The organism is Serratia sp. FDAARGOS_506 (genome assembly GCF_003812745.1).
Lineage (GTDB): Bacteria > Pseudomonadota > Gammaproteobacteria > Enterobacterales > Enterobacteriaceae > Serratia.
Genome location: NZ_CP033831.1, coordinates 2,059,925 through 2,115,924, shown reverse-complemented (window position 1 = coordinate 2,115,924; position 56,000 = coordinate 2,059,925). Strand labels below are relative to the sequence as shown.

Annotated in this window: 56 protein-coding genes and 3 tRNA genes (2 of these 59 running past the window's edge); 16 read left to right on the top strand and 43 right to left on the bottom strand. The window is 61.7% G+C overall.

The annotated features are described in order from the left end of the window. Positions 1–829, bottom strand: the start of a protein-coding gene (gene sltY / locus EGY12_RS10230) for a murein transglycosylase (RefSeq protein WP_371415425.1). 1,100 nt of this gene lie to the left of the window's left edge; only the first 829 of its 1,929 coding nucleotides appear in the window; its start codon is at positions 827–829; its stop codon lies beyond the left edge, outside the window. 632 nt (positions 830–1,461) lie between these two features. Here sltY and EGY12_RS10225 point away from each other — a divergent pair. From EGY12_RS10225 to ettA, 4 genes are all read left to right on the top strand, one after another. Continuing rightward, positions 1,462–2,073, top strand: coding sequence for a YfiR family protein (locus EGY12_RS10225; RefSeq protein ID WP_123893411.1), 612 nt, complete (start codon positions 1,462–1,464; stop codon positions 2,071–2,073). After that, on the top strand, positions 2,070–3,317 hold the full coding sequence (locus tag EGY12_RS10220; protein ID WP_123893409.1) for a diguanylate cyclase domain-containing protein: 1,248 nt from the start codon (positions 2,070–2,072) through the stop codon (positions 3,315–3,317). Before EGY12_RS10225 ends, EGY12_RS10220 begins: the two co-directional genes overlap by 4 nt. 38 nt (positions 3,318–3,355) lie before the next feature. Then, positions 3,356–3,853 (top strand): OmpA family protein, encoded by a 498-nt coding sequence (locus tag EGY12_RS10215; protein WP_123893407.1) that lies wholly within the window; start codon positions 3,356–3,358, stop codon positions 3,851–3,853. A gap of 142 nt (positions 3,854–3,995) precedes the next feature. Beyond that, entirely contained in the window at positions 3,996–5,663 is a 1,668-nt protein-coding gene (ettA, locus tag EGY12_RS10210) for an energy-dependent translational throttle protein EttA (protein WP_123893405.1), read from the top strand. Positions 5,664–5,693: 30 nt separating this feature from the next. On the opposite strand, the gene EGY12_RS10205 is transcribed toward ettA, so the two are convergent. After that, positions 5,694–6,605 carry a LysR family transcriptional regulator gene (locus EGY12_RS10205; RefSeq protein WP_123893403.1) on the bottom strand — a complete coding sequence of 304 codons (912 nt, stop codon included), beginning with the start codon at positions 6,603–6,605 and terminating at the stop codon, positions 5,694–5,696. A gap of 97 nt (positions 6,606–6,702) precedes the next feature. Between EGY12_RS10205 and EGY12_RS10200 the strand changes: the two genes are divergently transcribed. Next, positions 6,703–7,704: a zinc-binding alcohol dehydrogenase family protein gene (locus tag EGY12_RS10200; RefSeq protein ID WP_123893401.1), complete on the top strand. Its 1,002-nt coding sequence runs from the start codon at positions 6,703–6,705 to the stop codon at positions 7,702–7,704. Positions 7,705–7,735: 31 nt separating this feature from the next. Here EGY12_RS10200 and EGY12_RS10195 read toward each other — a convergent pair whose 3' ends face one another. The 4 genes from EGY12_RS10195 to serB form a co-directional block, all read right to left on the bottom strand. Then, on the bottom strand, positions 7,736–9,169 hold the full coding sequence (locus EGY12_RS10195; RefSeq protein ID WP_123893399.1) for a glycosyltransferase family 39 protein: 1,434 nt from the start codon (positions 9,167–9,169) through the stop codon (positions 7,736–7,738). A gap of 134 nt (positions 9,170–9,303) precedes the next feature. Then, positions 9,304–10,575: a multifunctional transcriptional regulator/nicotinamide-nucleotide adenylyltransferase/ribosylnicotinamide kinase NadR gene (nadR, locus tag EGY12_RS10190; RefSeq protein WP_049198077.1), complete on the bottom strand. Its 1,272-nt coding sequence runs from the start codon at positions 10,573–10,575 to the stop codon at positions 9,304–9,306. 58 nt (positions 10,576–10,633) lie between these two features. Then, entirely contained in the window at positions 10,634–12,019 is a 1,386-nt protein-coding gene (gene radA / locus EGY12_RS10185; protein WP_025159617.1) for a DNA repair protein RadA, read from the bottom strand. 19 nt (positions 12,020–12,038) lie between these two features. After that, the gene (serB, locus tag EGY12_RS10180; RefSeq protein ID WP_004933052.1) at positions 12,039–13,016 is read right to left on the bottom strand and encodes a phosphoserine phosphatase; all 978 of its coding nucleotides are present in this window, start codon (positions 13,014–13,016) and stop codon (positions 12,039–12,041) included. A gap of 110 nt (positions 13,017–13,126) precedes the next feature. Between serB and EGY12_RS10175 the strand changes: the two genes are divergently transcribed. Next, the gene (locus EGY12_RS10175) at positions 13,127–13,810 is read left to right on the top strand and encodes a YtjB family periplasmic protein (RefSeq protein ID WP_123893397.1); all 684 of its coding nucleotides are present in this window, start codon (positions 13,127–13,129) and stop codon (positions 13,808–13,810) included. Positions 13,811–13,979: 169 nt separating this feature from the next. Here the strand turns inward: EGY12_RS10175 and deoD are convergent, their stop codons facing one another. The 13 genes from deoD to EGY12_RS10110 all read right to left on the bottom strand — a co-directional run bounded on the left by deoD (position 13,980) and on the right by EGY12_RS10110 (position 26,483). After that, complete coding sequence (gene deoD / locus EGY12_RS10170; protein ID WP_004933059.1) at positions 13,980–14,711, bottom strand: purine-nucleoside phosphorylase; 732 nt, start codon at positions 14,709–14,711, stop codon at positions 13,980–13,982. Between the two features lie 166 nt (positions 14,712–14,877). Further along, complete coding sequence (deoB, locus tag EGY12_RS10165; protein ID WP_123893395.1) at positions 14,878–16,101, bottom strand: phosphopentomutase; 1,224 nt, start codon at positions 16,099–16,101, stop codon at positions 14,878–14,880. A gap of 193 nt (positions 16,102–16,294) precedes the next feature. After that, complete coding sequence (gene deoA / locus EGY12_RS10160) at positions 16,295–17,620, bottom strand: thymidine phosphorylase (protein WP_038878498.1); 1,326 nt, start codon at positions 17,618–17,620, stop codon at positions 16,295–16,297. A gap of 66 nt (positions 17,621–17,686) precedes the next feature. Next, a complete protein-coding gene (gene deoC / locus EGY12_RS10155; RefSeq protein WP_123893393.1) occupies positions 17,687–18,466 on the bottom strand; it encodes a deoxyribose-phosphate aldolase in 780 nt (259 codons plus the stop codon). A 371-nt stretch (positions 18,467–18,837) separates the two neighbouring features. Then, positions 18,838–20,115 carry a NupC/NupG family nucleoside CNT transporter gene (locus EGY12_RS10150; protein WP_019454990.1) on the bottom strand — a complete coding sequence of 426 codons (1,278 nt, stop codon included), beginning with the start codon at positions 20,113–20,115 and terminating at the stop codon, positions 18,838–18,840. Positions 20,116–20,298: 183 nt separating this feature from the next. Then, complete coding sequence (locus EGY12_RS10145; protein ID WP_123893392.1) at positions 20,299–21,081, bottom strand: TatD family hydrolase; 783 nt, start codon at positions 21,079–21,081, stop codon at positions 20,299–20,301. Continuing rightward, entirely contained in the window at positions 21,078–22,196 is a 1,119-nt protein-coding gene (locus EGY12_RS10140; RefSeq protein ID WP_123893390.1) for a patatin family protein, read from the bottom strand. Before EGY12_RS10140 ends, EGY12_RS10145 begins: the two co-directional genes overlap by 4 nt. 10 nt (positions 22,197–22,206) lie before the next feature. Beyond that, entirely contained in the window at positions 22,207–22,392 is a 186-nt protein-coding gene (locus EGY12_RS10135; protein WP_033637017.1) for a stress response protein, read from the bottom strand. Between the two features lie 68 nt (positions 22,393–22,460). Next, positions 22,461–22,622, bottom strand: a complete 162-nt coding sequence (locus tag EGY12_RS10130; protein ID WP_004933089.1) for a DUF1328 domain-containing protein — start codon at positions 22,620–22,622, stop codon at positions 22,461–22,463. 162 nt (positions 22,623–22,784) lie between these two features. Continuing rightward, the gene (osmY, locus tag EGY12_RS10125; RefSeq protein ID WP_063918121.1) at positions 22,785–23,399 is read right to left on the bottom strand and encodes a molecular chaperone OsmY; all 615 of its coding nucleotides are present in this window, start codon (positions 23,397–23,399) and stop codon (positions 22,785–22,787) included. A gap of 517 nt (positions 23,400–23,916) precedes the next feature. Continuing rightward, complete coding sequence (gene prfC, locus EGY12_RS10120) at positions 23,917–25,506, bottom strand: peptide chain release factor 3 (RefSeq protein ID WP_004933094.1); 1,590 nt, start codon at positions 25,504–25,506, stop codon at positions 23,917–23,919. A gap of 151 nt (positions 25,507–25,657) precedes the next feature. Continuing rightward, a complete protein-coding gene (gene rimI / locus EGY12_RS10115) occupies positions 25,658–26,101 on the bottom strand; it encodes a ribosomal protein S18-alanine N-acetyltransferase (protein ID WP_123893387.1) in 444 nt (147 codons plus the stop codon). After that, positions 26,046–26,483, bottom strand: a complete 438-nt coding sequence (locus tag EGY12_RS10110; protein WP_123893385.1) for a DNA polymerase III subunit psi — start codon at positions 26,481–26,483, stop codon at positions 26,046–26,048. Before EGY12_RS10110 ends, rimI begins: the two co-directional genes overlap by 56 nt. A gap of 146 nt (positions 26,484–26,629) precedes the next feature. On the opposite strand from EGY12_RS10110, the gene rsmC reads away from it, so the two are divergent. Further along, positions 26,630–27,670, top strand: a complete 1,041-nt coding sequence (rsmC, locus tag EGY12_RS10105; RefSeq protein WP_123893383.1) for a 16S rRNA (guanine(1207)-N(2))-methyltransferase RsmC — start codon at positions 26,630–26,632, stop codon at positions 27,668–27,670. Positions 27,671–27,720: 50 nt separating this feature from the next. On the opposite strand, the gene EGY12_RS10100 is transcribed toward rsmC, so the two are convergent. Then, on the bottom strand, positions 27,721–28,713 hold the full coding sequence (locus EGY12_RS10100; RefSeq protein ID WP_123893381.1) for an aldo/keto reductase: 993 nt from the start codon (positions 28,711–28,713) through the stop codon (positions 27,721–27,723). 118 nt (positions 28,714–28,831) lie between these two features. Between EGY12_RS10100 and EGY12_RS10095 the strand changes: the two genes are divergently transcribed. The 4 genes from EGY12_RS10095 (at position 28,832) to EGY12_RS10080 (ending at position 30,187) form a co-directional block, all read left to right on the top strand. Continuing rightward, complete coding sequence (locus EGY12_RS10095) at positions 28,832–29,776, top strand: LysR family transcriptional regulator (RefSeq protein WP_123893379.1); 945 nt, start codon at positions 28,832–28,834, stop codon at positions 29,774–29,776. 72 nt (positions 29,777–29,848) lie between these two features. After that, a tRNA-Leu gene (locus EGY12_RS10090) sits at positions 29,849–29,935 on the top strand. A 36-nt stretch (positions 29,936–29,971) separates the two neighbouring features. After that, positions 29,972–30,058 (top strand) — tRNA-Leu (locus EGY12_RS10085). 42 nt (positions 30,059–30,100) lie between these two features. After that, positions 30,101–30,187 (top strand) — tRNA-Leu (locus EGY12_RS10080). An 88-nt stretch (positions 30,188–30,275) separates the two neighbouring features. On the opposite strand, the gene EGY12_RS10075 is transcribed toward EGY12_RS10080, so the two are convergent. Beyond that, positions 30,276–30,560: a DUF1435 domain-containing protein gene (locus EGY12_RS10075; protein ID WP_123893376.1), complete on the bottom strand. Its 285-nt coding sequence runs from the start codon at positions 30,558–30,560 to the stop codon at positions 30,276–30,278. A gap of 259 nt (positions 30,561–30,819) precedes the next feature. Between EGY12_RS10075 and EGY12_RS10070 the strand changes: the two genes are divergently transcribed. Beyond that, complete coding sequence (locus EGY12_RS10070; RefSeq protein ID WP_123895580.1) at positions 30,820–31,905, top strand: GGDEF domain-containing protein; 1,086 nt, start codon at positions 30,820–30,822, stop codon at positions 31,903–31,905. Positions 31,906–31,913: 8 nt separating this feature from the next. Here the strand turns inward: EGY12_RS10070 and EGY12_RS10065 are convergent, their stop codons facing one another. Next, positions 31,914–32,825: a LysR family transcriptional regulator gene (locus tag EGY12_RS10065; RefSeq protein WP_123895579.1), complete on the bottom strand. Its 912-nt coding sequence runs from the start codon at positions 32,823–32,825 to the stop codon at positions 31,914–31,916. 108 nt (positions 32,826–32,933) lie between these two features. Between EGY12_RS10065 and EGY12_RS10060 the strand changes: the two genes are divergently transcribed. After that, positions 32,934–34,136, top strand: a complete 1,203-nt coding sequence (locus EGY12_RS10060) for an MFS transporter (protein ID WP_123893374.1) — start codon at positions 32,934–32,936, stop codon at positions 34,134–34,136. 1 nt (position 34,137) lies between these two features. Here EGY12_RS10060 and fucP read toward each other — a convergent pair whose 3' ends face one another. The 7 genes from fucP to EGY12_RS10025 all read right to left on the bottom strand — a co-directional run bounded on the left by fucP (position 34,138) and on the right by EGY12_RS10025 (position 40,445). Further along, a complete protein-coding gene (fucP, locus tag EGY12_RS10055; RefSeq protein WP_123893371.1) occupies positions 34,138–35,367 on the bottom strand; it encodes an L-fucose:H+ symporter permease in 1,230 nt (409 codons plus the stop codon). Positions 35,368–35,407: 40 nt separating this feature from the next. After that, a complete protein-coding gene (locus EGY12_RS10050) occupies positions 35,408–35,767 on the bottom strand; it encodes an L-rhamnose mutarotase (RefSeq protein ID WP_123893369.1) in 360 nt (119 codons plus the stop codon). Beyond that, the gene (locus tag EGY12_RS10045; RefSeq protein WP_033652859.1) at positions 35,764–36,540 is read right to left on the bottom strand and encodes an SDR family oxidoreductase; all 777 of its coding nucleotides are present in this window, start codon (positions 36,538–36,540) and stop codon (positions 35,764–35,766) included. The genes EGY12_RS10050 and EGY12_RS10045 overlap by 4 nt, the downstream gene beginning before the upstream one ends. Continuing rightward, positions 36,518–37,381 (bottom strand): amidohydrolase, encoded by an 864-nt coding sequence (locus tag EGY12_RS10040; protein WP_123893367.1) that lies wholly within the window; start codon positions 37,379–37,381, stop codon positions 36,518–36,520. The genes EGY12_RS10045 and EGY12_RS10040 overlap by 23 nt, the downstream gene beginning before the upstream one ends. A 14-nt stretch (positions 37,382–37,395) precedes the next feature. Beyond that, entirely contained in the window at positions 37,396–38,673 is a 1,278-nt protein-coding gene (locus tag EGY12_RS10035; protein WP_123893365.1) for an L-fuconate dehydratase, read from the bottom strand. A 14-nt stretch (positions 38,674–38,687) separates the two neighbouring features. Then, positions 38,688–39,533 (bottom strand): fumarylacetoacetate hydrolase family protein, encoded by an 846-nt coding sequence (locus tag EGY12_RS10030; RefSeq protein WP_123893363.1) that lies wholly within the window; start codon positions 39,531–39,533, stop codon positions 38,688–38,690. 171 nt (positions 39,534–39,704) lie between these two features. After that, positions 39,705–40,445 carry an SDR family oxidoreductase gene (locus EGY12_RS10025; RefSeq protein ID WP_123893362.1) on the bottom strand — a complete coding sequence of 247 codons (741 nt, stop codon included), beginning with the start codon at positions 40,443–40,445 and terminating at the stop codon, positions 39,705–39,707. Between the two features lie 235 nt (positions 40,446–40,680). Between EGY12_RS10025 and EGY12_RS10020 the strand changes: the two genes are divergently transcribed. Further along, on the top strand, positions 40,681–41,439 hold the full coding sequence (locus tag EGY12_RS10020; RefSeq protein ID WP_033636991.1) for a FadR/GntR family transcriptional regulator: 759 nt from the start codon (positions 40,681–40,683) through the stop codon (positions 41,437–41,439). Between the two features lie 126 nt (positions 41,440–41,565). Beyond that, positions 41,566–42,708 carry a D-alanyl-D-alanine-carboxypeptidase/endopeptidase AmpH gene (gene ampH / locus EGY12_RS10015; protein ID WP_123893361.1) on the top strand — a complete coding sequence of 381 codons (1,143 nt, stop codon included), beginning with the start codon at positions 41,566–41,568 and terminating at the stop codon, positions 42,706–42,708. Between the two features lie 33 nt (positions 42,709–42,741). Here the strand turns inward: ampH and hpaC are convergent, their stop codons facing one another. From hpaC to EGY12_RS09960, 11 genes are all read right to left on the bottom strand, one after another. Then, complete coding sequence (hpaC, locus tag EGY12_RS10010) at positions 42,742–43,257, bottom strand: 4-hydroxyphenylacetate 3-monooxygenase, reductase component (RefSeq protein WP_123893359.1); 516 nt, start codon at positions 43,255–43,257, stop codon at positions 42,742–42,744. Between the two features lie 16 nt (positions 43,258–43,273). Next, complete coding sequence (gene hpaB / locus EGY12_RS10005; protein WP_019454961.1) at positions 43,274–44,836, bottom strand: 4-hydroxyphenylacetate 3-monooxygenase, oxygenase component; 1,563 nt, start codon at positions 44,834–44,836, stop codon at positions 43,274–43,276. 178 nt (positions 44,837–45,014) lie between these two features. Continuing rightward, on the bottom strand, positions 45,015–45,911 hold the full coding sequence (hpaA, locus tag EGY12_RS10000) for a 4-hydroxyphenylacetate catabolism regulatory protein HpaA (protein WP_123893356.1): 897 nt from the start codon (positions 45,909–45,911) through the stop codon (positions 45,015–45,017). A 34-nt stretch (positions 45,912–45,945) separates the two neighbouring features. Next, positions 45,946–47,316 (bottom strand): 4-hydroxyphenylacetate permease, encoded by a 1,371-nt coding sequence (hpaX, locus tag EGY12_RS09995; protein WP_123893354.1) that lies wholly within the window; start codon positions 47,314–47,316, stop codon positions 45,946–45,948. Positions 47,317–47,319: 3 nt separating this feature from the next. After that, the gene (hpaI, locus tag EGY12_RS09990; protein WP_123893352.1) at positions 47,320–48,114 is read right to left on the bottom strand and encodes a 4-hydroxy-2-oxoheptanedioate aldolase; all 795 of its coding nucleotides are present in this window, start codon (positions 48,112–48,114) and stop codon (positions 47,320–47,322) included. A 76-nt stretch (positions 48,115–48,190) separates the two neighbouring features. After that, a complete protein-coding gene (gene hpaH, locus EGY12_RS09985) occupies positions 48,191–48,994 on the bottom strand; it encodes a 2-oxo-hept-4-ene-1,7-dioate hydratase (protein ID WP_123893350.1) in 804 nt (267 codons plus the stop codon). A gap of 14 nt (positions 48,995–49,008) precedes the next feature. Then, a complete protein-coding gene (locus EGY12_RS09980) occupies positions 49,009–49,395 on the bottom strand; it encodes a 5-carboxymethyl-2-hydroxymuconate Delta-isomerase (RefSeq protein WP_004933172.1) in 387 nt (128 codons plus the stop codon). Between the two features lie 9 nt (positions 49,396–49,404). Next, a complete protein-coding gene (hpaD, locus tag EGY12_RS09975; protein ID WP_049202357.1) occupies positions 49,405–50,262 on the bottom strand; it encodes a 3,4-dihydroxyphenylacetate 2,3-dioxygenase in 858 nt (285 codons plus the stop codon). Between the two features lie 50 nt (positions 50,263–50,312). Next, positions 50,313–51,767 carry a 5-carboxymethyl-2-hydroxymuconate semialdehyde dehydrogenase gene (gene hpaE, locus EGY12_RS09970; RefSeq protein ID WP_123893348.1) on the bottom strand — a complete coding sequence of 485 codons (1,455 nt, stop codon included), beginning with the start codon at positions 51,765–51,767 and terminating at the stop codon, positions 50,313–50,315. Next, positions 51,764–52,528 carry a fumarylacetoacetate hydrolase family protein gene (locus EGY12_RS09965; protein ID WP_123893346.1) on the bottom strand — a complete coding sequence of 255 codons (765 nt, stop codon included), beginning with the start codon at positions 52,526–52,528 and terminating at the stop codon, positions 51,764–51,766. Before EGY12_RS09965 ends, hpaE begins: the two co-directional genes overlap by 4 nt. Continuing rightward, complete coding sequence (locus EGY12_RS09960) at positions 52,525–53,157, bottom strand: fumarylacetoacetate hydrolase family protein (protein WP_123893344.1); 633 nt, start codon at positions 53,155–53,157, stop codon at positions 52,525–52,527. Before EGY12_RS09960 ends, EGY12_RS09965 begins: the two co-directional genes overlap by 4 nt. A gap of 327 nt (positions 53,158–53,484) precedes the next feature. Between EGY12_RS09960 and hpaR the strand changes: the two genes are divergently transcribed. Continuing rightward, on the top strand, positions 53,485–53,937 hold the full coding sequence (gene hpaR / locus EGY12_RS09955; protein WP_123893342.1) for a homoprotocatechuate degradation operon regulator HpaR: 453 nt from the start codon (positions 53,485–53,487) through the stop codon (positions 53,935–53,937). Between the two features lie 56 nt (positions 53,938–53,993). Here the strand turns inward: hpaR and EGY12_RS09950 are convergent, their stop codons facing one another. The 3 genes in view from EGY12_RS09950 to EGY12_RS09940 are tightly spaced (at most 11 nt apart) and all read right to left on the bottom strand, a layout consistent with a single transcriptional unit that may run on beyond the window. Further along, complete coding sequence (locus tag EGY12_RS09950; RefSeq protein WP_123893340.1) at positions 53,994–54,785, bottom strand: SDR family oxidoreductase; 792 nt, start codon at positions 54,783–54,785, stop codon at positions 53,994–53,996. Between the two features lie 4 nt (positions 54,786–54,789). Then, positions 54,790–55,587 carry a MoaF C-terminal domain-containing protein gene (locus EGY12_RS09945; protein WP_123893338.1) on the bottom strand — a complete coding sequence of 266 codons (798 nt, stop codon included), beginning with the start codon at positions 55,585–55,587 and terminating at the stop codon, positions 54,790–54,792. An 11-nt stretch (positions 55,588–55,598) separates the two neighbouring features. After that, positions 55,599–56,000, bottom strand: partial view of an SDR family NAD(P)-dependent oxidoreductase gene (locus EGY12_RS09940; protein ID WP_123893336.1) — the 3' portion only. 381 nt of this gene lie beyond the right edge of the window; the window shows 402 of its 783 coding nt (coding positions 382–783); its start codon lies off the right edge, out of view — the gene reads right to left on this strand; it ends in the stop codon at positions 55,599–55,601.

Here is a 56,000-nt window from a genome sequence, read left to right as displayed (position 1 = left end):
ATCGCTCGTCGTCGCTCATTTTCTGCAGCCGCGCGAGCGTCGGGATCATCGCCCGCGCGTTTTCCACATCCTGCCGCGCCAGGCGCTCAAAGGCGATGCCGGTGGCGGCACGGGTAAAGTCGGTCGGCCCCACGCTGCGGGCAAAGGCTTCCACGGTGGTCGGATCGTTTTGCAAGCGCACCAGAGCGTTGCCCATGGTTTGGTAGTCGGCCGGCAGTTGGCTGTAGAGGTTGCTGACCAGCGAACTGTTGCCCTCTTTCAACGCCAGCTTCATACGCGCCAGAATATCCAGCGGCGTCTGCTTGCCAGCGCCGCGCCAGACGCTGAACAACCGATCGCAAGCGCCCGGCAGCGTTTTGCCGTTCAGCCACAGCTCGTCGGCGCCGCTCCAGGCCGCCTGCTGATCGCCGGTGGCCCACTTGGCGTAGTAATAATTGCAGCGCGCCGCCACCGGTTTGGGCGGCTGCGGGCTGAAGGCCAATAGGGTGCGCCAGTCTTCGCGCCGCGCCAGCTCATTGACGAAGCGCGGCGCCAGTGATTTCGCCGGCGGCAGCGTCGGGTTGCGTTTGATAAAGTCGTTTACCTCAGAGAACCCCGCCTGGCTCAGATCCTGAGTCAGCTCGCGGTATTCCAGGTAAGGATAAAGCGGGTAATCGCGCAGCGTCGGCATCAGCTGCGCCACCACGTCCATCTGATTGCCGTCCCACGCCTGCTTGATCTGCTGGTAGCGCTGACGTTGCGCATCCAGAGAATCCGCCAGCGCCGCGCCGGAAAACGCCGTCAGGCACAGCCCCATCGCCAACAGCCGTCGCTTGTCCACCTTGACCATCCTCGCTCTTTCCTCACTGATTGTGCCGCAGGAGCCGCCCGGCCCCCGGTGACCACGGCGCTTCGGCGCCGCGGGACAAAATAAAGCCGGACGCATGGCCCGGACGCAGGTATCTACCATAGACAGCGCGATCGCTTATCCATTCAATACTGTAGAAGAAGAAGTGTATCGCCATGACGGGAGCCAGGTAAAAAACGTTTACTTTGGCTGACAAATCAGGCCGACGGGATATTTCCAGCCACCGGATTTTTATTAGCCGCACCGGCGTTTATTGGAGAAGTAAAAGACATTTTAATTATTAGCTATCACATTATTGCATTTGTGAGATGGCGCCACCATTGCGCAAATCGCCTGACAGCTGGCCAAACGCGCCAACTTTGCAGAAAAGCGGTGGCAAACCCGGTAAGGCATTTTTATACTATCAAAAATAAGTAGGATAATTCCGAGAAAACAGCACATAAAGCGCCCAACGAAGACATCTTATAATACAATCCGCGCCAATTATGGGTTAGATAGTGTTCATTAGGCAGTGCGACTGACAGCTTTCAGCAAAACGATTGTCCCTTCAAGCGGGCCGGATTTTTCCTTGTCAGGCCACAGCCTGCGGGCGGTGGATCAGGCCGGAATGGCGGATGAAGATGGCGAATAATACCGCGATAGCGATGCGTTGCGCAAAAAGCCCCGTGCCGGGCTTACTTGCCGCACGCCTGAATATCGGCCGCCTGTTGCTGCTCGTTTTGTTGGCGCTGCTGACGTTGCCCGGGCCTGCGCACGCCGCCGATGATCCCTATCAAAAGCGCACGCACGCCGTGACGACCGTGGTGGTAGGCATCATCAGCTACGCCCGCTGGTCGCGTGAACCCAATCCGATCCGGCTGTGCGTGACCGCACCCACCCAGTATGCCGAAGGGCTGTTCGATCCGATCCTGCTCAGCGCCCCGCGTCCGATTAAAACCGAGCGCGTGCCGTTCGACAGCCCAAAGCTGAGTACCGGCTGTGATGTCATTTACTTAGGGAACATCACCGCCGCGCAGAGACAAAATTTCATGCAGCGCATTTCCGGCAACTCCATTCTCAGCATCAGCGAGAACGATAGCGAATGCTCCGCCGGCAGCGCATTTTGCCTGCAGATCGATGGGGATCAGGCCAGCTTCAAGGTCAATCTGGACGCTCTGGCGCGCAGCGGCGTGCGCGTCCACCCCAACGTGCTGCAGCTGGCACGCAAACAGGCGCCACCGCTATGAAGCTGTTGCGTAGAAACCGCTCCGGCAATGCGCGTCCGACGCTGGGCCGAGTGCTGCAGCGAGTACATCTCGGGCTGGCGCTGATCGCCGTCGGCACCGCCGGCATCTTTTTGACGCTGGTGGCGCTGTTTGCGCTGCGCGCCTACGCCAACCACAACCTGCACCTGATCGCGCGCTCCATCAGTTATACCGTCGAGGCCGCCGTGGTGTTTGAAGACCGCACCGCCGCGCGCGAGGCGCTGATGCTGATCGCCTCCAACGAAGAGGTGTCGGACGCACGGATCCTCGACAACAACGGCAAGATGCTGGCCAACTGGCGCCATCCCACCGATGGGCCGCTGCACGGTATGGAGCAGATCGTCGCGCACTGGGCGCTGCCCGAACCGGTCATCCTGCCCATCACCCACGAGGGCAAACAGGTCGGCCAGGTCTGGCTGAGCGGCAACGGTGGCAGCCTGCTGCGTTTCCTGTTGCGTGGCATGGTCGGCATGATCGCCTGCCTGGTGCTCAGTACCCTGTGCGCCCTGGTGTTGTCGCGCCGCATGCTGGTCGGCATTGTCAGTTCGCTGGACGACATCGCCAACGTGGCCCATGCGGTGCGCCGCGATCGCACCTTCGGTCTGCGAGTGCCGTCGGCACCGATCGCCGAGCTGCATGAGCTCAGTAACGATTTCAATGGCTTGCTCGACGAGCTGGAGGCCTGGCAGGCCCACCTGAAGCAGGAGAACGACTCTCTGGCCCACCGGGCGACGCACGACAGCCTGACCGGCTTGCCGAATCGCGCCTTCTTCGAAGGGCGGCTGAGCCGCGCCCTGGGCGACATCGAGCCGCCGGCAAAATTGGCGGTGCTGTTTATCGACGGCGATCGCTTCAAGGAAGTGAACGACAGTTACGGCCACGCCGCAGGCGATGCGGTGCTGACCACGATTGCCGGGCGCATTCGCGCGCAGCTGCGCGAGACCGATCTGGTCGCGCGCCTGGGAGGAGACGAATTCGCCGTGCTGCTGGCGCCGGTGCACGGCACGGAAGATGTCCTGCAGATCGCTGACAACATCATCGACTGCATGACGCAACCGGTCATTTTGCCGAACGACGAGGCGGTCATTACCTCTCTGAGTATCGGTATTGCGCTGTACCCTGATCACGCGTCGACGCCTCAGGGTCTTTTGCACGAAGCTGACGATGCGATGTATCAGGCAAAGCATCGTTATAACGGAGGCTGGCGGCTGGCTATACATAAATAAGAGCCCCGGCTATAACACTTGAACTAGGGATTTTGACTATGATACAGCAACTGTTTAAAGGTCGTTTTTCACTGCTGGCGATGATGTTCGTCGCGCTGCTGACGCTCGCCGGCTGCCAGAGCAAACCGCAGGGCCTGACGCCCGAGCAGGTCGCGCTGTTGCAATCGCAGGGCTTCAAACTGACCGATAACGGCTGGGAGTTCGGCCTGTCGGATAAGGTGCTGTTCGGCAACAACATCGGCAAGCTGAACCCGGAAAGCACCGAGACGGTGCAGAAGATGGGCCGTGCGTTGCTGAGCGTCGGCATCACCAAGTTCCGCCTGGACGGCCATACCGACAACTACGGCGAAGACAGCTATAACGACCAACTCTCCCTGCGCCGCGCCGATGCGGTGGCCGATCTGCTGGCCAGCGTCGGCATTCCGCGCGCCAATATCGAAACCCGCGGCATGGGCAAACGCGATCCCGTTGCCGACAACCGCACCGCCAGCGGCCGCGCGGAAAACCGCCGCGTCGCGATCGTCGTCACGCCATAAGCCACCAATATGCGCCTTTATCGGCGCATAAACGGTTATACTTAGCGATCGCTGAGCGATGTCTGGGATCCGAGATCGAAACGGGCTACACTCATGCCGCCAGACATCCTATAAATACTGATATAGAGAGGCTTAGAGCAACGTGGCTCAATACGTCTATACCATGCACCGCGTCGGCAAGGTCGTACCGCCGAAGCGTCATATTTTGAAAAACATCTCCCTGAGCTTCTTCCCTGGGGCCAAAATCGGCGTACTGGGCCTGAATGGCGCCGGTAAGTCCACCCTGCTGCGCATCATGGCCGGTATCGATACCGATATCGAAGGGGAAGCGCGCCCGCAGCCGGGCATCAAGATCGGTTACCTGCCGCAGGAGCCGCAGCTTAACCTCGAACACACCGTGCGTGAGTCGGTGGAAGAAGCGCTGTCTGAAGTGGTCGGCGCGCTGAAACGCCTGGACGAAGTGTACGCGCTGTATGCGGAAGAAGGCGCAGACTTCGACAAGCTGGCCGCCGAACAGGGCCGCCTGGAAGAGATCATTCAGGCGCACGACGGTCACAACCTGAACACCCAGCTGGAACGCGCCGCCGATGCGCTGCGCCTGCCGGACTGGGACGCCAAAATTGCCCACCTGTCCGGGGGTGAACGCCGCCGCGTAGCGCTGTGCCGCCTGCTGCTCGAAAAGCCGGACATGCTGCTGCTGGACGAACCGACCAACCACCTGGACGCCGAGTCCGTGGCCTGGCTGGAACGCTTCCTGCACGACTTTGAAGGCACCGTGGTGGCAATCACCCACGACCGTTACTTCCTGGATAACGTGGCGGGCTGGATCCTCGAACTGGACCGCGGCGAAGGCATTCCATGGGAAGGCAACTACTCTTCCTGGCTGGAGCAGAAAGACGCGCGTCTGGCGCAGGAAGCGTCCGCCGAAGCCGCTCGCCGCAAGTCGATCGAGAAAGAGCTGGAGTGGGTACGTCAAGGCACCAAGGGCCGTCAGTCCAAAGGCAAGGCCCGTTTGGCCCGCTTCGAAGAGCTGAACAACACCGAATACCAGAAACGTAACGAAACCAACGAACTGTTCATTCCACCTGGCGCGCGCCTGGGCGATAAAGTGGTCGAAGTCAGCAACCTGCGCAAGTCCTACGGCGACCGCCTGCTGATCGACGACCTGTCGTTCTCGGTGCCGAAAGGGGCAATCGTCGGCATCATCGGCCCGAACGGCGCGGGTAAATCCACGCTGTTCCGCATGATGTCCGGTCAGGAACAGCCTGATTCCGGCAGCATCGTGCTGGGCGATACCGTCAAGCTGGCGTCCGTCGATCAGTTCCGCGACAGCATGGACGGCTCGAAAACCGTGTGGGAAGAAGTCTCCGGCGGGCAGGACATCATGCGCATCGGCAACACCGAGATGCCGAGCCGCGCCTATGTTGGCCGCTTCAACTTCAAGGGCGTCGATCAGGGCAAACGCGTAGGCGAGCTGTCCGGCGGTGAGCGTGGCCGTCTGCATCTGGCCAAGCTGCTGCAAGTTGGCGGCAACGTACTGCTGCTCGATGAACCGACCAACGACCTGGATATCGAAACCCTGCGCGCGCTGGAAAACGCCCTGCTGGAATTCCCTGGCTGCGCCATGGTGATCTCGCACGACCGTTGGTTCCTCGACCGTATCGCCACCCACATCCTGGACTACCAGGACGAGGGCAAGGTGGAATTCTTCGAAGGCAACTTCACCGAGTACGAAGAGTACAAGAAGCGTACGCTGGGTGCCGACGCGCTCGAGCCGCACCGCATCAAGTACAAGAAGATCGCCAAGTAATACCCCAGGCGCCGCATGCGGCGCCTTTTTTTATTCCCTCGCCAGCTCGCGCGCGTAGTCGTCAAACGCCGGGTGCTGCAGCACCACATCGATAAAGCAGGCCAGCGCCGGGGAATTCAGCTTGCGGCTCGGGTAGACCAGATACAGTTCGTTGCCCTCCGCGCGCCACGCCGGCAAGACTTCCACCAACAGCTTCTGCGCCACCACCTCGCGGCTGAGAAACGCCGGCAACAGCGTGATCCCCGCACCGGCGATAGCGCATTCACGCGCATACAGCAGGTTGTCGGTGGTGTGTGCCAGCGGCAGCTGCCAACGGTAGTCGTCGTCGCCGCAGCGCAGGTTCCAGGCCGTCCAGGCGCGGTGGGCAATGCAGCGATGCTGTTGCAGCTGCTGCGGATGTTCGATCGGCGGGTGCTGCGCCAGGTAGGACGGCGCCGCCAACAGATAGCGCGGCGCATACCCGAGGCGGCGGCCGATCAGCGAAGAATCCTGCGGCTTGCCGGTGCGCAACGCGGCGTCGAAACCTTCCTGTACCAGATCCACCATGGCATCGGACACCGACACCTCCAGCGAAACGTCCGGATACTGGCGCTGAAAATCCGCCGCCAGCCGCGCCACCAGGGTCGCCCCCAGCCCGGCGGGCGTCGAGATGCGCAGGCGGCCGCTCGGGTTATCGCGCAGCCGCTGCAGCGCCAGATCGGCGCGTTCGGCGGCGGACATCATCGCCTGACAATGTTCCAAATAGCGCTCACCGGCGAAGGTCAGGTTCAGCTGGCGCGTGGTGCGGTTGAGCAAGCGCAGCCCCAGCGTCTGTTCGAGCTGGCTGATGCGCTGGCTGACGCTGGATTTCGGCAATCCCACGCGCTGTGCGGCGGCGGTGAAGCTGCCGCACTCCGCCACCAGCGCGAACAGCGCCATGTCCTGCAGCCGTTTGAATTCCATTGTTCACCTTAAACGAACACTCAGTTAGATATTGTCCATCTTATCACCCCACTGCCGCGGGTCTACACTGGGAGCATCATTTGAAAGGAGTACAATCATGTCGATAAAAGCCATTGCCGTAGACCCGCAGAACCCCGCCGGTTTCATCGAAATTTCACCGGAGATGCCGGTTCCCGGCCAGTACGATCTGCTGGTGGAGGTGAAAGCGGTGTCGGTCAACCCGGTGGACACCAAAGTGCACGCCGGCCTGCAGAAAAGCGGCCTGCAGCAGCCGCGCATTCTCGGCTGGGACGCCAGCGGCGTGGTGCTGGAAGTGGGCAGCGGCGTCAGCGGCTTCAAACCCGGCGATGAAGTATGGTACGCCGGCGACATCACCCGCCCCGGCAGCAACAGCAGCCACCAATTGATCGACTCGCGCATCGCCGCGCACAAACCGCGCAGCCTGAACTGGGCCGAATCCGCCGCCATGCCGCTCACCGCCCTCACCGCCTGGGAGGCGCTGTTCGAACATCTGAACATTCAGGATGCGCCGGAGCACAAGACGCTGCTGATCATCGGCGGCGCCGGCGGGGTCGGCTCGCTGGCCATTCCGCTGGCCGCCTTGCGCAGCAAGGTGAAAGTGATCGCCACCGCCTCAAGACCGGAATCCGCCGCCTGGTGCCGTGAACGCGGCGCCGACCTGGTGGTGGACTACCGCGATCTGAAAGGCAACCTGGCGCAGCACGGCATCGAGCAGGTGGATTACATCCTGTGCCTGAACGATACCGACGGCCATTGGCCGGCGATGGCCGAGCTGGTCGCGCCGCTAGGCCATATCTGCACCATCGTCGAGAACGCGCAGCCGTTGGATCAAAACGCGCTGAAGCTGAAGAGCGCCGCGCTGCACTGGGAGTTCATGTTCACCCGCAGCATGTTCACCACCCCGGACATCGCGCAGCAGGGCAAGATCCTGCAGCAGGTGGCGCAGTTGCTGGACGAAGGCAAGCTGAGCACCACGCTGAGCGAAACCCTGCACGGGCTGACGGTGGAAACGCTGACCGCCGCGCATCGACAGTTGCTCGGCGGCCATATGCAAGGCAAGCTGGTTATCGCTTACTAAGCCTGAATCGCGGCGGCGCCCTGCGCCGCCGTTACTGCGGGCGGACGAAGCCGACGCACAGCGTCTGCTCGTCGGTATGCGGATCGGCGCGGAACGTCAGCGTCTGCTGCCAATCGAGGCGCATCTTCGGCCAATGGGCCAACTCACCGCCGAAGTCGCTGTGCGCGCAGTCTTCACCCAACCGTCCGAACAGGGCGACGCCATGCTGCGCAATCTGCGGATAGGTGATATTGACGTTGTAGATATTCGGCCGCGTATGATTGGACCAGCGCGTAATGGTCTGCGGCCGGGAGCCGGCATAAACCGTCATCCACTGCGACAGGTATTCGCCGCCGACGTAGCGTAGATCGACGCCATACCGCTCCTGCCACTGCCGCTCCACCCCGGCGCTGAACGCCTTGATACCCACCATTTTCTGGCCGGCGTTGCGCACGTTCCCCAGCATCACCGCGGCATACCCCAGATAGACCGCCAGCGCTGCGCACATCAGCCCGATGGTCGCCGCGCGCAGCGAACGCACCGGCGGCTGACGCACGCAGCCGACCAGCAGCGCGGGCGCCAGCATGAAGAACGGCTGCAGCCACTCGGTCAACCGGCCGCCGACGTTGAAGGAGAACCAGAACGTGATGATGCCGAGGGGCAGCAGATAGATCCACAGCAGCACCCGCATCGGCAACGACTTCGGCCAGGCCAGCACCGCCCCGCTGCGCCGCAGAATCAGCCACAGCACCAGCGACGGATAGAACACCAGCAGCAGCGACTGCAGCATGTCGAGGTTGAGCTGCATCTTGATCTGCGAATCCACCCATTTGAAGGCGGCAAAGTCGTGGTTCCATAGCCAGAACACGTTCGGCAACACCAACGCCAGCCAGATCGCCACCGCCAGATAGAACTGCGGCTGCCGATAGCAACGGCGGACCTGCGGTACGAACAGCGTCGACAGCGCCACGAAATAGACGAAGGCGAAGGTCGAGTATTTCGCCATCATCGCCAGACCGGCCACCAATGCGAAGGCCGGCCACCAGTTGGCCGAACGCGAGATCGCCATGTGGAAGAACAGCGCCATCCACGGCCACAGCATCACCAACAGGTAGTTGTCGTTGTAGGGGATGATGTCGAAATTGATGATGCCGGACAGGTTGAGCGTCAGCAGCGCCATCCAGGCCAGCGAGGTGCTGCCGCTCAGGCGGCGCGCCAACAGCCAGACGCCCAACATGCCGATGGCGATGGCAATGAAGTGCCCGCCATACCAGTACAGGTTCAGCGGCAACCACGACAGCCATATCGCCGGATGCATCGCCGCACCGACCAGCCACGGATTTTTCGGTGAGCCCCATTCGCCGTTGAGGCCCCAATTGAGCGCCTCCACAGCGTCGTAAGGCAAGGTAGGATCAAGATGAACAGTCAGCAGCGTCCAGGCTGCGGCATAGCAGACCAACCAGAGAGCGAGTAAGCGATAAGACATGTCTTCTTCTAAGCGTTATTGTAAAGAAAATCTTAACTTAGTCGCTGTCGAATGAACCATGTTTAAACAAGCCGTTAAATGTGCGTCCGGGCGGCCGCTTTTGCCGCCTCGATCGCACATTACGCTAATTTTACTCAGCCTGCCGCGTGACGATGCGCGGGCGCGCTCAACCGGCCGGCGTCCGCCGCCAGCAGCTGTTGCACCAGCTCGACGCAGCGCAGAAAACGCTCTTCGTAATCGCTGGACTCAACGTGCACGTACTCGATGTTGTTGGCGCGAAGCATCTCCTCCAGCAGGCGCTGGAACGCCAAGCGATCGGCGGTGCTGCCGAGGCTACGCAGGCCATCCGCCACCCACGGCGTGTTGTTTTCCAGCAGGATCACCAGATCGAAACGGTATTCGTCGATCAGCGCCTGCACGAACGGGTGTTCACGTCCTTCGTACTTTTTGCAAAACGCCTGCGTAGTCACGAAATCGGTATCGATAAACGCCACCTTGTTGGCGTACTTGACCGCGAAATCCACGTATTGCGCCTGCCCGAGGGCAATTTTGTCGTAATCAGAGTACTGCAGCGCCATCTCGTCGCCGCCCAGGTGCGAAAACACGTAATCGCGGCCATATTCCCAGGCGCTGGTGGTGTTGAAGATGTTGGCCAGCTTGTTGACCAGCGTCGATTTGCCGCTCGATTCGCCGCCGAGGATCGCCACGGTGCGCACGAAGAACGGCTTCACCTCGGTCGGGATGTAGTCCCAATAGCGGAACGGATCCTGGCGGATCTGATTGCCGCTGATGTTCATGAACGAACGCTCTGGGTCGACCAAGATGGTTTCGATGCCCAGATGCTCGCGGTAGCGCGGCGCATCCTGCGCTTCGCTGGAATAGATGAAGCTCGGCACGATGCCCTTCTGTTCCATAAAGGCCTTCATGCCGTCGCTCCACACGTTCCAGCCGTGCGGGTAGGGTTCGATGCCCTGCTCGTCGAACGAGTGGATATGGATGTTTTTCTGGTACTTGAAGGTCTGCAGCAGCCAGCGCAGGCGATCGCTGACCGTCGGCTGTTGCGACATCGAACTGTTCTCGAACAGCTCGCGGTCGCGCGGCTCGTCGTGGCACAAGATAACGTGCAGCTCGTCCACCTGGCTGCAGGCGCGCTGGATCAGGTAGATGTGGCCGGTGTGCAGCGGGTAAAATTTACCAAACACCACGCCGACTTTAACCTCTTTACGCGGGAACTCCAGCCCGAGAAAACGGTGCAGCGCCTCGAGCTTTTGCGCGCTCGGGCTTTTGATCTTGTCGTTCAACAGCTGGCTGAGATAGCCTTTGGTCATGCCGCTGGCATCCGCCACCTGCTGCAAAGTACAGCCCTTTTGCTTAATGGACGTCTTCAGGTAATCAAATTGCGGCATGGCCACCTCCGTTTAGTATGCTAAACAAAATAGCATATCTTTCTCGCCGTCGGCGACATTAATAAAACTCTTCCAGCACGTCCAGTGCGTCCGCCAGCTTCTTGACCCCGAACACCTGCATGTTGGCCGGCGGCTTCTTCGGCATGTTGCCGTGCGGCACGATGGCGCGCTTGAAGCCGTGTTTGGCCGCTTCGGAGATGCGCTCCTGGCCGCTCGGCACCGGGCGAATCTCCCCCGCCAACCCCACTTCGCCGAACACCACCAGATCGTTCGGCAGCGGCCGATCGCGCAGGCTCGAAACCAGCGACATCAGCAGCGCCAGATCGGCGCTGGTCTCGCTGACCTTCACCCCGCCGACCACGTTGACGAACACGTCCTGATCCGACATCTGCAGCCCGCCGTGCCGATGCAGCACCGCCAGCAGGATCGCCAACCGGTTCTGCTCCAGGCCTACCGCCACACGGCGCGGGTTGGACATCATCGAGTGATCCACCAGCGCCTGGATCTCCACCAGCAGCGGCCGGGTGCCTTCCCACACCACCATCACCGAGCTGCCGGAAGTGACTTCATCGCCGCGGCTGAGGAAGATCGCCGAAGGGTTGCTGACTTCGCGCAGCCCCTGTTCGGTCATGGCAAACACGCCCAGCTCGTTGACCGCGCCGAAGCGGTTCTTGTGGCTGCGCAGAGTGCGGAAGCGGGAATCGGCGTCGCCGTCCAGCAGCACCGAACAGTCGATGCAGTGTTCCAGCACTTTCGGCCCGGCCAGCGAGCCGTCTTTGGTGACGTGGCCGACCATGACGATCGCCACGCCGCGCGTCTTGGCGAAGCGCGTCAGATAGGCGGCGGTTTCCCGCACCTGCGCCACGCTGCCCGGCGAAGACTGAATGTCCGCCATGTGCATCACCTGAATCGAGTCGATCACCATCAGCTTCGGCTGCTCCTGCTCGGCGATCAGGCAGATCTGCTCGATGCTGGTTTCCGACAGCATGTTCAGGCCACCGGTCGGCAGCCCCAGACGGTGAGCGCGCATCGCCACCTGCTGCAGCGACTCCTCCCCGGTGACGTACAGGGTTTTCATCTGTTCGGACAGTTTGCACAGCACCTGCAGCAACAGGGTACTCTTGCCGGCGCCGGGGTTACCGCCGATCAGAATGGCGCTGCCGGGCACCACGCCGCCGCCCAGCACGCGGTCGAACTCGAGAAAGCCGGTGGTGAAGCGCGGCAGCGCCTCAAGGCTGATTTCCGACAGCTTCTGTACCTTGCTGACGCCGGCGTCACCGGCATAACCGCTGAGGCGATCGTTGCGCGCCGCTGCGGGCGACGCGGCCAAACGCACTTCCGTGATGGTGTTCCAGGCATGGCAGGCGCTGCACTGCCCCTGCCAACGCGGATAGTCCGCCCCGCACTCATTGCACACAAATGCCCGTTTTGCCGCTTTTGCCACGTCTTACCTCAATCTTTCGTTATCGCACTTCGTGTTTCAGGCTGCCGGTGAGAATACACAGCACGCCCATCAGATCCGCATGCCGGATCGATACCTGCGCTTTTTCATACACTTTCGGTTTGGCGTGGTAGGCGATACCCAACCCCGCCGCCTGCATCATTTTCAAATCGTTGGCGCCGTCGCCGATGGCCACGGTTTGCGCCAGCGGGATCTCCAGCTTCTCCGCCAGCCGCAGCAGCGTGTCGGCTTTGAACTGCGCGTCCACCACCGGCCCCAGCACTTCGCCGGTCAGCTTGCCGTCGCGGATCTCCAGCTCATTGGCCGCTGCCGCCACCAGCCGCAGCCGGTTGCGCAGGTATTCGGCGTAGTAGGTGAAGCCGCCGGAGGCGATAGCCACATGCCAGCCCATCGCCTGCAGCTTGCCCACCAGGCTGGTCAGCCCCGGCATCAGCGGCAGTTCGTCGCGCACCTGCTTGAGGATGTTGGCGTCGGCCCCTTTCAGCGTGCCGACGCGCTGGCGCAGGCTGGCGGTAAAGTCCAGCTCGCCGCGCATCGCGCGTTCGGTGACTTCCGCCACCTGTTCGCCGACGCCCGCCAGCTTGGCGATCTCGTCGATGCACTCGATCTCGATCGCCGTCGAATCCATGTCCATCACCAACAGCCCCGGCGTGCGCAGATGCGGGATCTTGCCGAGCGGCGCCACATCCAGCCCACTCTCCGCCGCCAGCAGCTTGGCGCGCGGCGTCAACGTGCCCGCCAACCGCACCACCTGATAATCGTCCACGCCCCAGGCGGTGACGATCACCATCGCCGCGCCGAGCTTGCGTTGGAATTGCGTAATGCGCGCCTTATCCAGCTTTCTGCCGTATAACAGCCACCCGGTATTGCCCGCCCGGTAGTCCAGCGGCATCACTTCGTCGCCGCTGAGCGAAAGGGGAAGACCCGGCCATTGAGAGATCTCCGCCGGAAGATCGCAATAGGTCAGACTGTTTGACATCATTGACTCCTGAATGGACAAAAACGCTGCATGATAAAACGACGCATCAAGCTATCCTATCGCCAGCGGTTCTGGCAACATAAAGTGTCCCCGATGCCCAAGGAACCTGCATGGCTCGCGCTAAACTGAAATTTCGCCTGCACCGCACCGCTATTATCCTGATTTGCCTGGCTTTGCTGGTGCTGCTGATGCAGGGCGCCTCTTATTTTAGCCTGAGTCACCAAATGGCGCGATCCGAGCAGGTTGAAGAGCTGGCGCAGACGCTGACCAAACAGGTCGCCTACAGCCTGGCGCCGCTGCTGGACGACGACGGCAATGCCCCGCGCATCGACGCCATCCTCAAGCAGCTCACCGATCACAGCCGCATTCTCGACGTCAGCGTGTATCAGCTGGACGGCACGCTGGTCTCCCACGCCGGGGAGCAGATAAGTATACGCGATCGCCTGTCGCTCGACGGCAAACGCGCCGGCAGCTACTTCAACCACCAGTTGGTCGAATCCATTCAGGGCAAAGACGGCCCGATCGGCTTTATCCGCATCACCCTCGACACCCACGTGCTGGCGACCGAATCCAAGCAGGTGGACAACACCACCAACCTGCTGCGCCTGATGATCCTGCTGGCGCTGGCGATCGGCATCATTCTGGCGCGCACTCTGCTGCAACACCGCCGCAGCCGCTGGCAGCAGTCGCCGTACCTGTTGACCGCCAACACGCCGTTGGCAGAAGGCAATACGGTGGAAGACGGCGAAGAGGATGCGCCGGAGAAAAAACAGGAAGCGCCGAAGAAGGGGTAACTCAGGCCAGGCGCTGAATGCACTCGTGCCGTTTTCTTGTCCTTTTGGTGAATAGATTGTCCGTAACAACGGGATCCACAACCAATTGAAAGGTAAAGCATTAGCCAAAACTGGCCAAGCGGAATGAATAGATTGACGGGCGGGCGCCATGATGACGCCCGCCGGGGTATTACGCTTTGTCGCCCAGCAGCACGGATTCCAGCGCGATAACGATCATTTCGTTAAAGGTGGTCTGGCGTTCCGCCGCCGTGGTCGCTTCGTGACGCAGGATGTGGTCGGACACGGTGCAGATGGTCAGCGCCTTGCAGCCGAACTCTTCGTACAGCTCCGCCGCCACGCCGTAGATGCCGGCCGCTTCCATTTCCACGCCCAGGATGCCGTACTTCTTCATCACCTGGAACATGTCCGGATCCGGCGTGTAGAACAGATCGGCGGAGAAGATGTTGCCCACGCGCGCCGGGATGCCCTGCGCCGCCGCCGCGTCGACCGCGTTGCGCACCATGTCGAAATCGGCGATCGCCGCGTAGTCGTTGTCCTTGAAGCGCAGACGGTTCACCTTGGAGTCGGTGCACGCGCCCATGCCGATCACCACGTCACGCAGTTTGATATCGTCACGCACCGCGCCGCAGGAGCCCACGCGAATGATCTTCTTCACGCCGAATTCGGCGATCAGCTCACGCGCATAGATGGAGCAGGACGGGATGCCCATACCGTGGCCCATTACGGAGATGCGGCGGCCTTTGTAGGTACCGGTGAAGCCCAACATGCCACGCACGTTGTTCACTTCCACCGCGCCTTCCAGGAAGGTTTCGGCGATGTATTTTGCACGCAGCGGATCGCCCGGCATCAGTACTACGTCAGCGAAATCACCCATCTCAGCATTAATGTGCGGCGTAGCCATAATTTTCTTCCTTTAGAAATCTTATTTAATAAAAACGTCAAACATCTAAGCCTTGAATTTCGAGTTGCAGCCAGGCAGCTAGCGGGTGAATCCCCAGGAGCTTACTTGAGTAAGTGACTGGGGTTCACGCGTGAAGCTAACAACGCTGCGGCTTGAAAGACAGGGCTTAGAACATGCTCTTACCGTAATCCATCGGCGACAGGCCAAAGTAGTTGGCAACGGTCTGGCCGATGTCGGCAAAGGTCTCACGGTGGCCCAGCGAGCCCGGCTTCACTTTCGGGCCGTAAACCAGCACCGGGATGTGCTCGCGGGTGTGGTCAGTGCCCGGCCAGGTCGGGTCGCAGCCGTGGTCGGCGGTGAAGATGATAATGTCTTCGTCTTTCACCAGCTTCAGCAGCTCCGGCAGGCGGCGGTCGAACAGCTCCAGCGCAGCGGCGTAGCCCGCCACATCGCGGCGGTGGCCATAGGAGGAGTCGAAGTCCACGAAGTTGGTGAACACGATGGTGTTGTCGCCGGCCTTCTCCATTTCGATCAGGGTCGCGTCGAACAGCGCGTCGATGCCGGTCGCCTTCACCTTCTTGGTGATGCCGACGTTGGCGTAGATATCGGCGATTTTACCGATCGACACCACTTCGCCGCCCTTCTCGTCCACCAGCTTTTTCAGCACGGTCGGCGCCGGCGGCTCTACCGCCAGATCGTGACGGTTGCCGGTGCGCTGGAAGTGGCCCGGCTTATCGCCGACGAACGGACGCGCGATCACGCGGCCGATGTTGTACCCGCCTTCGGTCAGCTCTTCACGCGCGATTTCGCACAGCTCATACAGACGCTCCAGGCCGAAGGTTTCTTCATGGCAGGCAATCTGGAACACTGAGTCGGCGGAGGTGTAGAAAATCGGCTTGCCGGTTTTCATGTGCTCTTCGCCCAACTGATCGAGGATCACGGTGCCGGATGAGTGGCAGTTGCCCAGGTAGCCTGGCAGCTTGGCGCGCTCCACCAGCTTATCCAGCAGCGCCTGCGGGAAGCTGTTGTGTTCGTCCGTGAAGTAGCCCCAGTCGAACAGCACCGGCACGCCGGCGATTTCCCAGTGGCCCGACGGCGTGTCTTTACCGGAAGAGAGCTCGCTGGCGTAACCGTACGCGCCAATGATGTCGGCGTTGCGGTCCAGCCCCTGCGGGAAGTTGCCGGTAGACTCTTCCGCCGCTTTGCCGAGGCCCAGACGGCTCAGGTTAGGCAGCGTCAGCGGGCCCTGACGGCCCACGTTGGCCTCACCGCGCGCGCAAACCTCGGCGATGTGGCCCAGGGTGTCGGAACCCTGGTCGCCAAAACGTTCGGCGTCTTCGCTGGCACCGATGCCGAAGGAGTCCAATACCATAATAAATGTGCGTTTCATCTGTGCTCTCCTGCGTGTTCTCACGCTATTGCGACCGCAAGACTGCAATCGCCCTTATTCTCTAAATTTATACCCAATGGATTTCAAGTTGTAGCTAGGCGGCTAGCGCGTGTATCCCCAGGAGCTTACTCAAGTAAGTGACTGGGGTGCACGCGTGCAGCCAACAACGCTACGGCTTGAAAGACGAGGGTCATCACGCTTGAGTGATGCGCTTATACACCACCGGCGTCGCCTCCGGCGCCTTGTCGCTCAGCGTCATTGCGCTGCGCACCGCATCGGCCGCCTGCTGCCAGCTCTCTTCATCGTTGGCGTGGATCATCGCCAACGGCTGCTGGGCATCCACTTTATCGCCCAGGCGCGCCACCTCGGTCAGGCCAACGCTGTAGTCGATGGCGTCGCTCGCCCGGCGGCGGCCGCCGCCCAGCGAAACCACCGCCATGCCCAACGCACGGGTATCCATGGCGCTGATGATGCCCGGCTTTTCAGCATACACCGGCTTGCTCAGCGTTGCCGCCGGCAGATAGCTATCGTAACGTTCGACGAAGTCTATCGGCCCCTGCTGCGCCGCCACCATGCGGCCAAATACCTCCGCCGCCTTGCCGTTGTCCAGCACCGCCTGCAGTTTGGCGCGCGCGTCGGCCTCGTCTTGCGCCAGGCCGCCGGACAGCAGCATCTCTACGCACAGCGCCAGCGTCACTTCCAGCAGACGCGGGTTGCGGTATTCGCCGGTCAGGAAGCGCACCGCTTCACGCACTTCCACCGCGTTACCGGCGCTGGAAGCCAGCACCTGGTTCATGTCGGTCAGCAGCGCGGTGGTCTTGCAGCCCGCACCGTTGGCCACGCCGACGATCGCCTGGGCCAAGTCTTGCGACAGCGCATAGGTCGGCATAAAGGCGCCGGAGCCGACCTTCACGTCCATCACCAGCGCATCCAGCCCTTCCGCCAGCTTCTTGGCCAGAATGGAGGCGGTGATCAGCGGAATCGAATCCACGGTAGCGGTAATGTCGCGGGTGGCATAGAAACGTTTGTCCGCCGGCGCCAGCGAGCTGGTTTGGCCGATGATCGCCACGCCGACGTCCTGAATGATTTTGCGGAAGGCGTTATCGTCCGGGAAAATATTGAAGCCCGGAATGGCTTCCAGCTTGTCCAGCGTGCCGCCGGTATGCCCCAGGCCGCGGCCGGAGATCATCGGCACATAGCCGCCGCAGGCCGCCACCATCGGGCCAAGCATCAGCGAGGTCACGTCGCCCACGCCGCCGGTCGAATGCTTGTCGACGATCGGGCCGTTCAGCGCCAGACTCTTCCAATCCAGCACGGTGCCGGAATCGCGCATCGCCATGGTGAGCGCCACGCGCTCCGGCATGCTCATGTCATGGAAATAAATGGTCATCGCCAGCGCGGCGATCTGCCCTTCCGATACCACGTTGTCGCGAATGCCGTTGATGAAAAAGCGGATTTCCGCTTCGCTTAACGGCTGGCCGTCGCGTTTTTTACGAATAATTTCTTGAGCCAGGAACAAGGCATCCCCCTGTGTCGCCGAGAGTCGGTGCAGACGGGCGCGCCTGGCGCCCGCCAACGAAATCGATCAGTAGCCGCCGCCGGCGGTCTGGGTCTGATGGCCCAGCGCGGTCAGCAAGCTGGCCAGCAGGCTGGAAGCGCCAAAGCGGAAATGCCGCGCGTCGGCCCAGCCTTCGCCCAGAATACGATCGGCAAGTTGCAGATAATGCAGCGCGTCTTCCGCGGTGCGCACGCCGCCGGCTGGCTTGAAGCCCACCGTCTTCGCCACGCCCATATCGCGGATCACCGACATCATCAGCTCGGCGCTTTCCAAGGTGGCATTGACCGGCACCTTGCCGGTGGAGGTCTTGATAAAGTCCGCCCCGGCCTTGATGGCGATTTCGGACGCCTTGCGGATCAGATCGGCCTGCTTCAGCTCACCGGTTTCGATGATCACTTTCAGCAGCACGTTGGCCGCCAGGCAAGCCTGCTTGCACTGTTTCACCAGCTCGAAGCCGACCTGTTCGTTGCCGGCGATCAGCGCGCGGTAAGGGAACACCACGTCCACTTCATCCGCGCCATAGGCGATGGCCGCACGGGTTTCCGCCAGCGCGATGTCGATATCGTCATTGCCATGCGGGAAGTTGGTCACGGTGGCGATACGAATATCCGGCGTGCCTTGCTCACGCAGCGCCTTACGCGCCACCGGGATAAAACGCGGGTAGATGCAGATAGCCGCCGTGTGGCCGGCCGGGCTGTTGGCCTGACGACAGAGCGCGATCACTTTCTCGTCGGTGTCATCATCATTCAGCGTGGTTAAATCCATCAGGTTCAGCGCACGTTGCGCTGCTGCGGTTAATTCGGTCATAAAACTCTCCAACTGAGTACCTGGGTGTTGGCGAGCGGACTTGGTTCCATGAAGATAGCGCTGGGGAACGGGGTTCCCACGGCGGCAACTGAGATCCTTCTCACCGCACATGGCCACCCGCCTTGCGGCCGGCCAGTAAATAGCTATTTGAACACGAATGCCGGAGGCGATTCGCGTTCATCGTCACACTATATGAAATAGCACTGTAACAGACCGGAATTATATGTGAAGAACATCACAAAATAACGCGATATCGTTCACAAATTCGCTAAAGAAGCGGCTGAAGATCGCGGGTGCGGTAAGCACCCGCGTTGCTTAGAGTATAGGCGGAGTCCCACGATCGGTCGCGCCGACGCGGGCTCCGGGATGGCTTACAGCGCCAGGAAGAAGCCGGCGATGGTGGCGCTCATCAGGTTGGACAGCGTGCCCGCCGCCACGGCCTTCAGACCGAAGCGCGCGATGTCATGGCGACGGTTGGGGGCCATGCTGCCCAGACCACCCAGCAGGATCGCCACCGAGGAGAGATTGGCGAAACCACACAGCGCGAAGGAGATGATCGCCTTGGTGTGAGCCGACAGCACCTGCAGGCCTTCCGCCGCCACCACGTCGTCCGGGCGCAGATAGGCGCCAAAGTTCATGTAGGCGACGAACTCGTTGACGATGATCTTCTGGCCGATAAACGAACCGGCGGTCATCGCTTCGCTCCACGGCACGCCGATCAGGAAGGCGATCGGCGAGAACACCCAGCCGAGGATCAGTTCAAGCGACAGCTGCGGGTAATCGAACCAGCCGCCGATGCCGCCGAGAATGCCGTTGAGCAAGGCGATCAGCGCGATAAACGCCAGCAGCATCGCGCCGACGTTCAACGCCAGCTGCATGCCGGAAGCCGCGCCGGAAGCCGCCGCGTCGATCACGTTGGCCGGACGATCCTCTTCGGCGATCAGCTTCATCGCATCGTCTTTATCGTGGGTCTGCTCCGTTTCCGGCACCATCAGTTTGGCGAACAACAGCCCGCCCGGCGCGGCCATGAAGGACGCGGCGATCAGGTATTCCAGCGGCACCCCCATCTGCGCGTACCCCGCCAACACCGAACCGGCTACCGAGGCCAGGCCGCCGCACATCACGGCAAACAGCTCTGACTGGCTCATGGTGGCGATATACGGACGCACCACCAGCGGCGCTTCGGTCTGGCCAACGAAAATGTTGGCGGTCGCCGACAGCGATTCGGTGCGCGAGGTGCCCAGCAGCTTGTGCAGGCCGCCGCCCAACACGCGGATCACCAACTGCATGATGCCGAGGTAGTACAGCACCGCAATCAGCGAGGAGAAGAACACGATCACCGGCAGAACGCGCAGTGCGAACACGAAGCCGCCGCCGCCGAACACCTCGAACATCTTGTCGGACACCAGCCCGCCGAAAATGAACGAAATGCCCTGATTGCCGTAAGCGATAACGTTTGCCACGCCGTTAGACATACTGCCGAGGATGCTGCGGCCCAGCGGTACATACAGCACCAGCGCGCCGATGCCGACCTGAATGATGAACGCCCACACGACGGTGCGCAGTTTGATGGCCCGGCGGTTGCTGGAGAGCAGCACCGCAATGGCGATCAGCACCGCCATACCGACCAGACTCATGATGAGTTGCATGCAAAGTTTCCCTGTTGCAAAAAATAAAATACATCCCTGCTCATGGAGAGAGGTCTGCTATTGGAGAGTTTCGGGGGGATTATACTGAGCGAGGTCACCCTCGCACCGATTTATGTCACAAATGTATACAACAGGACGCAAATAAAAACCTTATAACGTGACACAAATCACGTTATAAGCTCATCAATCCGGCATGGCGAACAGTGCCTGGGTATTGCGTTGCAGGTGGTCGGCGATCTCATCGGCCGGCTCCGGCCGCAGCTCGCACAGCGTCTGAAACACCTCGGCGGCGCGTTCGGGGCGGTTCGGCTGCCCCTGATAGCCGGCCAGCGGCATGTCCGGCGCATCGGTCTCCAGCAGCAGTGCCTCAAGGGGCAATTGCGCCATCACGCCGCGCGTTTTCTGCGCCCGCTCATAGGTGAGGGTGCCGCCCACGCCGATGTAATAGCCGAGGCGGATAAACGCCTGCGCCTGCGACAGGCTGCCGGCGAAGCCGTGCACCACGCCGCGACGCGGCAACTGCATGCGCCGCAGCGCCGCAGCCAGCTGATCGTGGGTGCGGCGCGAATGCAGGATCACCGGCAGATCATGCTGTTTCGCCAGCTTCAGCTGGGCCAGCAGCACGCTTTGCTGGCGTTCGAACTGCGGGTTGTCCATATACAGATCGAGCCCGATCTCCCCTACCGCCACCAGCTTGCGCGGCCGTTCGGCCAGCAGCGTCGCCAGCTGTTCCAGCTGCGGCTCATGATGCTGCGCGATATACAGCGGATGCAACCCCAGCGCGGCGAACAGCGGCGGGTGCTCCTGCGCCAGCCGCAGCACCCGCACGAAGCGATCGGCGGTGACCGTCGGCACAATGATGCGCTGCACGCCGGCGCTTGCCGCCCGCGCCAGACTTTCGGCCTCATGCCCGGTAAAAGGGGGGAAATCGAAATGGCAGTGGGTATCAGTAAAGGCGTAACTCACAGCGCGCCCCCTTCACCCGGCGGCAAATCACCCGGCAGAATGATCTTCGGCGCCGCCAACGCGGCCTCCGGCTGCGCGCCCAGCTCGGGCGGCATGGCGATGTCGGTCACGATCGGCGAAGGCATTCTGACGTTCTCCGGCTGGATCAGGCGGCGCGACAGCGCTTTCTTCACCTTCATGCCGTCCGGTTCCGGCTGCGCCATCCACTGGCCGACGGTGGCCAGGAAGTAGCGGCCGCAGCGGCGCCCCAGATGATAATCCTGATTGAGCGCCCCCAGTCGGCTGCCCAGCGCATTGCTGGCCAGCGGTTTCGGCGGAAAGATCTCGAAGATACGTAGCTTGCCCGGCGGCTTCTCGATAAAGCGCTGGATGCGGTGATAACTTTTCTCATGATGCTGCAGGATGCGCACCATCTGTTGCAGGCTGCTGTCGCTCAGCCAGTGCTCCATGCGCTTCATCCACTGCGGGGTGTAGTACATCTGCGAAGGTACGGTGCGGATCACCACGATGGTGTCGGCGCCGCGGCGGTAGGCCTCTTCAACCGGGATCGCATCGCTGATGCCGCCGTCTTGATAACTGACGCCGTCCAACTCCACGCCCTGGCGATAAAAACCGGGAATGGCGCTGGATGCCTTGATGGCCGGCAGCCAGCGTTCGCGCTGCGCCGGCAGGTAGGTCGGCTCAAAGTCATCGCTGCGGCAGGCGCACAGCAGGAATTCGCGCCCGTCGGTAAAATGTTGCTCCGCCACGTCCATCGCCAGCGGCATCTGCGCCGCCGCCGTATCGACCAACCAGTCGAGATCGATCAGATGCCCGCCGCGCACGAAGCGCAGCGGATTGAAGAACTGGGCCGAGGTGGTGTAACGAGTGATAACCCGACGCGCATAGCCCATCTGCCCGCAGATATAGGCGGACAGGTTTTGGGCGCCGGCCGACGTGCCGATCAGCAGATCGAAAGGGTTAAAGCCCGCGCGCTGAAACTCGTCCAGTACGCCGGCGGTGAAAATACCGCGCTGGCCGCCACCTTCGCAGACCAGCGCCATCTTGCCTGGCCGAAAGGGCTTAGACGCCAGCGGTTCTATATTGCCGAGCGTGATGGGTATTCTGTATCCCAACTTGGCATCCTCAGTGAGACGTTTTCTCCGAGGATACCGCGTCTCGCTCTCTTCCGTAATCCTCTTGCAGCACGCCGGCGAGGAAATCATTGCTGCCGGCCAGCCAAACGCAATCACTGCCGGACCATTCAGCCCACGCCTGCCATACCTGGCCTTTCAGCTGTTTCCAACGCCCGACAATGATGTCGCTGTTCATGACCGGCCCTCCCCGACGTGAGAAAAGGAATTAAGCTTTGTTACAGTTTGCAGGAAAATGCCGGCCGGCTAAGGACGCCGGCGGCCGGTGAACAGGCTGACCAGAAACAGGATGATGCCGACGACGAACACCACCTTGGCGGCCCAGGCGGCGGTGCCGGCCAGTGAACCAAACCCCAGCGCCGCTGCGATAAGCGCGATGACTAAAAAGATAATGCCCCAACGAAACATAAGCTTCTCCTTACCATTGTGAAAAAATTGGCTGCCGTCGGCCGCTTCGATAGCGAGGCGTTGACGGTGAATCAGTTTCTTTTTCTGGTGGTGCATGCCGGGCCGCCTTCGCGGCCCGGCAGATGCGGCTTTGTTGTGACTTGTTATGGGCGCCTGGCGGGATTACTGCTTGACCACCAGGTCGTTTTTCACGCTTTTCACACCGTCGATGGCCTTGGCGATGCTTTCCGCACGCTCAGACTGCGCCTGTGTTTTCACCTCACCGGAAAGCTGCACCACGCCATCCGTGGTTTCCACTTTCACATTGCGCGACGGCACGATGTCGTCGGCCAACAGCTTGGCTTTCAGCTCGCTGGTGGTGGCGGTGTCACCGGCATACGATTTGATCGACTGGTTGGCTTCATCTTTCACGTGCAGCTTGTCGCTGACGGTCTTGACGCCTTCAACCTTACCGGCGACCGCGACCGCATGCTCCGCCTGCGCCTGGCTGCCGACGAACCCGCTCAGGGTCACGGTGCCTTTTTCGGTTTTCACCGAAATGTCGGAACTTTTGATGGTCTTATCTTCCACCAACGCACTCTTAACTTTAGCCGTTATCGCGCTGTCATCCATGTAACCGTCAACTTTTTTCATGGAGCTATCGATTTTGGCACCGGCACTATCCGCGGCGTTAGACGCCTTGTTGAGCAGACTGTCTTCGGCCAGCGCACTGCCGCTCACCAAAACAGAACCCAATACGACAGCCATCAGCGAGTGTGCAAATTTGGTCTTTTTCATCGATCTCTTCCTTTTGTTGGGGGCTCTCGACGCCAGAACGCCGGAACCCTGCGGCCACCTTCACGCGGCCTGCTCGGTAAATACTTCATCATCGCTATACGATTAAGCGTTCACGACAGGAGTGTTGCAACGGCCGTGCCAACTCAAAAAACACCTTAAAAATCAAAGAAAAAAATTCAGAAGTCGGATTTTTAGCCAAAAAACTGTCGTCTATTGACGACAGGCTAAGTTACACAAAACTGAAATATAGCTATCTCATTGATATTTAAAGATACTGACTGTCTCCTATCGGCAACGCATCAGAATAACTCACCAAACAAGTAACGTATTACAGTGATTTACTCTCAAGCAATGTGCGGACATCTCGTTAAAGATAGACCATCAGACGGAAAACGCAGGCCGAACGAACATCGCCTGGCGATAGCAGTTTGCAGGATAAAATATGAGGAAGATTTATTAATTAGCGCAGTGAGGATAGGAGAAACGTGCAGGGCGCACTGGGCGCCCTGCCGATTTATCAGTGTTCGCGCGTCTTGCGGAAGGTCACGTCGGGATAGCGTTCCTGCGTCAGGTTAAGGTTCACCATGGTCGGCGCGATGTAGGACAGGTTGTCCCCGCCGTCCAGCGCCAGGTTGATCTCGTTCTTGCGCTTGAACTCTTCGAACTTCTTCACGTCGTCGCACTCGACCCAGCGCGCGGTCGACACGTTGACCGACTCGTACAGCGCTTCCACGTTGTACTCGCTCTTCAAACGCGCCACCACCACGTCGAACTGCAGCACACCGACCGCACCGACGATCAGATCGTTGTTGGCAATCGGACGGAACACCTGCACCGCGCCCTCTTCGGACAGCTGAACCAGCCCCTTCAACAGCTGTTTCTGCTTCAGCGGATCGCGCAGGCGAATACGGCGGAACAGCTCCGGCGCGAAGTTCGGAATACCGGTGAACTTCATGTCTTCACCCTGGGTGAAAGTGTCGCCGATCTGAATGGTGCCGTGGTTGTGCAGGCCGATAATATCGCCCGGGTAGGCTTCTTCCACGTGCGAACGGTCACCGGCCATGAAGGTCAGCGCGTCGGAGATCACTACGTCTTTGCCGGTGCGCACCTGGCGCAGCTTCATGCCCTTCTCGTAGCGACCGGAAACCACGCGCATAAAGGCCACGCGGTCGCGGTGTTTCGGATCCATGTTGGCCTGGATCTTGAACACGAAGCCGGTGAATTTCTCTTCCGCCGCCGTCACTTCGCGGGTATCGGTTTTGCGCGGCATCGGCGCCGGCGCCCAGGCCACCAGGCCGTCCAGCATGTGATCCACGCCGAAGTTACCGAGTGCGGTACCGAAGAATACCGGGGTCAGCTCGCCGCTCAGGAAGGCCTCCTGATCGAACTCGTGGGAAGCGCCCTGCACCAGTTCCAGCTCATCGCGCAGCTGCGCCGCCAGATCTTCGCCCACCGCCGCATCCAGCTCCGGGTTATTCAGGCCTTTGACGATGCGCACTTCCTGAATGGTGTGGCCTTTACCGGTCTGGTACAGGTAGGTTTCATCCTTGTACAGGTGGTAAACGCCCTTGAACAGCTTGCCGCAGCCGATTGGCCAGGTGATAGGCGAGCAGGCGATCTTCAGCTCGCGCTCGACTTCATCCATCACTTCCATCGGATCGCGGATGTCGCGGTCCAGTTTGTTCATGAAGGTCAGGATCGGCGTGTCGCGCAGACGGGTGACTTCCATCAGCTTACGGGTACGATCCTCAACGCCCTTGGCGGCGTCGATCACCATCAGACAGCAGTCGACGGCAGTCAGGGTACGGTAAGTATCTTCGGAGAAGTCTTCGTGCCCCGGGGTATCCAGCAGGTTAACCAGGCTGTCGCGATACGGGAACTGCATCACGGAGGTGGTGATCGAGATCCCACGCTGCTTTTCCATTTCCATCCAGTCGGATTTGGCGTGCTGGCTGGAGCCGCGGCCTTTTACCGTACCGGCGGTCTGGATCGCCTGTCCGAACAGCAGCACTTTCTCGGTAATGGTGGTTTTACCGGCATCGGGGTGCGAGATGATGGCGAAAGTTCTTCTTTTGGAGACTTCGCGGGCAAATTCACTAGGAGACATGGTTTTCAGGTTCTACGGTTAGTCCGCCCTGCAACATCATCAGAACGCGCCGATCGCGGCGCCGGGCAAAGCGGTGAATAAAAGATAACAGCCGGGCATTTTCGCCGATTTGCCAACCGGTGACAATCAATGCTTTTTCCGGCCGGGCTGATTACGCCAGCGGCAGCGCCATCACGATCGCGTCTTCGCGGCCTTGGGCGCTCGGGTAATAATTGCGGCGCACGGTGACCTCGTTGAAACCGAGATCTTCATACAGTGCGATCGCCGCCTGGTTGGAGGCGCGCACCTCCAGCCACAGCGTCACCACGCCGCGGCTCTCCAGCTGTTCGATCAACGCGTTGAGCAGCAAACGGCCAAAGCCCCGGCGCTGGTGCTGCGGATGAATGGCGATGTTGAACAACGTGGCTTCATCCAGCACGATCTGCGTGATGGCGAACCCCGCCATCTCCCCGTCGGCGCTCAGCTTCAGGTTAAGGTAGCGATCGCCCTGATTGCTGGCGAAGGTGGTTTCCGTCCAGGGGAAAGCGTGGCTGGCTTGCTCAATGGTGAAGGCCGTGGCCAGATCGGCCGCCGTCAGGGTAGAAATCGTGTTCATGATGACAAATCTGCTGCCAGAGGGCGCGTTTGGCCCCCGCGTCTTGAGAAAGCTCGGCCAGCGCCGGGCTGTGTAGCTGCGCGCCGGCGACCGCAAGCGGTTCCGCCACGCCCAGCCGCCAACTGTTGCATGCGGTCTCTTCAGGCAGCATCGCCGCCTGTTCCGGCGTCAGGCTGTAGGTATGCGCCGGCGTCAGCCCCAGGCTGCGCAGCACGTCGCAAAACAGCGGGTCGTCGGGCGCCGGCAGCGTCTGCGCCACCACCAACAGGCGCGCCTCGGGCGGCAGACTGACCGCCACTTCGCCCTGCAACACGCTCGGGCGGCGCAATGTCCACTGCGTAATACCCAGTTGTTGTAACAGCCAGTCGCGTTTTGATGCCATGCCGATTCCTACCCGTTGTGGTGCGCCATGCCTGCCATGCGCCGCGCTATGCTAACAAACCCGCGCTGCCCGCGCCAACAAACCCGTCGAACATATCGCCACAAAGCTCTATAATCCCCGGTCTCATTTCCAGGAGCCAATATCTGATGTCTGCATTAACCCCCGCCAGTGAAGTCATGCTGCGCCACAGTGATGAATTTATCGAACGCCGCGTGCTGTTTGCCGGCGACCTGCAGGACAGCCTGCCGGCCCAATTCGAGGCCGCGGACGTGCGCGTCCACACCCAGCAATACCATCACTGGCAGTTACTGAACCGGACGATGGGCGATAACGTGCAGTTCGGTTTGACCGTCGATCCCGCTTTCGTCGCCGACTGCGACACGCTGATTTACTACTGGCCGAAGAGCAAGCAGGAAGCGCAATTCCAACTGTGCAACATCCTGGCGCTGCTGCCGGTGGGTGTGGACGTGTTCGTGGTCGGTGAAAACCGCAGCGGCGTGCGCAGCGCCGAGACCACGCTGGAAGGCCACGTTGCGTTGGTGAAAATCGACAGCGCGCGCCGCTGCGGCCTGTATCACGGCCGTCTGGACGCGCAGACCGAATTCGACCTGAACGACTGGTGGGACAGCTATCAGCTGCACGATCTGGAAGTGAAAACGCTGCCGGGCGTGTTCAGCCGCGACGGCCTGGACGTCGGCAGCTCGCTGCTGCTGTCGACGCTGGAAAAACACATGAAAGGCAAGGTGCTGGACATCGGCTGCGGCGCCGGCGTGATGGCCTCGGTGATGGCCAAGCTGTCGCCGAAGGTGAAACTGACCCTCAGCGACGTCAACGCCGCTGCGGTGGAATCCAGCCGCGCGACGCTGGCCGCCAACGGCATCGAAGGCGAAGTGATCGTCAGCAACGTTTACTCCGACATCACCGGCCGTTTCGACATGATCATCTCCAACCCGCCGTTCCACGACGGGCTGCAGACCAGCCTGACCGCCGCCGAAACCCTGATCCGCGGCGCGGTGAAACACCTGCCGATCGGCGGCCAGCTGCGCATCGTCGCCAACGCCTTCCTGCCGTACCCGGACATTCTGGACGCCACCTTCGGCAGCCACGAAGTGCTGGCGCAAAACGGCCGCTTCAAGGTGTACCAGGCCACCGTCGGCCGCCCGCCGCGCGCGCCGAAGAAGAAATAATTCGCCGTTGGCGGAAAACGACAGAGCGCGGCCCGAGGCCGCGCTTTTTTTTAGCCGTTGATGTAGGTCATCGACTCCGCGCCGTAGCGATCGCCGGCCGCCGCGCTCAGCGGAAACGCCGCTTCGATCGCCGCCAGTTCGGCAGCGCTCAGCGTTATCTCCGCCGCCGCGACGTTCTCTTCCAGATAGCGGCGACGTTTGGTGCCGGGAATCGGCACAATGTGCTCGCCCTGCGCCAACACCCAGGCCAGCGCCAGCTGTGAAGGCTTGACGCCCTTCTGCGCCGCCAGCTCCCCCACCTTCTCCACCAGCGCCAGGTTACGGGCAAAGTTTTCCCCCTGGAAGCGCGGGTTGTCGCGGCGGAAATCGTCCTCGGCCAGATCCTCCGGCCGCCGGATAGCGCCGGTAAGGAAACCACGCCCTAACGGGCTGTAAGGCACAAAGCCGATGCCCAGGCGCTCACAGGCCGCCAGCACGCCCTGTTCGGCGTCGCGCGTCCACAGCGAATACTCGGTCTGCAGCGCCGTGATCGGATGCACCTTGTGCGCCCGCTCCAGCGTGTCGACCGACACCTCGCTCAGGCCGATATGGCGGATCTTGCCTTCGCGGATCAGATCCGCCATCGTACCCACGACGTCTTCGATCGGCACCTGCGGATCGACCCGGTGCTGATAATAAAGATCGATCTCCTCCACGCCCAAGCGCCGCAGGCTGCCCTCGACGGAGCGCCGGATATACTCGGGCCGGCTGCTGACGCCGCGCGCCGAAGGATCCGCCGGATCGCGCAGGATGCCAAACTTGGTGGCCAGGAACACCTGTTGCCGTTTGCCCTTGATCGCTTCCCCCACCAGTTCTTCGTTGGTGTGTGGGCCATACATGTCAGCGGTGTCGAGCAGCGTGACGCCCAGCTCCAGCGCCCGGTGCAGCGTGGCGATGGCCTCCTGCCGATCGGCACCGGTGGAGTAGAAGTCGCTCATGCCCATGCATCCCAGCCCCAGGGCGGAGACGACAGGACCTTGGGAACCCAGTTTACGTTGTTGCATTGTACTGCCCTCATGCGATGAATGGATAACGCAGCAAAGTCTGGTTGTTTACGCTACAAAGATAAATAATGCAGATTGCACATCACTGTTCAAAAATCACCAACAATTCGGAGTGGACATGGACCAGGTTCAAGCCATGCGCATTTTTACCCGCATCGTCGAACTGGGCAGCTTCAGCCGGGCGGCCGAGCGCCTGCAGCTGCCGCGCGCCACGGTCAGCAACGCGCTGAAACGGCTGGAACAGCGGCTGGGCGTGCGCCTGCTGATCCGCACCACCCGCCAGGTGCAAGTGACGAGCGAAGGCAGCCTCTACTATCAACGCTGCGTGCAGTTGCTGGGGGCGCTTGAGGAGGCGGACACGCTGTTCAGCCACCATAAGCTGCAGCCGTCCGGTAAGGTGCGCATCGACATGCCCCATTCGCTGGCGCGTGAGATAGTCATTCCGGCGCTGGACGACTTTTACCGGCGCTATCCCGACATCACGCTGGCGCTGGGCGCCAACGACACCCACGTCGATCTGTTGCGCGAAGGCGTAGACTGCGTGCTGCGCGCCTGGGAAACCGAAGACGACAGCCTGGTGGCGCGGCGTATCGCCCAGTTGCCGCAGGTCACCTGCGCCTCCCCCGCTTACCTGCAAGCTTGCGGCACGCCGTTCGACATCGATAGCCTGGAACCGCACCGCGCGGTGGGTTATTTTTCTCTGGCCAGCAACCGCAATTATCCGCTGGAATTCTGCCGCGGCGGCAAAGTGGAACTGCGCGAACTCCCCGCCCGGCTGAGCGTCAGCGGTGCCGACGCCTACATCGCCGGCGCGCGTGCCGGCATGGGATTGATTCAGGCGGCGCGCTATTCGCTTGCTCCCTGGCTGGAACAGGGCGAACTGGTGGAAGTGTTGGCGGAAACGCCCCCTCCGCCGATGCCGATTTACATCATGTATCCGCCCGGCCGTTTCCTGGCACCAAGGGTCAGAGTGTTGATTGATTGGCTGATTTGGCTGTTTGACCAGCAGAAAAGCGGTGATATGGCTGTTTTTCCAGCAAACGCCCGCAAAGCGGGGAAATAACTGTTGACGTGTCCGCCAAAATCTCTAGAATTCGCCTCCGTGGTAACGTTACTCCGGTAATGTTTCTGGTACGCGAAGGTGGCGGAATTGGTAGACGCGCTAGCTTCAGGTGTTAGTGTCCTTACGGACGTGAGGGTTCAAGTCCCTCTCTTCGCACCAAATAACCACATGATTTATATTGCACTCAGCATCGATGCGAAGGTGGCGGAATTGGTAGACGCGCTAGCTTCAGGTGTTAGTGTTCTTACGGACGTGAGGGTTCAAGTCCCTCTCTTCGCACCAAGCTGGCGACGTAATATAAATCGAAGCAACAACATCGACTGTGCGAAGGTGGCGGAATTGGTAGACGCGCTAGCTTCAGGTGTTAGTGTCCTTACGGACGTGAGGGTTCAAGTCCCTCTCTTCGCACCAATTGATGATCTCTCCGGTAGTTCCTTCGAAAAAATCCCAACGCATTGATGATAAACACGCCTAAGCGTGGTTTTGCCGTTTCCGGCGTTTACGCGAAGCTGAAGTTGAGGCTGATTGCCGCCAGGCCGCCCGCCAACGCTATGCAGGAAGGCAGCAGCAGATAGTGGCGCAGCCGGCTGTTGAACAGCATCACCAGCGTCGCCAACATCGCTATCACAATCAGGGTGCGCAGCTGCATCATATTCAGATCGATCAAGGCCAGCAGCGGCATCAGCGCACACGGCAGCAAAACGCCCCAGGCGCTGGCCAGACGATCGCCTAGACACCAGCTGACGCCCCACAGTCCACACGCGGCAATCATGGCGGTGAGCATGACAACCCCCTTAAGTGATAATGATAACCAATATCATATAACACTTTTTTGGCCACCGCACCATTTTCACTGCGTTGACCAAACCCAGATGACACCAGCATGAAAAAATGATAATTTGACATAAGAAAATTCCTAGTCCTGTTTGCATGATAATAATCACAATCATCAACCATGCAACTTCCGTGGATATTTCGCGCCGAGGGAATGCTTCTCAACCTTAATTATTCGACAGAACGACTTTGCAAAGAGTGACCTCCGTATGAACGCCCGTTCTTATCAGGAATTACTGAACAGCAAGCAGCGCCTGGCATTATTTCTTTTTCTGGTGATGAATGCCGCCTCTTCCGTATTTACGTTATTGTTCCCTTTTAGGGATGTCCCTTCTTTTACTCTGCCTTTATTATGCATACCGTTATTTTGTCTGGCAGCTGCGCTATTTTCTCTGTCCGCGCCGCGGCAATACGTAGGCAAACTCAACCTGTTCGCTAGCGTTCTCGGCCTGCTTTGGGCCTCACACATCTACGTTAAAAGTCAATATTGCCTGCCGAATAACCAAGATTTTTTATTAATTAGTTTGTTCAGCATCTTTTTTATCAGCGCTATTTCTCTGACGGATAACTTTACCGCCTTTTGTTTACACGCCGTGCCTTCCGCAATGATGATCCTGGTTTTAGACGGCATGCATAATACCCTGCGGATATTATTCACCACGCTATTACCTATTATCGCTTTCTCCATTCATCACCTGATGTTGAAACGCAGTGAAATCTTTACCCATGCGCTGGTGGCCAACCTGTATAACGAACGGGACAAGTTCAATAATTTGAGCATGCTCGATCCCCTGACCGGCCTTTATAACCGCCGCGGCCTGGAGAATAAGATCAACATGCTGATGGAACCGCAAACCGGCCGCCACTACGTGCTGCTGCTGGATATCGACCACTTCAAGGTCTACAACGACAGTTACGGCCACGCGATGGGCGACCGGGCGCTGGTGCAGGTGGCGATCGCCATCCGCGATGCGGTGCGTTCACGCGACATCGTGGTGCGGTACGGCGGGGAGGAGTTTTTAGTGCTGCTGACCAACGTGCACGAAGGCTACGCGGCGCAGCTGGCCGAACGGGTGCGCCAACGGGTGGCGGAACTGAATATCCCGCACGGCGCCAGCCCGCAGCACAGCGGCACGCTGACGCTCAGCGCCGGCATCTCGGCGTTGGAAAAGCTGGACGTCGAATCGGCGATCGGCGCAGCCGACGCTGCACTTTATTTGGCGAAAAACAGCGGCCGCAACAATATCCAGCTGGCGCAAAATGTACAGCCCGCCCTGCTGCAGCCGCAGGAGTAACACGTTCGCTAGTCGGCTTCCCAAATCGCCCTGCCCTGCCAGCGCCGTTCGATCGCCGCCAGGAACAGCTTCACTTTGGGGGAGAGATGGCGTCGGCTGGGGTAGACGGCGCAGATCGGCGGTCCCGGGCGACAATAGCGCTCCAGCACCGGCACCAGCGTGCCGGCCGCAATCTGCTCGCCGACCAGAAACGCCCCCACCTGGCACAGGCCGGCTCCGGCGACGGCCGCATCCCGCAAGGCCTCGACGTTGTTGAAACGCATCCGGCCACGCACCGGCTGTTCGTGCAGTTGGCCGTTGACCAAATAGCGCCAGGGCGCCGGCAGCCCCTGATGGCTGAAGACCAGCGTCTCGTGATCGCCCAACGCCTCCGGTTTTGCAGGCGTACCGTACCGCGCCAGATAATCCGGCGCCGCGCAGGTGATCAGGCGATGCGGCGCGAGCACCCGCCGCACCAGCCGGCTGTCGTCGTTGCCGCCAACGCGGACAGCCACGTCGATGCCGTCGCGCACCAAATCGCTGTAATCGTCGGAGAAGCTGACGTCGGCGTCCACCTCCGGCCACTGCGCCAAAAACTCCCGCAAAATCGGCAGGATATGTAATCGCCCCAACGAGACCGGCAGATCCAGCCGCAGCCGCCCGCGCGGCGTTTGCCGCCGCGTATTCAGCGCCGTTTCCGCCTCTTCGGCCTGCGACAGGATGCGCTGCGCATACTCGTAAAACACCGCGCCGTCTTCGGTCAGGCTGACGCTGCGCGTGGTGCGCTGCAGCAGCCGGGTGGCCAATCGCTCCTCCAACCGGTTCACGCATTTGCCCGCCGCCGATCGGGAAATGCCCAGCCTCTCGGCCGCCAGCGTGAAGCTGCAGGCGTCGGCGACGCGAATGAACACCAGCAGGTCGCTCAGGTTATCCAACGGCATAGACGGTAAATTGGCCACGATTTGTCCCCAATGTTGCGCATTAAGGCCAGTTTATCAGCCATTTTGGCACAGATACACTGAGGTTCTTCATCTGTTGGGAGAATCATTATGAGTGCCTTACACGCCGGCGGCGGCGCAAAACCCTGGCTGGCGACTTTCGCTATCGCCCTGTCCACCTTTACCGTCGTCACGGCAGAAATGCTGCCCGTCGGGCTGTTGACCCCGATCGTCAGCACCCTGAACGCGACGATCGGCCGCGCCGGGCTGCTAATTTCCCTGCCTGCCCTGTTCGCCGCGCTGTTCGCCCCGCTGGTGGTGCTGGGCGCCCGGCGCACGGATCGCCGCAGCCTGCTGATCGCCTTTCTACTGCTGCTGATCGCCGCCAACCTGCTGGCCGCCGCCGCCACCTCCATGGCGCTGCTGTTCGCTGCGCGCATCCTGCTGGGCTTTTGCATCGGCGGTATCTGGGCCATCGCGGGTGGGCTGGCAGAACGCCTGGTGCCGCCGGCCTCCGTCGGATTAGCGCTGTCCGTCATCTTCGGCGGCGTAGCGGCAGCCTCGGTGTTCGGCGTGCCGCTCGGGGTGTTCCTCGGCGAAGCGCTGGGCTGGCGCATGGCGTTTCTGGCCGTCGCCGTCCTGGCGGCGCTGACCCTGCTCCTGCTGCTGTGCGCGCTGCCGCCGCTGCCGGTCACGCAGGCGGTGAGCTGGCGCTTATTCACCGCGCAGCGCGCGAATCGCCGGCTGCTCCTCGGGCTGCTGCTGACGTTTCTGCTGGTCGCCGGCCACTTTATGGCCTACACCTTTGTCCGCCCGCTGCTGCAGACGGTCGCCGGCATCGAGGGCCGCTGGGTGGGGCCGCTGCTGTTCGCCTACGGCGCCGCCGGTATCGTCGGGAATTTCATCGCCGGCCAGGCCGCCGCCAAACGGCTGCGCCGCACCCTGGCGCTGATCGCCCTCGGGCTGGCGCTCGCCGTCCTGCTGCTGCCGCTGCTGGGCCACGCGCCGCTGAGCGGCAGCGCCTTCCTCCTGCTGTGGGGCATCGCCTACGGCGGCGTTTCCGTTTCGCTAATGGCGTGGATGCTCAAGGCAGCCCCCGACGCGGTCGAGGTCGCCTCTTCGCTGTATATCGCGCTGTTTAATCTGGCGATTTCCTGCGGTTCACTGGCGGGCGGGCTGGTGGTGGATGCCGGAGGCTTGACGCTAAACGGCGTGCTGTCCGGCATCGTGCTGCTGCTGGCGTTGGCGATCCTGATGCGAACCCGCCCACATGCGCTGACAACGGCGGCGAAGGCCGATTCGCCGCCGGGTTAAATCAGGCGCGGCGCTGCCGCAGGCCGTAAACCAGCACCACCGCGAAGCACAGCAGCGGCAGCAGATAAGAGAGCGCGGTGCTGTAACGATCGGCCAGCGCGCCCATAAAGTACGGCATGATGGCGCCGCCGACGATCGCCATGATCATAAAGGAGCTGGCGCGCTTGGTGTGTTTACCCAGGTTTTTCACCCCCAGGGCGAAAATCGTCGGGAACATGATCGACATAAAGAAGAATACCGCGATCAGCGCCACCACCGACACGCCGTCAACGCTCAGCATCACCACGCCGCACAGCGCGATGTTGATCAGCGCATAGGCCGCCAACAGCGTCGCCGGCTTGACTCGCCCCATCAACCAGGTGCTGAAGAAGCGCCCGACCATAAAGCAGATCATGGCGATCGACAGCAGGTAAGAGGCACTCTGGTTAGACACTTCGCGCCAGTGTTCGGTGGCATAGTTGATGAAGAACGCCCCTACGCCCACCTGCGCCGCCACGTAGAAGAACTGCGTGATAACCCCGCCGACGAAATGCGGATGCTGCCACAATCCCTGCGCTATCACGCCGTGCACCGGTTTTTCCTCTTCGCGGATCGCCGGCAGCCGGGTGCGGCTGAACAACAGCGCGATCAGCAGCACCAGCACGGCGATCGCCACATAGGTCATCTTCACCGCGCTCTGATCGCCGCCGCCGGCGGACTGGCTGGTGGAGAAGAACAGCGTGCCGCCGATCAACGGGCCAATAAACTGCCCGAGGCCGTTGAACGACTGGGCCAGGTTGAGCCGCCGTTCGGCGCCCTGCGCGTCACCCAGTACCGTGGCGTACGGGTTGGCGGCCGTTTCCAGGCAGCCCAAACCGCTGGCGATAACGAACAGCGCGAACAGGAATACGCCGAAGCTGTTGGCCGACGCCGCCGGCACGAACAGCAGCGCCCCCAGCGCATACAGGCACAGACCAACCAGAATGCCCGCCTTATAGCCCTTGCGGTCCATAAAGTACCCGGCGGGCAGCGCCACCAGGAAATAGGCGCCGAAATAGGCCGCCTGCAGCAGCCCCGACTGCGCCTTGGTAACGTGCAACGTCTCCTGAAAATGTTTGTTTAATACGTCCAGCAGGCCATAGGACAGCCCCCACATGAAGAACAGGCTGGTGACCAGGATAAATGCCCAGCGCAGATTGGCGGTCATGGAGACGCCCGGCTGCGCGGAGGCCGCACTTTTTTCAGCAAGCATGGTGATACCCTCGTATCGTCTGGCGATGATGATGTTGGCGTTATTGCTGTTGCAGAGAAAATATCCGCGCCATTTCCACCCATTTTTCGCCCTGCGGCGTCCAGGGGGTGGCGACCTGGTAGTGCCACATCAGCGCTTCCCATCGCTGTACTTCGGGGTTGCTCAGGCTGGCGGCGTTAAAACGCGCGGCGTCGAAATCGGCGCTGACTTCCACGATCATGAACAGCCGGGTGCCCAACCGATAAATCTCCATGTCGAGAATGCCGTGCTCACGCAGATGCGCGGCGATGCCCGGCCAGATGCGCTGATGATGCTGCAGGTACTCCGCAATCAGCGCCGGTGAGTCAATCAGATCGAGCGCCTGGCAAAAACGGCGCCGCCCTGCCGCCGCGCCGCTCACGTCAACGCCCGATCGAGGTGCAGGTAGCCGCCGTCCACCGACAGCCATTGCCCGGTGGTGTGCGACGACCGCGACGACAACAGGAACGCCACGGTGTCGGCGATCTCTTGCGGCGTGGTCATGCGCTGCCCGAGCGGAATGCGCGCGGTGATTTTCGCCATCTGCCGCTGCGGCTCGGCGAAGGTGTTGAGCCAGCGCTGGTACTGCGGGGTGATCACCTCCGCCGGCACCACCGCGTTCACCCGCACCCCGTCATGGCGCAGCGACACCGCCCATTCGCGCGTCAGCGCCAGCACCGCGCCCTTGGCGGCGGTGTAGCCGCTGGTGCCGCCCTGGCCGCTGAGCGCGGTCTTGGAGGCGATGTTGACGATGGCGCCCCGGCTTTCCTGCAGCGCCGCCTGGCACAGGTGTGCCATCAGGTAGTAGTGCACCAGGTTCTTTTCCAGCGAGCCGACGAACGCTTCGCGCCCCGCCTCCAGCCCGACGCCGTCGTTGACCCCGGCGTTATTCACCAGCCCGTCGATTCGGCCGAAGGTCGCCAGCGTCTGGCTGACCGCGCGGCGGCAGGCCGCCTCGTCGCACAATTCGGTAAGGATCACCTCGGTGCGCGGCTGCAGCCGCTGCAAATCGGCCAGCAGCGCCGCCTCCGGCGCGGCGTTGGTGACCAGCACCGGGATCGCACCTTCTTCAGCCAGCACATGAGCAATCGCCGCGCCGATGCCGGCACCGCCGCCGGTGACCAGCACCACCTTATCTTGCAGATACAGATCCATAACCAGACTCCGTTAAACCGTAAATTCGCCAGGCGGTGTCGCCCCAAATCGCCGCCTGCTCAGCGGCCCCCAGCGTCGACAACGCCCGTTCGCACAGTCGCACCACCTGGCGGTAGTCGCCGGCCAGCAGGCACACCGGCCAGTCAGAGCCGAACATCAGCCGCTGCGGGCCGAACGCCTCCAGCGCGGCGTCGAAGAACGGCAGCAGTTCTTCCGCCTGCCACCGGCCACCCGGCGCCTCGGTGATCAACCCCGACAGCTTGCAGGCCACGTGCGGCAGCGCCGCCAGCGGCCGGATTTGCTGCGCCCAGTGCCGCACGCCGCGCGCGATGTCCGGCTTGCCGAAATGATCCAGTACCAGCCAATGCTCGTCGTGGCGGGCCGCGAACGCCGCCGCAGCCGCCAGATGCCGGTGCGTCACCAGGATTTCGTACACATACCCGGCGCGCTGCAGCGTTTGCATGCCGCGCTCCACTTCCGGCCGCGCCAGCCAAGCCGCCGGATCCGCTTCGTCCTGCACCTGATGGCGCACCCCGCGCAACGCGGTATGCGGCCGTAAAGCTTCCAGACGCTGCGCCAGTTGTGGCGCGGCGATGTCCAGCCACCCCACCACGCCGCATACGCCCTCGCCCTGCTCAGCCAGCGCCAGCAGGGCCAGCGTCTCGTCCTCGCTGGGGCGCGCCTGCACCGCCAGCGCGCCGTCGAAACCCTGTTCCTGCAGCAGCGGCCGCAGCCGGGGCGGATCGAAATCCTGCCGCAGCACGCTCATCCGTTCGTCGATCCACGGGTAATGCTGTGGGTGATAGCGCCAGTAGTGCTGGTGAGCGTCGATACGCGGCATGCGATCCTCCCGCCTCACCCGCGGAACCGATACTGTTCGATCGACGACGGATGCATCTCGATCGAATAGCCGGGACGGCTCGGCGGCATGTAGGCCGCGCCTTTGATCACGCAGGGATCGACAAAGTGTTCATGCAGATGATCGACATACTCGATCACCCGGCCTTCATGGGTGCCAGCAATGCACAGGTAGTCGATCATCGACAGGTGCTGCACATACTCGCAGAGCCCGACGCCGCCGGCGTGCGGGCAAACCGGCAGCTGGTATTTGGCCGCCATCAGCATCACCGCCAGCACTTCGTTGACGCCGCCGAGGCGGCAGGCGTCGATCTGCACCACGTCTACCGCGCCGCGCATGATGAACTGCTTGAACATGATGCGGTTCTGGCACATCTCACCGGTGGCCACCTTGACCGGCGCTACCCCTTCGCGGATGCGGCGGTGCCCTTCCACGTCATCCGGGCTGGTCGGCTCTTCGATAAACCAGGGTTTGGCGAACGCCAGATGCTTCACCCACGGAATGGCTTCGTTCACCTCCCACACCTGGTTGGCGTCGATCATCAGCCGGCGATCCGGGCCGATCACTTCGCGGGCGATGCGCACCCGGCGGATATCGTCTTCCAGATCGCGCCCGACCTTCAGCTTCAGGTAAGAAAAACCGGCGTCGACCGCTTCCTGACACAAGCGGCGCAGCTTGTCGTCCGGATAACCCAGCCAGCCGGCGGAGGTGGTGTAGCAGGGATAGCCTTCCTGCAGCAGCCGCTCCAGGCGCCGCTCTTTGCCCTCAGCACGCTGTTTCAGCAGCGCCAGCGCTTCCTGCGGCGTGATGCAGTCGGTGATGTAACGGAAATCGATGCAGCGCACCAGCTCCTCCGGCGTCATCTCCGCCACCAGCCGCCACACCGGCTTGCCGACCGATTTGGCCCACAGATCCCACACCGCGTTGACCACCGCGCCGGTCGCCAGGTGAATGGCCCCCTTGTCCGGCCCGATCCAGCGCAGCTGGCTGTCGCTGGTGAAGCGCCGCCAGAAGGCGCCCATGTCGGCGGCGATATCCTCCAGCCGCTCGCCGACGATCTGGTGTTCCAGCGCGCGGATCGCCGCGCAGCAGATCTCGTTGCCACGGCCGATGGTGAACGTCAGCCCGTGGCCGCTGAGATCCGCGCGATCGGTCTCCAGGATCACGTAGGCGGCGGAATAGTCGGGATCCGGATTCATGGCGTCGGATCCGTCCAGCCCCAGCGACGTGGGAAAACGAATGTCTTCAACCCGCAGTGCGGTAATGGTGGTCATGGCGGCGCTCCCGGTTAAGCCTGTACGGTTTGCTGGCGCTGTTCGCCCAGCCCTTCGATGCCCAGACGCATCGTCTGGCCCGCACGCAGATAGATGGGCTGCGGTTTCTGCCCCATGCCGACGCCCGGCGGCGTGCCGGTGGAGATCACGTCGCCCGGCTGCAGGCTCATAAAGCGGCTGAGGTAGCTGACGATCTGGGGAATGCGGAAGATCATGGTGCTGGTGTTGCCGTCCTGATAGCGCTTGCCGTCCACCTCCAGCCACAGGTTCAGGCTGTGCGGATCGGCGATCTCGTCGGCGGTCACCAGCCAGGGGCCGATCGGCCCGAAGGTGTCGCAGCCTTTGCCCTTGTCCCAGGTGCCGCCGCGCTCAATTTGATATTCGCGTTCTGAGACGTCGTTGATCACGCAGTAGCCGGCGACGTGGCGCATCGCGTCTGCTTCGCTGATGTAGCGCCCGCCCTGGCCGATCACCACGCCCAACTCCACTTCCCAGTCGGTTTTCTGCGAGCCGCGCGGGATCTCCACGCGATCGTTGGGGCCGACCACCGCGCTGGTCCATTTGTTGAATACCACCGGCTCCTCAGGAATGGCCGCACCGGTCTCCGCCGCATGATCAGCGTAGTTCAGGCCGATACAGATAAACTTGCCGATGCCGCCGACGCAGGCGCCGAGGCGCGGCTGCCCTTCGACCAGCGGCAGCGTAGCGCTGTCCAGCGCGCGCAGTTTGGCGAGCGACGCCGGTAATAACGCGGTGCCCCCTACATCGGCGATATGCTGCGACAGATCGCGCAGGCGGCCCTGCGCATCCAACATGCCGGGGCGCTCTTGCCCGGGTTGCCCGTAACGTAAAAGTTTCATGCCTTCCTCTCTCAAAAAATATGCGGGAGGAATGGGCCCACAGGTGCCGTGAGCGCAGGCAGTTTGAGTACGGACAGCGCGCAGGACCCGGAGCGTACGCGGAGTACGTGAGGAGTCCGAGCACTGCCCAAGCTCAAAATGGCAAGCGCAACCGCCTGAGGGCCCATTCCTTCAGTTGCTCCAGCCGCCGTCGATAACCTGCACCGTACCGGTGGTGTATGAACTGGCGTCGGAGGCCAGATACAGCGCCAATTGGGCGATTTCCTCGGTGGTACCGATGCGCCCGATCGGCTGACGGGCGACGAACGCCTGATACACCTCTTGCTCGCTGCGCCCCTGCTCGCGCGCCTGCTCGGCAATGCGCTGGCGCAGCGACGGCGACTCCACCGTGCCGGGGCAGATGGCATTGCAGCGGATGCCCTGCGTGACGTAGTCCGCCGCCACCGAGCGCGTCAGGCCGATCACCGCCGCTTTGCTGGCGCCGTAGGCAAAGCGGTTCGGCACCCCTTTCACGCTCGAGGCCACCGAGGACATGTTGATGATTGAACCTTTGCCGCGCGCCAACATGCCCGGCAGGAAGGCGCGAATCATGCGGAACATCGCGGTAACGTTGAGATCGAGCGCGAAAGCCCACTGCTCTTCGCTGCAATCGAGGATCGATCCGCTGTGCACCACGCCGGCGCAGTTGAACAGCACGTCGATCGGGCCGATCGCTTCCGCCGCCGCCGCGATGGCGGCCGGATCGGTGACGTTCAGCGTCAGCGCGCGGATCCCGGCGGAGCCCTGCAGGCGCTCTAGGTTGATATCGCTGGCGATCACCTCAGCACCGGCGGCGGCGAACAGCCTGGCGGTGGTAAAACCGATCCCTTGCCCGGCGGCGGTGATCAGTACACGTTTCCCGGTTAAATCCATCTTGACTCCTCGGCCTAAAGGTCTAATGGTCAGGCCACTAAGGGCGATTAAAGGTCAGGCCTCTAACATGACAAAAGACGCTTTACGCGTTATCGTTGGGGGAAGAAGTTAATAAAACAGCCTTGAAACCGCATTTCAATTAACCTTTTTTTTACACTTGAATAACGATTACTCAAGCGCCTTGTCGCATAATTGTGCGCCAAATCACTGAACGCAGAATCGTCAAAGGTCAAAAATGCCGATTACCCGACTGGAAAACCCAAGAATTTACAGACAGATAGCTGACCAGCTCAAACGTCTTATCGAAAATAACGAATTTCCACCGGGCAGCCGCCTGCCCTCGGAGCGGGATCTCGCCCAGCAGTTGCAGGTCAGCCGCGCGTCGGTGCGCGAGGCGCTTATCGCACTGGAAGTGATCGGCCTGGTGGACGTCAAGGTCGGTAACGGGGTGATCGTACGCTCGCAAACGCCGCTGGCGCCGTCGCAGGAGCCGGTGATGGCCCAGGCCGGCCGCAACCAGTGGGCGGAGATCGACGACGAACTGAACATCGAGCTGGATTTCAACGCCGAGCTGCCGCCGTTTTCACTGCTGCAAACCCGCCTGCTGATTGAACCGGAGACCGCCGCGCTGGCCGCGCGCCACGCCACCGACGAAGAGCTGGCGGGCATCCGCGCTGCCTATGAGCAGAACTGCCGCGATAACCGCGCCGGTTCCGCCACCCACCCCGGCGATCGGCTGTTCCACATCCGCATCGCCCAGGCCAGCGGCAACCCGGCCTATGCGTTCATCATCGGCCACCTGCTCGGCCACCGTTACGGCAGCATGTTCCGCGTGCTGCAGCGCCACTATACGCCGGACGACATGCCGCACCGTTCCGAGCTGGAACACCGGGCTATCCTGGCGGCGATCGAAGCGCGCGACGTGCGCGGTGCCCGCAAGGCGATGAAGGCGCACCTCGACGAAGTGATCGCCATTTTCGCCCGCGCGCAGTAGGCCACCGGCGGTTAAAAAATTTTATCGCCACCGCTCTTTTTTCTACATGCAGCCAGGACCCGGGCGCATTACACTGGGCAACGGATAAGCCCTTTCCCCGCTGCATTGTTAAATGGATAACGACCGTTGAAGAACTCTGTCTCCGCTTTATTGCTGGCGCTGGGCCTGTGCGCCGCGCCGCTGGCCGTGCAGGCCGCGCCCCCGCAGCTGGCTTCGCAAATCGTCGACCAGTATGCCGAACATATTTTCTACAACAGCGGTGCCACCGGCATGGCGCTGGTGGTGATCGACGGCAATCAGGTGGTTAACCGCAGCTTTGGCGATACCAAACCTGGCAACAACCTGCGCCCGCGCCCGGATTCGCTGATCCGTATCGCTTCGATCACCAAGCTGATGACCAGCGAAGTGATGGTGAAAATGGCGGCGGAAGGCCAGGTAAAACTGACCGACCCGCTGCGCAAGTATGCCCCCAAAGGCGCCTATGTGCCGGCTTACAACGCCAGCCAACCGATCACCCTGCTGAACCTGGCGACGCACACCAGTTCGCTGCCGCGCGAGCAGCCGGGCAAGAAGCCGCCGAAAACGCCGGTTTTCACCTGGCCGACCAAGGCCCAGCGCTGGCAGTGGCTGGCGCATGCCAACGTCACGGTGCCGCCGGGCGTACACGCCGCCTACTCCAACCTGGCTTATGACCTGCTGGCCGACGCGCTGTCGCGCGCTGCAGGCAAGCCTTACAACGCGCTGCTGAAAGAGAAAATCACCGCACCACTCGGCATGGTCGACACCACGCTAACGCCGAGCCCCGAACAGTGCTCGCGCCTGATGGTGGCGGCGGCCGGCCCGAGCGCCTGCCGCGACACCACCGCCGCAGCCGGCAGTGGCGGCGTCTACTCCACCCCGCGCGACATGCAGCGCTGGATGCAGCAGTTCCTCTCCTCCAGCGCCAGCGGCCCGCGCAAGGCCACCGCTGCCAGCGAGCAAACCATGTACTTCCAACGTCACGATCTGGTGTCGCTGAAAGGCATGGACGTGCCGGGGCAAGCGGATGCGCTGGGGTTGGGCTGGGTGTATATGGCGCCGAAGGACGGGCTACCGGGCATCATTCAGAAGACCGGTGGTGGTGGCGGATTCATTACCTACATGGCGATGATTCCGGCGAAGAACGTCGGGGTGTTCGTGGTGGTGACCCGCTCGGAGCTGAGCAAGTTCACCAACATGAGCGATCCGGTCAACCGCCTGGTGAGCGATCTGGCGGCCAACAAGAGTTGAAACGCGGGGCGCAGCCTGCTGCGCCCCAACGCCTCAGGCCGGCACCGCCATCTGGTGGATCACCGAATGGAAATTGCGCTTGAAGTAGATCAGCCCGTTGCCGGCTTCGCTCAGCGCGATGTGTTTGATCTGCACCAGGTACATCTGGTGGGTGCCGATGCTTTGGATCTGCTCGATCTCCCCTTCCAGGCTGGCCAAGGTATTGCGCAGCACCGGCTGCCCCAGCGCACCGAGCTGCCACTCTTCCAGCCGGAAACGATCTTCCATGCTGACGCCGGTCATGCCGGCGAAGTGGCGCGCCATCAGCTCCTGTTCGTGGTTGAGCACGTTGACGCACAGCCTGCGGTTTTCCTGAAACACCGGGTTCATCGCGCTGTTGCGGTTGATGCACACCAGCAGCGTCGGCGGCGTATCAGTCACCGAGCACACCGCCGTGGCGGTGATGCCGCAGCGCCCCGCCGGGCCGTCGGTGGTGACGATATTCACCGCCGCCGACAGGCTGGCCATGGCGTCGCGAAAGCGCAGGCGCTGTTCATTTTCCTGAGACATACAACCTCCTCCTGAATTACTTCAGCAGATTATCCAACTGATTAATATCGTCATTGTTCCGCAGGTGCGGCACCTTCCAGCCGTGCTGATCGTAATCGGCCAGGCACTTGTCAACCATCTGCATCATGCGATCCATGTTGCCGGATCCCTGCGCATGGCGCAGGCACTGCAGACGGATCTCATCCTGGCTGCCGGCGTAGTTGATCTCATACAGCTCGTGGCGGCCGCCGAATTCGCTGCCGATCGCATCCCACATCAGCTTGAGGATCTTGATGCGTTCAACGTGATCCATGCCGTCCGATCCGCGCACGTAGCGCGCCAGATACTTGTCGATCTCCGGGTTATTCATGTCGCGCACGCTGGACGGCAGATAGATCAGGCCGCTGGTGACGTTCTTCTCGATGATGTGTTTCACCTTGGTGTAAGCCATCGGCGCCATCACGCGATAGGTTTGCAGCGCGGCGGAATCCGGCAGATAAGCGCCGTTTTCCCATTTAGTGGCTTCGGCGCACATCGCGTCGCTCAGCGACCAGAACAGGTTGCGCCAGGCTACCACTTCGCCCAGATCGGCCTGCACGCCGCGGAACTCCAGCACGCCGGTACACGAGAGGCTCTTTTGCAGCAGCGCGGTGATGAAGTCCATCTTCACCGCCAGGCGCACGCAGGCCTGCAGCGGGAACAGCCGGGCGAAACCGCCCTGGGTGCTCCAACGGCGGCAGCGATCGAAATCGCGGTAGATCAGCACGTTTTCCCACGGGATCAGCACATGATCCATAATCAGGATCGCGTCGTTCTCGTCGAAGCGGCTGGTGAGCGGGTAGTCGAACGGCGATCCGGTGGCGCCGGCCACCAGCTCGTAAGAGGCGCGCGAAATCAGCTTCACCCCTTCGGCGTCCATCGGCGCCACGAACATCAGCGCAAAGTCCGGGTTATCGCCCATCACCTGCGCCGAACCGAAGCCGATGAAGTTGTAGTGGGTCAACGCCGAGTTGGTGGCCACCACTTTGGCGCCGCTGACGATGATGCCGGCGTCAGTCTCTTTCTCCACCTGAATGTAGACGTCCTTCACCTCGTTGACCGGCTTGTGGCGGTCGATCGGCGGGTTGACGATGGCGTGGTTGAAATAGAGCCCGGTTTCCTGAATCCGTTTGTACCAGTGGCGCGCATTGTCGGCGAACTGACCGTAGAACTCCGGATAAGCCCCCAGCGCGCAGCCGAAGGCCGCCTTGTAGTCCGGCGTACGCCCCATCCAGCCGTAGCTTTGGCGCGACCAGTCGGCGATGGCGTCGCGCTGCTGGCGCATCTCTTCCGGGCTACGAGCGTAGCGGAAGAATTTGTGGGTATAGCCGCCGTTGCCGGTGTCGGTATTCCAGCACAGGCGATCCTGGCTGGCCGGATCGTGCAGCGCATCGTACAGCTGGCCGACTGACGCCGCCGCGTTGCGGAACGCCGGGTGCGTGGTGACGTCTTTCACGCGCTCGCCGTAAATGTAGATTTCGCGGCTGTCCTGCAAACTTTTCAGGTATTCGGCGCCGGTGAACGGGCGTTTGCTGTCGGCACGAAAGTCTTCTGGTTTCATCGGGTCTTCCTCGTAATCGGCATTTTTCAGGCCGTGGATCCGGCCATTTGTTAAAATAATGTTTTCTTTTGGTTGCTTAATTGAAGCTTCCAAAGCCGGTTTCGAGAAGAGACTTTTGCGACAATCGCCGGTACTTTTCAGGTCAGTTTGCCGCTTTCGCGGCAAACTGTGATCGCGGTTACGAAAGGGCGTGTTGCGCCGCGCGGTAGGTCGAGGGGGAACAGCCTTCCAGCCGATTGAAAAAACGGGCGAAATAGGCCGGATCCTTGAAGCCGAGGCTGTAGGCGGTTTCATGCACCGTACAGGCGCTGAACAGCAGCATGCGTTTGGCCTCGCGCAGCAGCCGATCGAAGATCAGCCGCTTGGGTGGCCGGTTGGCGAAGCGCCGGCACAGGTCGTTGAGCCGCGATTCGGTCACGCCTAACGCCTGCGCATACTCCGGCACCGGCAGGTGCTCGCGAAAACGCTCGTCCACCATCTTGTTGAACCGCTGAAACAGCTGCAGTTCACCGCGCACGCCGCTGTTGGCGCTGTCTTCCAATGCGGTGTTGCGCAGCAGCAGCGTGAACACCGCCTGCGCCAGCAGCGCCAGCGTCTGTTCGCGCCCGGCCAGGTTCTGCCCGAACTCGCGGCGGATCAGCGCCCAATAGTGGCTGAGCGCCGTCAGCTCCTGCGGCGCGTCGGCCAACGACAGGCAGATACCCGGCATGTCCAGCGCCAGGTTGCTGCCGGGATACAGACGCTCCAGCAGCGGCCAAATCAGCTCCTGGCGCACCGTCAGCACGTGGCCGTCGCTGTCCGGTTCAGTGAAGAACGCATGCGGCACCGACGGCGGCGTGAGGATGAACAGCGGCGCCTGCACTGAATAATGCTGGTCGTCGAGCTGCAGCTCTATCTTGCCGGTCTCCAGAAAATGCACCTGGAAGAAGCAGTCGTGCCAGTGCACCTGCATGTCGCGACCAAAGAACGCCGCCAGCCCGGCGAAGGTTTCGTAGTGCACCTCGTCGGCGGCATAACGCGCGTCATACTCTTTGCAAATATCGATGTTGGTGATAAAGCCGGTACTTTTCCGCACCTCATGACCTCCTGCAATCATGCCCTTCAACGTATCAAGGCGTCGCTCTCGGGCGCGAATCCTTCATCGGAATGCGCCACACCAGCACGGCGCCGACGATCAACAGCGCCGAGACGAAATACAACCCGGAGTTGAAGCTGCCGGTCAGATCCTTGAACCAACCGATCAGCACCGGGCTGAGCGCCGATCCGATGTTGCCGGTAGCGTTGATCACCGCGATCCCCACCGCCCGCGCTTCCAGGCTGATCGACTGATCCGGCGTGGTCCAGAAGATCGCCATGGCGGTAAAGGAGCCAACCGAGGCCATCACGATCCCCAGCAGTTGGATCAGGCTGTGATCGGTGGCGGACGCCAGCAGCCAGCCGGCGGCGGCGAACAGGTACGGCAGCGCGGTGTGGTGCTTACGCTCCTGCAGCCTGTCGGATCGTTTACTCCACCACACCATGCCGGCGATGGTGCAGATCTGCGGGATCGCCGCCAGAATGCCGATCACCACGTTGCTGCTGCCCTGGTTGAAGCTCTGCAGGATCTGCGGCGTCCAGATGTTGATCGCGCTCAGGGTGTTGGTCAGGCAAAAATAGGCCAGCGTATACATCAGCACGATCGGCGTGAAGACCTCACGCCACAGGCTGCGTTGCTGCAGCGCGCGGTGGCTGCTCGGCCCATTGGGTTGCACCAGCTGCAGCTTGTCGGCCTCCATCATCGCCCGCAGGCTGGTTTTCTCCTCGTCGGTCAGCCACTTGGCCTTGGCCGGCGTATCGTCGAGGTAGAACCACACCACCACGCCCAGCAGCACCGACGGAATGCCTTCCAGCAGGAACAGCCACTGCCAACCCTTCAGGTTCATCACCCCGTCCAGCGCCAGGATATAGCCGGAAACCAGCGAGCCGATCGCCATGGTCACCGGCATGGCGATCATGAACAGCGCATTGGCGCGGGCGCGGTAGAACGCCGGAAACCAGTAGGTGAGATACACCAGAATGCCTGGCAGGAAGCCGGCCTCGGTGATGCCGACGATCATGCGCAGCACGTACAGGCTGGTCGGCCCGGTGGCGAACAGGGTGCAGGTAGAAGCGATGCCCCACAGCACCATGATGGTGGCGATCCAGCGTCGCGCACCGACCCGGCTCAGCATCATGTTGCTCGGAATGCCAAAGATCACATAGGTGGCGTAGAACAGCGTCGCCGCCAGCCCGAACATGGTCGAGCTGAGACCGAGATCTTTGCCCATCGTCAGCCCGGCGAAGCCGATGTTGATGCGGTCGAGGAAAGAAAAAACAAACAACACGAACAGGAAGATGATCAGGCGCCGAAACAACTTTTTAATCACCGATTGCTCGGCGGCGGTTAACGCTTTATGTTGCTGCGCCGGGTTGGCCGGCTGCAGCGAATCGACGTGGTTCATGGTTTAGTAGACTCCCGCTGAAGGCGCTTGCGCCCCGCCCTGTTTGAATTCGTCCGCCAGGGCTTCCGCCGCCCGCGCCAGCAGGGTGGTGTCCACCCCCACCGCGACGAACAGCGCGCCGGCCTCCAGATAGCGCTGCGCCAGTGCCTTGTTGGCCATCAAAATGCCCGGCGCCTTGCCGGCGGCGCGGATGCGCGCGATGGCGTCGTCGATGGTGCGCTGCACCTCCGGGTGCTGCGGATTACCGGCAAACCCCATGTCGGCGCTGAGATCCGCCGGGCCGATAAACACGCCGTCCACCCCTTCCACCTGCAGAATGGCGTCGAGGTTTTTCACCGCCTCGCGGGTTTCAATCTGCACCAGCACGCACATCTGTTCATCGGCCTGCTGCAGGTAATCGGGCACCCGGTTCCAGCGCGAAGCGCGCGCCAGGGCGCTGCCGACGCCGCGCACGCCGTGCGGCGGATAGCGCGTGGCGCGCACTGCGTCGCGCGCCTGTTCGGCGTTTTGAATCATCGGGATAAGCAAGGTTTGCGCGCCGACGTCCAGCAGCTGCTTGATGATCACCGCGTCGTTCCACGGCGGCCGCACCACCGGCTGGCTCGGGTAAGGCGCGACCGCCTGCAGCTGCCCCAGCACCGTCTGCACGTTGTTGGGCGCATGTTCGCCGTCGATCAGCAACCAGTCGAAACCGGCGCCGGCCAACAGCTCGGCGCTGTAGCTGCTGCACAGGCCGAGCCACAGCCCGATCTGCGGGCGCTTTTCCTGCAGCGCACGCTTGAAATGGTTGGTTAACATCGCATTCTCCCTGACAAGCGGGCGTAGCGCATGGCCCCGCCCGGTTTATGGCGGCCCGGTTCGCCGAGCCTGCTTATTAGACAAAGCGGCAGCTGATGCAGCCCATCTGGCCGTAGTCGACATGGAAGGTGTCGCCGCGCCGCGCCGGCACCGGCCGGGTGAAGGATCCGCCGAGGATCACCTGCCCCGCTTCCAGCTCCACCTCATACGGCGCCAGCTTGTTGGCCAGCCAGGCCACGCCGTTAGCCGGGTGGTTGAGCACCGCCGCCGCCACGCCGGACTCTTCAATCACGCCGTTGCGGTACAGCAGCGCGGAGATCCAGCGCAGGTCCAGCGCATCCGGCTTGATCGGCCGTCCACCCATCACCACACCGGCGTTGGCGGCGTTGTCGGAGATGGTGTCGAACACCTTGCGCGGCCGCTGCGTCTCGGGATCGACGTTGTGGCTGCGCGCATCGATGATCTCCAGCGCCGGAATGATGTAGTCGGTGGCGTTGTAGACGTCGAACAGCGTGCAGTTCGGCCCGCGTAGCGGCTTGGCCAGTACGAACGCCAGTTCCACCTCCACCCGCGGCACGATGAAGCGATCGATCGGAATGTCGCTGCCGTCGTTGAAGAACATGTCGTCCAGCAGCGCGCCGTAGTCCGGTTCGGTGATCTGCGAACTGACCTGCATGGCGCGCGAGGTCAGGCCGATCTTGTGGCCCTTGAGCGTGCGCCCCTCAGCGATCTTCAGCTCCACCCACTGCCGCTGAATGGCATAAGCGTCTTCGATGGTGATCTCGGGATGATCGAGCGACAACGCGCGGATCTGTTCACGACTCTTTTCCGCCTGATGCAGGCGCTGTACGGCGCGGTTAACCTGCTCTTTATCCAGCATTTACGACCCCTTATTCACGCCTTGTTGAACAGCGCGTGGACATTGTTCTGTTTGTAATTCAGCACCGGATCCAGCTCTTCCATCGTGAAAGAGAGCGCCAGGTAACGCTGCGCCATCAGCGCGGCGAAGTGTTCCTTGATCAGCGCAAACAGCATCTCGCCCACCTGCTGGCGGCTTTCCAGACTGCGGCCGTGGCCGATCTTCAGCGTCATGTGCACGAAGGCGTAGTCCTGCTTGCCGTCGGCCATCTGCCAGGTATCGAGCCAGATGGCGCGGCTGCGCACGCCGGCCAGCGGGAAGATGCCGGTCGCCGCCAGCGCCTCGTTAACCTTGGCGAACAGGGTGGGCAAATCCGCCTCGCGGCGGATGTTGTCGGTACATTCAGCGTAAAAATGGGGCATTCACACACCTCAGGCTTCAGCGGGCAAAGGGAACACGGCGTTAACCTGCCCGGTGCCGGAACTGGCGAACAGCGGGGTGATGAACTCCACCTTGCCGTCGTACTTGTCCCAGCCGAGCAGGCCCAGCAGCATCACGGTGTCGTGCATGTTGCCTTCGCCGTAGCAGTAATCGGCATACTCCGGCAGCATTTCGCAGAACTCGCGAAAGCGCCCCTCTTCCCACAGCTTGACCACCCGTTCGTCCATTTGCTGATCGAACTGGCGGGTGTAACTGTTCATGCCCTCTTCGGCGCGCTGATCGTCGATGAAGCGGTGCGACAGCGAACCGCTGGCCAGCACCGCCACGGTGCCGTCGTATTTCTCGATGGCGCTTTTCAGCGCCTCGCCCAGCCGGCGGCTGTCGGCGAAGTCATGCACGGTGCAAAACGCCGAGATCGACACCACTTTGAAATGCTTGTCGGCGTTCATGTAGCGCATCGGCACCAGCGTGCCGTATTCCAGCTTCAGGCTCGGAATGTCGTGCGCCTTGGCGCGCACGCCCAGCTTGCAGGCCTCGTCGGCGATCAGCTGCCCCAGCGCCGGGTTGCCGTCGTAGTCGTAGGTCATATCGCGGATGAAGTGCGGCAGCTCGTTGCTGGTGTACACGCCGGAGAAATGCGCACTGCAGTTGATGTGATAGGCGCTGTTCACCAGCCAGTGGGTGTCGAACACCACGATGGTGTCGACGCCCATCTCGCGGCAACGCGCGCCGATCTCTTTATGGCCGTCGATGGCCGCCTGCCGGCAGCCAAAGTTTTTCCCAGGGATTTCCGACAGATACATCGATGGAACATGTGTAATCTTGGCGGCTAACGCTAACTTACCCATAAGTCCTCACATGAAACAAAAATGATTCCGTGAACGATGCCGGGGCCTGACTAAACGCCCCAACGCGGGATCGGGTGATCACCCATGGAAATGCACACGTTCTTCATTTCGGCGAACACTTCGAAGCTGTATTCGCCGCCTTCGCGGCCGGTGCCGGAAGCTTTCACGCCGCCGAACGGTTGGCGCAGATCGCGTACGTTTTGGGTGTTGACGAAAACCATGCCCGCTTCAATGCCGCGGGCCAGGCGCAGAACCTTGCTCACATCCTGCGTCCAGATGTACGACGCCAGGCCGTACTCCACGTCGTTGGCCATGCGCAGGCCGTCTTCTTCTGATTTGAACGGCAGCAGGCAGGCCACCGGCCCGAAAATCTCCTCCTGCGCCACGCGCATCCGGTTGTCGACATCCGCCAGCACCGTCGGGCGCAGGAAGTTGCCGTGGCTCAAACCGGCCGGTTTGTCCGGTCCTCCGGCCAGCAGGGTCGCCCCTTCTTCCAGCCCGAGGCGGATATAGCCGGAGACTTTTTCCCAGTGCTGCGGGCTGATCAGCGCCCCCACCTGGGTGTTGGGATCTTGCGGATCGCCCACGCGCAGGCGGTTGGCGCGTTCGGCGAAGCGTTTGACGAATTCCGGGTAGATGCTCTCCTGAATGAAGATGCGCGAACCGGCAGTGCAGCGTTCGCCGTTGATCGAGAAGATGGTGAACAGCGCGGCGTCGAGCGCCCGCTCGATGTCGGCGTCTTCAAAGATCAGCACCGGCGACTTGCCGCCCAGCTCCATGGAGAATTTCTTCAGCCCGGCGCTTTCGATAATGCGGCGGCCGGTGGCGGTGCCGCCGGTAAAGGAGACCGCGCGCACGTCTTTATGGCGCACCAATGCGTCGCCGGCGGTGGCGCCGTAGCCCTGCACCACGTTCAGCACCCCGGCCGGAATACCGGCCTCCAGCGCCAACTCGCCCAGGCGATCGGCGGTCAGCGGCGACAGTTCGGACATCTTCAGCACCGCAGTGTTACCCAACGCCAGGCAAGGCGCGGTTTTCCAGGTAGCGGTCATGAACGGCACGTTCCACGGCGACACCAGCGCGCACACCCCCACCGGCTGCACCAGCGTGTAGTTGAGCATCTTGTCGTCCACCGGGTAGGTCTTGCCGTTCATCTGCTGGCACACCTCGGCGAAGAACTCGAAGTTGTGCGAGGCGCGCGGGATCAGCACGTTTTTGGTCTGGTGGATCGGCAGACCGGTGTCGGCGGTTTCCATTTCGGCGATCTGCGGCACGTTCTGGTCGATCAGTTCACCCAGACGGCGCATCAGGCGCGCACGCTCTTTCATCGGCGTATTGGCCCACTTGGGGAAAGCCTCTTTTGCTGCCGCCACCGCCTGGTCGATCTCCAGTTGGCCGCCCGAGGCCACCTCCGCCAGCACCTCGCCGTTCGCCGGGTTGGTGGTGGTGAAATACTCTTTGCTGGCGACGTTCTTGCCGTTGATCCAGTGGTTGATGGTTTTCATCGCAGGCTCTCCTCGTAATCTTTTTCACTGATAATGTGGTTAACCAGACGGCCGATGCCCTCGATCTCCACCACCACTTCATCGCCCGGTTGCACGTCGGCCAGCCCTTTCGGCGTGCCGGTGGCGATCATGTCGCCCGGCTGCAGCGTCATGAACTCGCTCAGGTAGGCGACCAGGAACGGAATGTCGAAAATCATGTCGGCGGTGCTGCCGCGTTGGCGCAACTCACCGTTGACGTAGGTGCTGAGCGCCAGCCGGTGCGGATCGGCGACGTCGTCGCGATCGACGATGTAAGGCCCGATCGGCGTCAGGGTATCGCGGCTCTTCACCCGCAGATTCGGCCGATAGTAGTTCTCCAGGTAATCGCGAATGGCGTAGTCGTTGCACAGGGTGTAACCCGCCACGTACTCCATGGCATGCTCGCGGCTGACATTGCGCGCAGTCTTGCCGATCACTGCCACCAGTTCGGCTTCGTAGTGCATGTACTCCACCCCGGACGGGCGCACCGACACCTGGAGATGGCCGGTCAGGGTGTTCGGCGCCTTGAGGAACACCAGCGGTTCTTCCGGCGCCTTGAATTCCAGCTCGCTGGCGTGGTCGGCATAGTTCAGCCCCAGGGCGAACACTGTGCCCTGCGCCGGCGGCAACCATTCAACTTCACGTTCCTGCAGCACCTCGCCGTTCGGCAGCGTGACGCGCAACTGGTCGTCTACCTGCACGTTGAAGATCTGGCCATGATGGCGAATACGGGCATGTTTCATGATGCGGCTCCTGCCTGGGCGACGCGGTTGGTCAGAGTGGGCAGGCCGGCGGCGCGCACCGTCACCTCATCCCCCGGTTTGATCTCCACCCGCTGGTGCGGGGTGCCGATCAGCACCGCATCGCCCGGCTGCAGGGTGATGAAGTCGCTGATGGCGGCGATCAGCTCCGGCACCGAGCGCACCAGATCGGCGGTGGACCAGCGATCCTGCTCCACGCCGTTGATCTCGGTGACGATCTCCAGCCGATCGGCATTCGCCAACTGGCCGATCTCCCCCAGCGGGCAGAACCCATCGCGGCATTTAGCCTTGATCGCCGGGCGGTAGAAGCTGCTCTCCGGCAGGCTGACGTCGTTGGCCAACGCATAACCGGCCAGATAACGGCTCACCTGCGCTGCCGGCACCTTGCGCGCGGTATCGCCGATGATCACCGCCAGCGTGCCGCCGCTGTGAACGGTTTCACCGGCCGGGAACGGGATCGCCCCGCCGTTGGCGAGGTGGGTGTTGCGCGGTTTGATAAACCAGACCGGGGTTTTGGGCGGGGTCTGATACGGCGGCTGGTGAAACGCCTGATCCCAGGCGTCCAGTTGGCTGCGGTGATTCAGCGCAACGGAAAATACGGTGCCTTTCATGCGAACTCCTCCAATGGCAAAACATGACAACCGGCATTCATTAATATATTAATGATTACTTTTATACGCTGTGCAGCTTTTACGCAACGCGCTTGGAGTGATTTGTGATCGTGATAACAAAATATTCACAAATAACGAACATTAGCGTGATTATTCAATGTATTAATCATTTTTCGCGCCATTTTTCGCTGCACCCCGCATTTTTGCTTTATCCCTACGGGTAACTTTGGCTACTATTAAGTTATTAACAAAATCGGGCTTTGCGGGGCAGGCGCCCCCATAACGAGCGCCGTAACAGCGAACACCTTGATAGCTAAGGCCAAACTTATGCATGAATCGTTAACCATCGCCCTGCTGCAGGCGCGTGAAACCGCCATGGGGTTCTTCCGCCCGATCCTGAAAAGCCACAATTTGACCGAACAGCAATGGCGCATCATCCGCGTGCTGGCCAACAGCCGTTCGATCGAATTCCACGAACTGGCGGCGGAAACCTGCATTCTGCGTCCCAGCCTGACAGGCATTCTGTCGCGCATGGAGCGCGACAAGCTGATCTTCCGCCTGAAACCGGTCAACGATCAGCGCAAGCTGTACGTGTCGCTGACCCAGCAAGGCCAGGATCTGTATGAAGTGGCGCGCCACCAGGTGGAACAGGGCTACGCCGAGATTGAAGCCGCCTTTTCGCAGCAGAAAATGGACCAGTTGATGACGCTGCTGGACGAGCTGATCACCCTGGGCGACAGCCTGCCCGCCAACGTCACAGCGCATCCTGCCAAGAAGTGATTTAACCAACCGGAATTCTCAAATTAATTGGCGCTGCAGCCAACAACGCTGCAGCGTCAAGTAAGCAGAGAATTCGTTTCCGGCAACAGCGCGCCGCCGTCCACCACCAGCGTCTGCCCGGTGATGTAGGCCGCCGCCGGCGAGGCGAGAAACACCATCGCCGCGGCGATGTCTTCCGGTTCCCCCAGCCGCCCGAGCGGTACCGAGGCCGCGATCGCCTGATTCACCTGCGCGTCGCCCAGATTGGCCATCGCCGGCGTGCGGATCATCCCCGGCTCCACGCCGTTGACGCGAATTTTCTCCGCCGCCAGCTCCAGCGCCGCCGCGCGAATAAACCCGTTCACCCCGGCCTTGGAAGCGGCGTAATGCGCCAGCCCCGGGTAGGCCACCCGCGGGCCGGTCACCGACGAGGTCACCAGAAGGCAGCCGCCGCCCCGGCGGCGCATCCACGGCAGCGCCGCCTGCGCCAGAAAGAACGGTGCCATCAGATTGACGCTCAGCGTGCGTTGCAGCAGGGCCGCGTCAATAGCGGCGAACGGCGTCAGCGGAAAGTAAGCGGCATTGTGGATCACCACGTCCAGCCGTTGATGCCGCTCACCTACCGCCGTCACCAGCTCGGCGATCTGCCCCGGTTCGGCCAGATCGCAAGCCAGCGCCTGCACACTCAGCCCTTCGTCCCGCAGCGCCTGCGCCGCCGCCTGCGCCTGCGGCAGCTGCACGTCCGCGATCGTCACCTCGGCGCCCAGCCGGGCAAAGGCGCTGACGATCGCCAGCCCAATGCCCTGAGCGCCGCCGGTCACCAGCACCGCCTGCCCCGTGAAGGCGTCGGCCGCATAGGTTGCGCTCATCGCCCTATCCTCGCGGGTGTCGCGTGGTGTTCAGCACCTGCGCATGGGCGCCGACCGCAAAGTTGCTCAGCGCGCTGAAATCGCTGCCCTGATAACCGAGGATCTTGCCGTCGGTGCGCATGCCCTGCAGATCGATCATCACCACGCCCAGCGTCGGGATGATCTTCTCGCGCCAGACGAACAGATAAAGCTGCTCCGCCACCTTCACGTAGTGGCAGCGATCGACGTCCGCCAGCCCCTTTTCCACCCCGTCCAGACACTGCCAGGCGTAGAAGTTGTCGTTCAGGTAGATGTGCTCGTACCGCTCGGTCGGGCTGTAGGTGTACATGTTGCGCATGCCGATCAGCTCATCGGTAAAGCCCGGTGGCGCCACGTCGGCGTCATCCAGCGTGCCGAAGCGGAATTCGGCCTCGACCGCGGTCAGCGGCAGCCCCTGCTCCACCCGGCTGAAGGCGTCGAGCCGCGCCTGCGCTTCGTCCGGCAACTGGCCGTATACCGCAGTGAAGTTGCCCTGATTGCGGTCGCATACCAGCGTAATGCTGGCGTTGGCGCGGGCAGGATCGAGAAAATCGATGAACAGCACGCCGGGGCGAATGCTGGTGGCGCGATAGGCGACGCCGCGCCGCTCCCCCCACTCCAGCGTCTGCTCGTCGATGAACCGGCAGCGCTGCGCCGCGCCGTCGCGAAAACGCAGCGTCAGCATGGTGCCCGCCAACCCGTGCTGCTGTTCCAGTGTATTGCTGTGCGGCGCAAAGCCTTCCGCCAGTGCGCCAACCTGAATGAATACCGCTTCTGAACTCATGGAAATGCTCCTTACAGGGAAGTGAAAGCCAGGGTCGGCACATCGACGATGGTGGAGCCGCCGTCGGCCACCAGCGCCGCGCCGGTAATGATTGAAGCTTCGCTGGAACACAGGAAACGGCACACGCGGGCGATCTCCTCGGCGCTGGCCGGGCGGCGCAGCGGCACGTCGCGGCAGACCATCTGGTAAGCCTGCTCCAGCGAAATCTGATGGGCGTCCATCAGCAGTTGCATCTCTTCGTCCGCCATCGGCGTGGTCACCCAGCCCGGGCACACCGCGTTGGCGCGCACGCCCAGCGGGCCATAGTCGCGGGCAATGGAGCGCATCAGCCCGATCAGCGCGTGTTTGGCGGTGACGTAGCCGCAGACCTCCGGCCCGGCGGCCAGCGAGGCGATCGAGGCCACAAACAGCAA

Coding starts and splice junctions, on each gene's coding strand:
- rsmC (WP_123893383.1), top strand. CDS start 26,630: ATGTCTGCATTAACCCCCGCCAGTGAAGTCATGCTGCGCCACAGTGAT.
- deoC (WP_123893393.1), bottom strand. CDS start 18,466: ATGACCGAATTAACCGCAGCAGCGCAACGTGCGCTGAACCTGATGGAT.
- EGY12_RS10035 (WP_123893365.1), bottom strand. CDS start 38,673: ATGACCACCATTACCGCACTGCGGGTTGAAGACATTCGTTTTCCCACG.
- EGY12_RS10065 (WP_123895579.1), bottom strand. CDS start 32,825: ATGCCGTTGGATAACCTGAGCGACCTGCTGGTGTTCATTCGCGTCGCC.
- EGY12_RS10175 (WP_123893397.1), top strand. CDS start 13,127: ATGGCTCGCGCTAAACTGAAATTTCGCCTGCACCGCACCGCTATTATC.
- EGY12_RS10030 (WP_123893363.1), bottom strand. CDS start 39,533: ATGAAACTTTTACGTTACGGGCAACCCGGGCAAGAGCGCCCCGGCATG.
- EGY12_RS10225 (WP_123893411.1), top strand. CDS start 1,462: ATGAAGATGGCGAATAATACCGCGATAGCGATGCGTTGCGCAAAAAGC.
- deoD (WP_004933059.1), bottom strand. CDS start 14,711: ATGGCTACGCCGCACATTAATGCTGAGATGGGTGATTTCGCTGACGTA.
- hpaE (WP_123893348.1), bottom strand. CDS start 51,767: ATGAAAACCATCAACCACTGGATCAACGGCAAGAACGTCGCCAGCAAA.
- hpaX (WP_123893354.1), bottom strand. CDS start 47,316: ATGAACCACGTCGATTCGCTGCAGCCGGCCAACCCGGCGCAGCAACAT.
- EGY12_RS09960 (WP_123893344.1), bottom strand. CDS start 53,157: ATGAAAGGCACCGTATTTTCCGTTGCGCTGAATCACCGCAGCCAACTG.
- nadR (WP_049198077.1), bottom strand. CDS start 10,575: ATGCCGCAATTTGATTACCTGAAGACGTCCATTAAGCAAAAGGGCTGT.
- EGY12_RS10195 (WP_123893399.1), bottom strand. CDS start 9,169: ATGTCTTATCGCTTACTCGCTCTCTGGTTGGTCTGCTATGCCGCAGCC.
- hpaD (WP_049202357.1), bottom strand. CDS start 50,262: ATGGGTAAGTTAGCGTTAGCCGCCAAGATTACACATGTTCCATCGATG.
- EGY12_RS10045 (WP_033652859.1), bottom strand. CDS start 36,540: ATGGATCTGTATCTGCAAGATAAGGTGGTGCTGGTCACCGGCGGCGGT.
- EGY12_RS10025 (WP_123893362.1), bottom strand. CDS start 40,445: ATGGATTTAACCGGGAAACGTGTACTGATCACCGCCGCCGGGCAAGGG.
- osmY (WP_063918121.1), bottom strand. CDS start 23,399: ATGAAAAAGACCAAATTTGCACACTCGCTGATGGCTGTCGTATTGGGT.
- hpaI (WP_123893352.1), bottom strand. CDS start 48,114: ATGTTAACCAACCATTTCAAGCGTGCGCTGCAGGAAAAGCGCCCGCAG.
- EGY12_RS09965 (WP_123893346.1), bottom strand. CDS start 52,528: ATGAAACATGCCCGTATTCGCCATCATGGCCAGATCTTCAACGTGCAG.
- rimI (WP_123893387.1), bottom strand. CDS start 26,101: ATGAACACGATTTCTACCCTGACGGCGGCCGATCTGGCCACGGCCTTC.
- EGY12_RS10070 (WP_123895580.1), top strand. CDS start 30,820: ATGAACGCCCGTTCTTATCAGGAATTACTGAACAGCAAGCAGCGCCTG.
- EGY12_RS10075 (WP_123893376.1), bottom strand. CDS start 30,560: ATGCTCACCGCCATGATTGCCGCGTGTGGACTGTGGGGCGTCAGCTGG.
- EGY12_RS10135 (WP_033637017.1), bottom strand. CDS start 22,392: ATGAACAGCGACATCATTGTCGGGCGTTGGAAACAGCTGAAAGGCCAG.
- EGY12_RS09945 (WP_123893338.1), bottom strand. CDS start 55,587: ATGAGTTCAGAAGCGGTATTCATTCAGGTTGGCGCACTGGCGGAAGGC.
- EGY12_RS10040 (WP_123893367.1), bottom strand. CDS start 37,381: ATGCCGCGTATCGACGCTCACCAGCACTACTGGCGCTATCACCCACAG.
- EGY12_RS10220 (WP_123893409.1), top strand. CDS start 2,070: ATGAAGCTGTTGCGTAGAAACCGCTCCGGCAATGCGCGTCCGACGCTG.
- EGY12_RS10110 (WP_123893385.1), bottom strand. CDS start 26,483: ATGGCATCAAAACGCGACTGGCTGTTACAACAACTGGGTATTACGCAG.
- hpaB (WP_019454961.1), bottom strand. CDS start 44,836: ATGAAACCAGAAGACTTTCGTGCCGACAGCAAACGCCCGTTCACCGGC.
- EGY12_RS10020 (WP_033636991.1), top strand. CDS start 40,681: ATGCCGATTACCCGACTGGAAAACCCAAGAATTTACAGACAGATAGCT.
- hpaH (WP_123893350.1), bottom strand. CDS start 48,994: ATGCTGGATAAAGAGCAGGTTAACCGCGCCGTACAGCGCCTGCATCAG.
- EGY12_RS09980 (WP_004933172.1), bottom strand. CDS start 49,395: ATGCCCCATTTTTACGCTGAATGTACCGACAACATCCGCCGCGAGGCG.
- hpaC (WP_123893359.1), bottom strand. CDS start 43,257: ATGTCTCAGGAAAATGAACAGCGCCTGCGCTTTCGCGACGCCATGGCC.
- EGY12_RS10215 (WP_123893407.1), top strand. CDS start 3,356: ATGATACAGCAACTGTTTAAAGGTCGTTTTTCACTGCTGGCGATGATG.
- deoB (WP_123893395.1), bottom strand. CDS start 16,101: ATGAAACGCACATTTATTATGGTATTGGACTCCTTCGGCATCGGTGCC.
- EGY12_RS10060 (WP_123893374.1), top strand. CDS start 32,934: ATGAGTGCCTTACACGCCGGCGGCGGCGCAAAACCCTGGCTGGCGACT.
- EGY12_RS10100 (WP_123893381.1), bottom strand. CDS start 28,713: ATGCAACAACGTAAACTGGGTTCCCAAGGTCCTGTCGTCTCCGCCCTG.
- prfC (WP_004933094.1), bottom strand. CDS start 25,506: ATGTCTCCTAGTGAATTTGCCCGCGAAGTCTCCAAAAGAAGAACTTTC.
- EGY12_RS10095 (WP_123893379.1), top strand. CDS start 28,832: ATGGACCAGGTTCAAGCCATGCGCATTTTTACCCGCATCGTCGAACTG.
- EGY12_RS10150 (WP_019454990.1), bottom strand. CDS start 20,115: ATGCAACTCATCATGAGTCTGGTCGGTATGGCGGTGCTGATCGCCATT.
- fucP (WP_123893371.1), bottom strand. CDS start 35,367: ATGCTTGCTGAAAAAAGTGCGGCCTCCGCGCAGCCGGGCGTCTCCATG.
- EGY12_RS09950 (WP_123893340.1), bottom strand. CDS start 54,785: ATGAGCGCAACCTATGCGGCCGACGCCTTCACGGGGCAGGCGGTGCTG.
- EGY12_RS10130 (WP_004933089.1), bottom strand. CDS start 22,622: ATGTTTCGTTGGGGCATTATCTTTTTAGTCATCGCGCTTATCGCAGCG.
- serB (WP_004933052.1), bottom strand. CDS start 13,016: ATGTCAAACAGTCTGACCTATTGCGATCTTCCGGCGGAGATCTCTCAA.
- hpaR (WP_123893342.1), top strand. CDS start 53,485: ATGCATGAATCGTTAACCATCGCCCTGCTGCAGGCGCGTGAAACCGCC.
- EGY12_RS10205 (WP_123893403.1), bottom strand. CDS start 6,605: ATGGAATTCAAACGGCTGCAGGACATGGCGCTGTTCGCGCTGGTGGCG.
- EGY12_RS10200 (WP_123893401.1), top strand. CDS start 6,703: ATGTCGATAAAAGCCATTGCCGTAGACCCGCAGAACCCCGCCGGTTTC.